General features: G+C 71.0%; 45 protein-coding genes (1 of these 45 cut by a window edge). 16 read left to right on the top strand and 29 right to left on the bottom strand.

Going from position 1 to position 50,988, the window contains the following annotated elements; genetic code table 11:
• The 3 genes from IMZ11_RS17775 to IMZ11_RS17765 form a co-directional block, all read left to right on the top strand.
• Window positions 1-384, top strand: a 384-nt coding sequence (locus tag IMZ11_RS17775) for an ROK family protein (RefSeq protein WP_228642776.1), incomplete at its 5' end; no start/stop codon positions are given.
• A 2-nt stretch (window positions 385-386) separates the two neighbouring features.
• The gene (locus tag IMZ11_RS17770) at window positions 387-1,121 is read left to right on the top strand and encodes a GntR family transcriptional regulator (protein WP_228642774.1); all 735 of its coding nucleotides are present in this window, start codon (window positions 387-389) and stop codon (window positions 1,119-1,121) included.
• A gap of 48 nt (window positions 1,122-1,169) precedes the next feature.
• The gene (locus tag IMZ11_RS17765; protein WP_308066806.1) at window positions 1,170-1,925 is read left to right on the top strand and encodes an SIS domain-containing protein; all 756 of its coding nucleotides are present in this window, start codon (window positions 1,170-1,172) and stop codon (window positions 1,923-1,925) included.
• Window positions 1,926-2,027: 102 nt separating this feature from the next.
• Here IMZ11_RS17765 and IMZ11_RS17760 read toward each other — a convergent pair whose 3' ends face one another.
• The 10 genes from IMZ11_RS17760 to IMZ11_RS17715 form a co-directional block, all read right to left on the bottom strand.
• The gene (locus IMZ11_RS17760) at window positions 2,028-3,131 is read right to left on the bottom strand and encodes a calcium:proton antiporter (protein ID WP_228642770.1); all 1,104 of its coding nucleotides are present in this window, start codon (window positions 3,129-3,131) and stop codon (window positions 2,028-2,030) included.
• 160 nt (window positions 3,132-3,291) lie between these two features.
• Entirely contained in the window at window positions 3,292-3,543 is a 252-nt protein-coding gene (locus IMZ11_RS17755; protein ID WP_228642768.1) for a hypothetical protein, read from the bottom strand.
• A 51-nt stretch (window positions 3,544-3,594) separates the two neighbouring features.
• Entirely contained in the window at window positions 3,595-4,278 is a 684-nt protein-coding gene (locus IMZ11_RS17750) for a YoaK family protein (protein WP_228642766.1), read from the bottom strand.
• 78 nt (window positions 4,279-4,356) lie between these two features.
• Window positions 4,357-4,956 carry an ATP/GTP-binding protein gene (locus IMZ11_RS17745; RefSeq protein WP_228642764.1) on the bottom strand — a complete coding sequence of 200 codons (600 nt, stop codon included), beginning with the start codon at window positions 4,954-4,956 and terminating at the stop codon, window positions 4,357-4,359.
• Complete coding sequence (locus IMZ11_RS17740; protein ID WP_228642762.1) at window positions 4,937-5,320, bottom strand: DUF742 domain-containing protein; 384 nt, start codon at window positions 5,318-5,320, stop codon at window positions 4,937-4,939. The genes IMZ11_RS17745 and IMZ11_RS17740 overlap by 20 nt, the downstream gene beginning before the upstream one ends.
• Complete coding sequence (locus tag IMZ11_RS17735) at window positions 5,317-5,748, bottom strand: roadblock/LC7 domain-containing protein (RefSeq protein ID WP_061260888.1); 432 nt, start codon at window positions 5,746-5,748, stop codon at window positions 5,317-5,319. Before IMZ11_RS17735 ends, IMZ11_RS17740 begins: the two co-directional genes overlap by 4 nt.
• Before the next feature lie 46 nt (window positions 5,749-5,794).
• The gene (locus tag IMZ11_RS17730; RefSeq protein ID WP_228642790.1) at window positions 5,795-8,176 is read right to left on the bottom strand and encodes a sensor histidine kinase; all 2,382 of its coding nucleotides are present in this window, start codon (window positions 8,174-8,176) and stop codon (window positions 5,795-5,797) included.
• A gap of 265 nt (window positions 8,177-8,441) precedes the next feature.
• The gene (locus IMZ11_RS17725) at window positions 8,442-10,187 is read right to left on the bottom strand and encodes a prenyltransferase/squalene oxidase repeat-containing protein (protein WP_228642760.1); all 1,746 of its coding nucleotides are present in this window, start codon (window positions 10,185-10,187) and stop codon (window positions 8,442-8,444) included.
• Window positions 10,184-11,104 carry a terpene synthase family protein gene (locus tag IMZ11_RS17720; RefSeq protein ID WP_228642758.1) on the bottom strand — a complete coding sequence of 307 codons (921 nt, stop codon included), beginning with the start codon at window positions 11,102-11,104 and terminating at the stop codon, window positions 10,184-10,186. Before IMZ11_RS17720 ends, IMZ11_RS17725 begins: the two co-directional genes overlap by 4 nt.
• A 41-nt stretch (window positions 11,105-11,145) precedes the next feature.
• Window positions 11,146-12,501 carry a cytochrome P450 gene (locus IMZ11_RS17715; protein ID WP_228642756.1) on the bottom strand — a complete coding sequence of 452 codons (1,356 nt, stop codon included), beginning with the start codon at window positions 12,499-12,501 and terminating at the stop codon, window positions 11,146-11,148.
• 483 nt (window positions 12,502-12,984) lie between these two features.
• Between IMZ11_RS17715 and IMZ11_RS17710 the strand changes: the two genes are divergently transcribed.
• The 3 genes from IMZ11_RS17710 to IMZ11_RS17700 all read left to right on the top strand — a co-directional run bounded on the left by IMZ11_RS17710 (window position 12,985) and on the right by IMZ11_RS17700 (window position 16,255).
• Window positions 12,985-13,611: a PadR family transcriptional regulator gene (locus IMZ11_RS17710; RefSeq protein ID WP_228642754.1), complete on the top strand. Its 627-nt coding sequence runs from the start codon at window positions 12,985-12,987 to the stop codon at window positions 13,609-13,611.
• Window positions 13,608-14,597 (top strand): hypothetical protein, encoded by a 990-nt coding sequence (locus tag IMZ11_RS17705; protein ID WP_228642752.1) that lies wholly within the window; start codon window positions 13,608-13,610, stop codon window positions 14,595-14,597. The genes IMZ11_RS17710 and IMZ11_RS17705 overlap by 4 nt, the downstream gene beginning before the upstream one ends.
• Before the next feature lie 596 nt (window positions 14,598-15,193).
• Window positions 15,194-16,255, top strand: a complete 1,062-nt coding sequence (locus IMZ11_RS17700) for a cellulose binding domain-containing protein (protein WP_228642750.1) — start codon at window positions 15,194-15,196, stop codon at window positions 16,253-16,255.
• Between the two features lie 56 nt (window positions 16,256-16,311).
• Here the strand turns inward: IMZ11_RS17700 and IMZ11_RS17695 are convergent, their stop codons facing one another.
• The 3 genes from IMZ11_RS17695 to IMZ11_RS17685 all read right to left on the bottom strand — a co-directional run bounded on the left by IMZ11_RS17695 (window position 16,312) and on the right by IMZ11_RS17685 (window position 19,645).
• On the bottom strand, window positions 16,312-17,538 hold the full coding sequence (locus IMZ11_RS17695) for an RDD family protein (RefSeq protein ID WP_228642748.1): 1,227 nt from the start codon (window positions 17,536-17,538) through the stop codon (window positions 16,312-16,314).
• A 19-nt stretch (window positions 17,539-17,557) separates the two neighbouring features.
• Entirely contained in the window at window positions 17,558-18,106 is a 549-nt protein-coding gene (locus IMZ11_RS17690) for a hypothetical protein (protein WP_228642746.1), read from the bottom strand.
• Between the two features lie 69 nt (window positions 18,107-18,175).
• The gene (locus tag IMZ11_RS17685) at window positions 18,176-19,645 is read right to left on the bottom strand and encodes an ATP-binding protein (protein ID WP_228642743.1); all 1,470 of its coding nucleotides are present in this window, start codon (window positions 19,643-19,645) and stop codon (window positions 18,176-18,178) included.
• Between the two features lie 129 nt (window positions 19,646-19,774).
• Between IMZ11_RS17685 and IMZ11_RS17680 the strand changes: the two genes are divergently transcribed.
• Window positions 19,775-21,175: an FAD-dependent monooxygenase gene (locus IMZ11_RS17680; protein WP_228642742.1), complete on the top strand. Its 1,401-nt coding sequence runs from the start codon at window positions 19,775-19,777 to the stop codon at window positions 21,173-21,175.
• On the opposite strand, the gene IMZ11_RS17675 is transcribed toward IMZ11_RS17680, so the two are convergent.
• Window positions 21,137-24,091, bottom strand: coding sequence for a BTAD domain-containing putative transcriptional regulator (locus IMZ11_RS17675; protein WP_228642740.1), 2,955 nt, complete (start codon window positions 24,089-24,091; stop codon window positions 21,137-21,139). The genes IMZ11_RS17680 and IMZ11_RS17675 overlap by 39 nt on opposite strands.
• 160 nt (window positions 24,092-24,251) lie before the next feature.
• On the opposite strand from IMZ11_RS17675, the gene IMZ11_RS17670 reads away from it, so the two are divergent.
• Window positions 24,252-24,467, top strand: a complete 216-nt coding sequence (locus tag IMZ11_RS17670; protein ID WP_061260868.1) for an EF-hand domain-containing protein — start codon at window positions 24,252-24,254, stop codon at window positions 24,465-24,467.
• Window position 24,468: 1 nt separating this feature from the next.
• Here the strand turns inward: IMZ11_RS17670 and IMZ11_RS17665 are convergent, their stop codons facing one another.
• Window positions 24,469-25,593 (bottom strand): FAD-dependent oxidoreductase, encoded by a 1,125-nt coding sequence (locus tag IMZ11_RS17665; protein WP_228642738.1) that lies wholly within the window; start codon window positions 25,591-25,593, stop codon window positions 24,469-24,471.
• 210 nt (window positions 25,594-25,803) lie between these two features.
• Between IMZ11_RS17665 and IMZ11_RS17660 the strand changes: the two genes are divergently transcribed.
• Entirely contained in the window at window positions 25,804-26,463 is a 660-nt protein-coding gene (locus tag IMZ11_RS17660) for a helix-turn-helix domain-containing protein (RefSeq protein ID WP_228642736.1), read from the top strand.
• A gap of 60 nt (window positions 26,464-26,523) precedes the next feature.
• On the opposite strand, the gene IMZ11_RS17655 is transcribed toward IMZ11_RS17660, so the two are convergent.
• Window positions 26,524-27,963 (bottom strand): MFS transporter, encoded by a 1,440-nt coding sequence (locus tag IMZ11_RS17655; RefSeq protein WP_228642733.1) that lies wholly within the window; start codon window positions 27,961-27,963, stop codon window positions 26,524-26,526.
• A 104-nt stretch (window positions 27,964-28,067) separates the two neighbouring features.
• Window positions 28,068-28,721, bottom strand: coding sequence for an NAD(P)H:quinone oxidoreductase (gene wrbA, locus IMZ11_RS17650; protein WP_228642731.1), 654 nt, complete (start codon window positions 28,719-28,721; stop codon window positions 28,068-28,070).
• Between the two features lie 92 nt (window positions 28,722-28,813).
• Here wrbA and IMZ11_RS17645 point away from each other — a divergent pair, with 92 nt between their 5' ends.
• From IMZ11_RS17645 to IMZ11_RS17620, 6 genes are all read left to right on the top strand, one after another.
• Entirely contained in the window at window positions 28,814-29,257 is a 444-nt protein-coding gene (locus IMZ11_RS17645) for a MarR family winged helix-turn-helix transcriptional regulator (protein ID WP_228642729.1), read from the top strand.
• Between the two features lie 380 nt (window positions 29,258-29,637).
• Window positions 29,638-30,810 carry a homogentisate 1,2-dioxygenase gene (locus tag IMZ11_RS17640; RefSeq protein ID WP_228642727.1) on the top strand — a complete coding sequence of 391 codons (1,173 nt, stop codon included), beginning with the start codon at window positions 29,638-29,640 and terminating at the stop codon, window positions 30,808-30,810.
• Between the two features lie 14 nt (window positions 30,811-30,824).
• Window positions 30,825-32,000 carry a fumarylacetoacetase gene (fahA, locus tag IMZ11_RS17635; protein WP_228642725.1) on the top strand — a complete coding sequence of 392 codons (1,176 nt, stop codon included), beginning with the start codon at window positions 30,825-30,827 and terminating at the stop codon, window positions 31,998-32,000.
• 121 nt (window positions 32,001-32,121) lie between these two features.
• On the top strand, window positions 32,122-33,378 hold the full coding sequence (locus tag IMZ11_RS17630) for an Ig-like domain-containing protein (protein WP_228642723.1): 1,257 nt from the start codon (window positions 32,122-32,124) through the stop codon (window positions 33,376-33,378).
• Window positions 33,379-33,464: 86 nt separating this feature from the next.
• A complete protein-coding gene (locus IMZ11_RS17625; RefSeq protein WP_061260850.1) occupies window positions 33,465-33,896 on the top strand; it encodes an NfeD family protein in 432 nt (143 codons plus the stop codon).
• 2 nt (window positions 33,897-33,898) lie between these two features.
• Window positions 33,899-34,993, top strand: a complete 1,095-nt coding sequence (locus tag IMZ11_RS17620; RefSeq protein ID WP_228642720.1) for an SPFH domain-containing protein — start codon at window positions 33,899-33,901, stop codon at window positions 34,991-34,993.
• Between the two features lie 58 nt (window positions 34,994-35,051).
• Here IMZ11_RS17620 and IMZ11_RS17615 read toward each other — a convergent pair whose 3' ends face one another.
• The 9 genes from IMZ11_RS17615 to IMZ11_RS17575 all read right to left on the bottom strand — a co-directional run bounded on the left by IMZ11_RS17615 (window position 35,052) and on the right by IMZ11_RS17575 (window position 45,759).
• Window positions 35,052-36,719, bottom strand: coding sequence for a YfjP family GTPase (locus tag IMZ11_RS17615; protein WP_228642718.1), 1,668 nt, complete (start codon window positions 36,717-36,719; stop codon window positions 35,052-35,054).
• A complete protein-coding gene (locus IMZ11_RS17610; protein WP_228642716.1) occupies window positions 36,716-38,488 on the bottom strand; it encodes an ABC transporter in 1,773 nt (590 codons plus the stop codon). The genes IMZ11_RS17615 and IMZ11_RS17610 overlap by 4 nt, the downstream gene beginning before the upstream one ends.
• A gap of 102 nt (window positions 38,489-38,590) precedes the next feature.
• The gene (locus tag IMZ11_RS17605) at window positions 38,591-39,211 is read right to left on the bottom strand and encodes a hypothetical protein (protein ID WP_228642792.1); all 621 of its coding nucleotides are present in this window, start codon (window positions 39,209-39,211) and stop codon (window positions 38,591-38,593) included.
• A gap of 202 nt (window positions 39,212-39,413) precedes the next feature.
• Window positions 39,414-40,907 carry a cell wall metabolism sensor histidine kinase WalK gene (locus tag IMZ11_RS17600; RefSeq protein ID WP_228642714.1) on the bottom strand — a complete coding sequence of 498 codons (1,494 nt, stop codon included), beginning with the start codon at window positions 40,905-40,907 and terminating at the stop codon, window positions 39,414-39,416.
• The gene (locus IMZ11_RS17595; protein WP_228642712.1) at window positions 40,891-41,580 is read right to left on the bottom strand and encodes a response regulator transcription factor; all 690 of its coding nucleotides are present in this window, start codon (window positions 41,578-41,580) and stop codon (window positions 40,891-40,893) included. Before IMZ11_RS17595 ends, IMZ11_RS17600 begins: the two co-directional genes overlap by 17 nt.
• 34 nt (window positions 41,581-41,614) lie before the next feature.
• Window positions 41,615-42,349, bottom strand: coding sequence for a hypothetical protein (locus IMZ11_RS17590; protein ID WP_228642710.1), 735 nt, complete (start codon window positions 42,347-42,349; stop codon window positions 41,615-41,617).
• A 52-nt stretch (window positions 42,350-42,401) separates the two neighbouring features.
• Window positions 42,402-43,646, bottom strand: a complete 1,245-nt coding sequence (locus tag IMZ11_RS17585; RefSeq protein ID WP_228642708.1) for an ABC transporter permease — start codon at window positions 43,644-43,646, stop codon at window positions 42,402-42,404.
• Window positions 43,643-44,560, bottom strand: a complete 918-nt coding sequence (locus tag IMZ11_RS17580) for an ABC transporter ATP-binding protein (protein ID WP_374462280.1) — start codon at window positions 44,558-44,560, stop codon at window positions 43,643-43,645. The genes IMZ11_RS17585 and IMZ11_RS17580 overlap by 4 nt, the downstream gene beginning before the upstream one ends.
• On the bottom strand, window positions 44,557-45,759 hold the full coding sequence (locus IMZ11_RS17575; RefSeq protein ID WP_228642706.1) for an efflux RND transporter periplasmic adaptor subunit: 1,203 nt from the start codon (window positions 45,757-45,759) through the stop codon (window positions 44,557-44,559). The genes IMZ11_RS17580 and IMZ11_RS17575 overlap by 4 nt, the downstream gene beginning before the upstream one ends.
• 148 nt (window positions 45,760-45,907) lie before the next feature.
• On the opposite strand from IMZ11_RS17575, the gene IMZ11_RS17570 reads away from it, so the two are divergent.
• A complete protein-coding gene (locus tag IMZ11_RS17570) occupies window positions 45,908-47,935 on the top strand; it encodes an efflux RND transporter periplasmic adaptor subunit (protein WP_228642704.1) in 2,028 nt (675 codons plus the stop codon).
• 62 nt (window positions 47,936-47,997) lie between these two features.
• Here the strand turns inward: IMZ11_RS17570 and IMZ11_RS17565 are convergent, their stop codons facing one another.
• From IMZ11_RS17565 to lhgO, 3 genes are all read right to left on the bottom strand, one after another.
• A complete protein-coding gene (locus IMZ11_RS17565) occupies window positions 47,998-49,545 on the bottom strand; it encodes an ATP-binding protein (RefSeq protein WP_228642702.1) in 1,548 nt (515 codons plus the stop codon).
• 2 nt (window positions 49,546-49,547) lie between these two features.
• Entirely contained in the window at window positions 49,548-50,261 is a 714-nt protein-coding gene (locus tag IMZ11_RS17560; protein ID WP_061260828.1) for a response regulator transcription factor, read from the bottom strand.
• A 69-nt stretch (window positions 50,262-50,330) separates the two neighbouring features.
• Window positions 50,331-50,988: the 3' portion of an L-2-hydroxyglutarate oxidase gene (gene lhgO / locus IMZ11_RS17555; RefSeq protein WP_228642700.1), read on the bottom strand. Its footprint extends 524 nt past the window's final position; the window shows 658 of its 1,182 coding nt (coding positions 525-1,182); the start codon falls outside the window, past its right edge; its stop codon occupies window positions 50,331-50,333.

The following is a 50,988-nucleotide window of genomic DNA, read 5'->3' as shown; positions in this document are numbered from 1 at the left end:
GGCCCGGCACCCCACCCCGGCCCGGCACTCGACCCCGTTCACGGGCCGTTCGAGCAGGTGGCGTCGGGGTCGGCGCTGCCGGGCGGCCCCGCGCTGGTGGCCGCCGCACGTGGCGGTGACGAGCGGGCGGCCGCGGAGCTCGACCGCTACGCCGTACGACTCGCCCGTGGCGTGGCGGCACTCGCCAGCGTGATCGATCCTGATGTGATCCTGATCGGCGGCGGGCTGGCGGACGCGATGGACGTCCTCGGACCGCTGCTGGACCGCCATGTCGCCCGCTTCGCCTCTCCTGACGGCGGCCGGGTTCCCGTGCGCGCGGCGGAGCTCGGCTCACGCGCGGGGGTCGTGGGCGCGCTCCTCACCGCCCGATTGGAGACGGAATGATCGTGAAGGCTCTGGATTCCACCTCGGGAGTCCCGCTCTACCTGCAGGTCGAGCGGAGCCTGCAGCAGCGGATCGACGAGGGCGAGTGGCTGGCCGGAGAGCGGCTGCCCACCGAGGAGGAACTCGGCAAGGCGTACGGCGTCAGCAGAGTCACGGTCCGGCAGGCGCTCGCCCGGCTGGTGGACCGCGGCGCGCTCGTACGCGAGCAGGGCCGGGGCACGTTCGTCCGCGACATGAGCCTGACCGCCGGGGCCCGGGGGGTCACCTCCTTCACCGCCGAGCTGGCCGATCTCGGTCACACGTCGGGCGGCCGGGTCCTGGAACAGAGCGTCGTCACCGCGGAGGAGGCCGGGCTGCCGCCTGAGATGCCGTCGCCTCCGGACGCGGCGGTACTGCGCCTGCGGCGGCTCAGGACCGACGGCTCGCGTCCGGTCGGGGTGCAGACCGCCCTGCTCCCCCTCGAACGGTTCCCCGGCATCGCCGAACTCGACTTCACGGACAGGTCGCTCTACCAGGTACTCAGGGAGACCTACGGGCTGGTCCCGCGCGAGGCGATCGAGACCTTCACAGTCGGCGGAGTGCTGGACGAGGACGCCTCCACCCTGGGCGTGGCTCCCGGCGCCCACGCCTTCTACGTCGAGCGGCTGACCTTCGACGTCCACGGCCCCTTCGAATACGTCCGCAGCGTCATGCGTGGCGATCGTTACCGCGTACGGCTGGCGCTGCGCAACCCGTGACCACATCCAGTGATCCGATCCGTGACTCCACCCATGAAAGGAAGCACCGTGAACTACACCCGAACCCTGATCGACATCCTTGACCGGCTCGTCTCGACCCAGGATGAGGCGTTGAACACGGTGGCCGCGCGCTGCGCGGACACCATCCAGAACGACGGACTGATCCACCTCTACGGCAGCGGCCACTCCGTGATCCCGACCATGGACGCCTTCCCGCGTTACGGCAGCTTCGCGGGCATCCACCCGCTGACGGACCCCCGGCTGATGTGGCACAACGTGCTCGGCCCCGGCGGTGTGCGCGAGTTGCTGTGGCTGGAGCGCACCGAGGGATACGTCCAGCAGTACCTGGACCACGAGCCGCTCGCGGCCGGTGACGTCATGGTGGTGTACTCCCACGGCGGGCGGAACGCCGCCCCCGTCGAGGCGGCCATGTACGCGGCCAAGCGTGGGCTGTTCACGGTCGCGGTGACCTCGGTCGCCAACCTGGAGCGCCCGGCCGAGCACTCCTCCGGGCAGCGGATCGCCGAGATCTGCGACATCACCGTCGACACCGGCGTTCCCGTGCAGGACGCGGTCGTCGAGGTGGACGGCTGGGACCGCCCGGTCGGCGGCGCGTCCACGGTCGTGGCCTGCGTCGTGAGCCACGAGATCGTGACCCGCACGGCGGCCGTCCTGGCGAGCCGGGGTGTGGTCGTGCCGACGTTCGTCTCGCCGACGGTTCCCGGCGCCACGGTCGCGTCGAACGACGAGGTGTTCGCCGACCACCGCCGCCGTATCCACGCCGCCGAGGGCCGTTCCCTCTAGAAGTCCCTCCAGAAGTCCCTCCGGAGGTCCCTCTGGACGGTCACCCGCGAGGCCGGGTCGAGACCTCGCCGCCGGTCCCCTGTACGGATCGGCGGCGAGCCCTCACGGGCTGATCGCGAGAAAGAGGAACGCGGCGAACAGCACCAGGTGGACCCCGGCCTGGAGCAGGGTCGCCCGCCCGGGGACGACCGTGAGGGTCGCCACCGCGACTGTGAGGGCCAGCAGCACGATCTGCATGGGCCCGAGGCCGAGCAGCAGGTGCCCGCCCAGCCAGATCGACGCGACGGCGATGGTCGGGATGGTCAGCCCGATGCTCGCCATGGCGGAGCCGAACCCGAGGTTGAGGCTGATCTGCACCCGATCCCTCTGGGCGGCCCGCACGGCGGCGATCGTCTCCGGCAGCAGCACCAGCAACGCGATGACGACGCCCACCACGGACTGCGGCAGCCCGACCGCCCGGACCGCCGTCTCGATGGCGGGCGACTCGACCTTCGCCAGCCCGACGACGGCGACCAGCGCCACCAGCAGCAGGCTGAGGCTCCCCGCGGTCATCCGGGGCGACGGCGGCTCGGCGTGCTCGTCGACGGCGATGACCTCCCCCTCCGTCGTGATCGGCAGGAACGCCTGACGGTGCCGGATCGTCTGGGTGACCACGAACAGCACGTACAACGCGAGCGAGGCGACGGCGGCGAAGGCCAGCTGCGGCGGTGAGAAGGCCGGCCCCGGTGCGGTCGTGGTGAAGGTGGGCAGCACCAGGCACATCGTGGCGAGGGTCGCGACGGTGGCCAGCGCGCCACCGGTTCCGACGGCGTTGAACACGGCCACCCTGCGCCGCAGCGTGGCGACGAGCAGGGACAGACCCACGATGCCGTTACATGTGATCATCACCGCCGCGAAGACGGTGTCGCGGGCCAGCGACGACGTCTCCCCTCCGGCGGACAGCATCATGCTGACGATCAGCGCCACCTCGATGACCGTCACCGCCACCGCGAGGACGAGCGACCCGAACGGCTCGCCCACCCGGTGCGCGACCACCTCCGCGTGATGGACGGCGGACAGCACGGCCCCGGCCAGCAGGCAGGCGACGACGACCACGACGAAGGGCGCCAGGACGCGCCCCCACGCGAGCCCCAGCGTCAGGACCGCGAGCACGGGAACGACGTAGCTCAGGGCGTCGGTCCAGTTGACGTCGCGCAGGCGGCTCATACTCTCCCACCAGCTCGGTCCAGCGCGAAGGCCGCTCGCGTGCGGCCGCGTCGCTGCGTGACTTCCGCCGGCGGCGCCGGGTGGGCGGCGGGCGGGACTCTCAGGCTCTCGGTGCCCTGTCCCGCCCGAGGCAAACACGGAGCGAACCGCCCATGCGGGGCTACTCGTCCTCGGAGGTCTTCGTGGTCTCGGGGTGATCGAGCACGAGGTCGTACGTCGTGGGGAAGAGTTGCCGGAACGCGGTGTCCACTCCCTTGGCGCCGGTCTCCAGCACGATCTTGCCTTCGCGGGTCACGTCCCTGACCCGGTCGACGGTGTACTCGTGGGCGTCCTGTGCGGGCTCGCGCACCACGGTCTCGGGCGGCTGTCCGCTCTCCGGTCCCTCTGGCACGGTGACCTCCAACCATCGCATGGGTTCTCCCTACGATTCTTCCTCCGGCCGCGCCCCCGTGCCAGGGCGGATTCACCCGGCGCCGGCGCCCGTCGGCCCGGTGATCCGGGCGGCCACGACGACCAGCGTGAGCGTGCTGAGGGGGATGGCGGGGAAGAGAGAGGGGGCGACGGCGATGAGCGTGGTCCCGCAGGCGGCGCCGCCGGTGAGGGCGGCCAGCATGGCCATGCCGCGCAGGTCGAAGCGCGTGCCGTCCCGCGGCGTGAGCAGGGCGGCGACGACCCCGGTCAGGGTCCCGGTCAGGTACGTCGTGGACAGGGCGGCGTGCCCGCCGAGGCCGCGCATCGCCGCGCTCTGCATGCCCATGGCCAGCGCCGAGAGCGCGAGCAGGACGTGCTCGGCGAAGATCGCGGGGTTCCCTCCGGTCATCTCCCAGCCGACGCTGAAGCACGCGATGACGACCAGTTCGACCGCCAGGGTCGTGGTGACCCTGTCCGGCCAGATCGGTTCGTCCGGCCGGGGGCGGCCCGCGATGCGCGTGCCGAGCGCGGTGCCCATGATGTATCCCGCGAACGCGACCGCCGTGTGGAGCGCCATGCTGAGCGTCGTGCTGCTGATGGCGTATCCGGCCAGGACCAGGTTCCCGGTCATCACGCTGCTGAAGACCCCGCCGAGCCGGATGTAGGCCGCCGCGTCCACCGCTCCCGTACCGAAGGTGAGGATGACGGCGAACAGGGTGAGCCGCGGCATGGTCATGCCCGCGTTCCTACCTGGCGGATCACGTCATGTCACGGACGGTGACCGTGTCGGGCACGGCCACCGCGACGGACGCGGTCAGGTGGCCGACGTCTCCTTGACCGCCGCCGGCCGCCTGCCGTACGCGTGCTTGATCAGGGCGATCAGCACTTCCTTGCCGGACTCGCGCCTGCGCGCGTCGCACAGCAGCACCGGGACCTCGGGCCCGAGGTTCAGCGCGAGCTTCACCTCGTCCAGGTCGTACTGCGGCGAGCCGTCGAAGCAGTTGACCGCCACCACGAACGGCGTGCCGCGGCGCTCGAAGTAGTCCACGGAGGGGAAGCAGTCCGCGAGCCTGCGGGTGTCCGCCAGCACCACCGCGCCGAGGGCGCCGCGGGCCAGCTCGTCCCAGACGAACCAGAACCGCTCCTGTCCCGGAGTGCCGAACAGGTAGAGCATGAACTCGTCGCCGATGGTGATGCGGCCGAAGTCCATCGCCACGGTGGTGGTGTTCTTGGCCTCCACGCCGGACAGGTCGTCGACGCCCACGCTGCGGTCGGTGAGGGTCTCCTCCGTGCGCAACGGCCGGATCTCCGACACCGCGCCCACCATGGTGGTCTTGCCGACCCCGAAACCACCCGCGACCAGCAGTTTGATCGCCTTGGGCAGCTTCGGCGCGTCAGAGCGCCCGGAGGCCATCGAGCACCGCCCTGTAAGTTCTCTCGTCCAGCACGTCCGTCTCCGGTTGGGGTTGCTGCACGGCGACGAAACCCTTTTCGAGCAGGTCACCGAGGAGCACGCGTACGATCCCGGCGGGCAGGTCCATGTGCGCGGCGATCTCCGCCACGGACAGGGGCCGCCGGCACAGCCTGGCGATGACGAGGTGCTCCGGGTCGAGGCCGACCTCCGCTCCGGTGGTGGAGCGGATGGTCACCGCGATGGTCACGAGGTCGAACTTGCCCCTCGCGTCGGTGCGGCCGCGCGTCATCACGTACGGGCGCACGGTCGGCTCGTCGAGCAGCCATTCCTCGTTGAATTCTCCGGGACTTCGCTCCATGTTCATCGCGGTGCTTCACTCCTGGCAGCAGGTTCGGCGGTTCGCGCGGGAGAGGTCAGATACTGTCCGACCCGGACGACGAGCATGGCCATCTCGTACGCCACGAGACCGACGTCGGCGTCCTGCGAGCACAGCACGGCGAGGCAGGCGCCGGGACCGGCCACGCTGACGATCAGGTAGGCCGACTTCATCTCGATGATGGTCTGGCGTACCGTGCCGCCGCCGAACCGCTCGCTGGCGCCGCGGGCGAGGCTCTGGACCCCGGCGGCCACCGCGGACAGGTGTTCGGCGTCGTCGACGCTCAGCCCCTCCGACGACGCCATCAGCAATCCGTCCGTGGACAGGACGATGCCGTGTTCGGCTTCTCTCACCCGCCCGACCAGGTCGTCAAGCAACCAGGCCAGGTCGGCGGAAGCGCTGGTCTTCTGCGTCACCGGTAGATCTCCTTATGGCGGGGTGAACGGCGGGTGGGCGGCGGGGTCACGCCGACGGCCGATCGTCGAAGGGGCCCGTGTCGTCGCCGGCCAGCTTGGACGCCTCGGACCTGCCGCGCCGGGTTCCGCTCTGGAACGAGCCCATGATCTTGCGGATCTCCTCGGGGGAACGATCGTCGTCGTCGTTCTCCCCGCCCGCGGCGACCGGGGAGTCGTCACGGAGCGCCGGGGCGATGCTCGCCTGGGGGACGCGGAACGGCAGGCCGGACGGCGTGTAGGACGGCTCGGACGGCGATCCCGCGGGCGGGCCGGGCGGCAGATCCTGGGACGGTCCCTGCGGCTCGTGTGAGTACGGCGCCGACGCCGGATCCGGCCGCGGTCCCGGGAGGGGGCCGGTGACCGTCCCCGGAGCGGGGGAAGCGGTGGAAGCGGTGGAGTCGTGGATCGTGCGCACCGCCTGGACGGAGGGCTCGCGCCCGCCCACCAGCGCGATGCGCGAAACGGGGAACGGGGGTCCCTGCGCCTCGTCACGCGCCGCGCGGCCGTCGTTGACGAGTTGCTCGGCGGACACGGGCTCGGACGGGCTCTGCGGGTTGGCTCCGTCGCCCATCAACTCGTGCGGAAGCAAGGCGATCGCTGTCGTCCCTCCGTACGGCGAGCTCTTCAGCACCACCCGGATGCCGTGCCGCTCGGCCAGCTTGCTGACCACAAACAGGCCGAGGCGGGCCGTGCTCGACAGGTTGAACTCGGGCGGATCGGCGATCCGCTCGTTGGTCACCGCCAGGTCCTCCTCGGACATGCCGAGGCCGCGGTCCTCGATCTCGATGGCGTACCCGTTGGCGACGAGCTGCCCGCTCACCTGGACCATCGTGTACGGCGGGGAGAACGAGACGGCGTTCTCGATCAGCTCGGCGAGCAGGTGGATGACGTCGCCGACCGCGCGTCCGGTCAGTTCGACGTCTCCCATGGGGAGCACGGTGACCCGGGTGTAGTCCTCGACCTCGGCGAGCGCGCCGCGTACGACGTCGACCATCGGGACCGCGCGGCGCCACGCGCGGGCGGGGGACGCGCCGGAGAGGACGATGAGGTTCTCGGCGTTGCGCCGCATTCGCGTGGCCAGGTGGTCGACGCGGAACAGGTCCCTCAGCTCGGCCTCGTCGTTCTCGCGCCGCTCCATGACGTCGAGCAGGGTGAGCTGCCTGTGGACCAGAGACTGCGTACGGCGGGCGAGGCTGAGCAGGATGTCGCGGATGCTCTGCCGCAGCTCGGCCTCTTCGACCGCGGTCCGGATCGCGGTCTCCTGGACGGTGTTGAACGCCTGGCCCACCTGGCCGATGACGTCGCCGCCGAACTGGAGGGGCGGCGCCTCCAGGGCGACGTCCACCTTCTCGCCGTGACCGAGCCTGGACACGACGCTGGGAAGCCGCTCGTGGGCGAGTTCGAGCGCCGCGTCGCGGAGCTTCTCCAGCTGCTGGACCAGGGCACGGGCCGTGGTGATCGACAGGATGATCGACGCGACGACGGCGAAGAGACCGAGGAGTCCGGCGAGGACCAGGCGGAGGACGACGCCGATGGCCATCGGCATCGCGCGTTCGACGAGCCGGTCACCACCGTCGAGGATCACCTTCTGGATGTTCGTGAGGGCGGGCTCGGCCACCGCGCGCCACTGCGCGTCGCTGATGGTCAGCGGGCGCTCCACCTGCCTGCCCTGGATCAGCAGGTCTTCCAGGTTGCGCATGGCGGCCACCGCGCGGCTCTTGGTCCACGCCTCATAGGCGGCGCGGTCCTCGTCGCGGAGGCCGCTCGCGGTGTGATCGAAGATGTAACGCTGTGCGCCGACGAGGGTCACGAACCGGGCGTGATCCGCCTCGGTGAACCGTCCCGCCGCGAAGACTCCGGCGAGCAGCGCGTCCTCGCGGGCGAGCATCTCCCGGCCCTGGGTCATCGTGCCGAGAAGGCGCCCGTCCTTCGCGATGTCCTCGTCGTCGAGTGACGCCACCGACTCGTACATCTCGGCGAAGGAGTCCGCGACCTCGTTGTACGCCGACTCGGCCTGCTCACGGCCGAGCCGTCCCGCGTCGATGGACTTGCGCGTGGCGCCCAAGCCGTCGAGCTGCAGGAAGGTGGCCTGGATGCGCTCCTGCAGCGCATCGCTCGCGGCGAACTTGACACTGCCGCTGTCGGCGGAGCGCTTGAACTCCGCCCGGGCCTTGTCAGTGCGGGCCCGCTGGTCCTGCAGCTCCTGGCGGGAGTACGCCGTGGAGTTGCCGAGCCGGGCGACGGAGAGCCGCCGCTCGCGCTGCAACTCGAGCAGCAGGGGCTCGCTCGGCTCGGCCACGCTGCCGTCGATCGTGGTCGCGCCGAGCAGGTTCACACCCTCCCGCAGCGTCACCCAGGCGGCGAACGCCCACAGCGCGGTGAGCGACACGAGCAAGGCCGTGACCTTGGTCCTTACACGCGAATTGCGGAAGCGCATAGATACCCGTCCAGCAATGTCAGAGAATCCCGCGGCACGTTTCCCGGCAATTAACGAGTGCCACCTATTGATGCCGCGACAGCGGCACGGCATAATTGCCGCGCCGCACCCGGGGTACCTTAGCAAAAGGCATTAAATCCCCTCAAGGCGACTATGCATTTACCGACTCAATGTCCGAATATATTTGCATTTGTCACCCGTGAGCGGGTCGTCAAGATCATAACTGTCCGTACCACTCCATAACAACCGGATCGGTCCTGGCGAGGTGCAGCGCCGCCAGGACGGCCGCGCGCACGATGGCCACTGGCAGGTAGAGATCCTTGTCGTGCCAGAGCGGCGGGTCCTCCGCCTGACCCGCGGGTTCCAGCAGGAAGGCGTAGCCGCGGGCCGCCGCCTCGGTCACCTCGGCCCCGGTCACTCCGGCCCCGGTCGCTTTGGCCCCGGTCGCTTTGGCATCGGTCGCCTCGGCATCGCGTGCCCCCGCCGACTGGTGGTGCCGGGTGAGCAGGAGGATCTGCATGGCGTAGGCCGTCTCCTCCGCCGTTCCCTCCCACCTGCCCCAGGATCCGTCCGGTCGCTGGGTGGACAGGACCCACCGCACGGCCCGCCGTACGGCGTCCGCCCCCTCCTCACCGCCGAAGTCGGCCAGCGCGAGCGTGCAACACGCCGTCGCGTAGTACGGCGAGGCGTGCCACCGGTCATCCCAGCTCCCGTCCGGCCGCTGGTGGTCGCGCACCAGAACCGCCAGCTTCCGCACGTACGGAAGGTAACGGGCCGCGTCATCCGGGCGGGCGACCGCGTACTGGCCGAAGGCGTCGAGCACGTGGGCGTTGACGCTGACCGAAAACCCGTCCTCGCCCGGCCAGGTGCAGAAATGCGTGTCCGTCTCGAACGCCCACAGACCGGCGGGCTCGCACGGCACGCCCAGCAGCGCCAGCGCGTACAGCGCGACGGACGTCGTGTCGGCGTCGGGCGGCAGGCCCGGACCCGCCGGGGTTCCCGACGGGCCGATCGCAGCCCTGATGTCCGCGGGCATCTCCGGCGGCACGTCGAGGCGAATGCCCGCGCGGGCCAGCCAGCTGAGCACCCAGGCGCGCTCGAACACGGTGATCGGCAGCCCGACCGGCACCGGCCCGCCGTGCCGTCGCGCGACCGCCTCCAGGTGCCGCAACGAACGATCGGTGGGATCGAGCAGGCCGCGGTCACCGAGCCACGCGGCGGTGGCGGCCGGTGAGGCGCCGATGGTCCCGATCGAGGTGGGCCGGACCGCCGTCGCCCCGCTCGCCACGCCACCCGCGATCTCCAGGGCGTGCACCAGCTTCTCCGGCAGGTCGGCACCCGAGGCGACCAGCGCCCGGACCATCGCGAGCCGGTCCGTGCTCATGCCGGGCGGCATGCCGAGCCGCCGCCCGGCGGCGTCGACGGCGGCTCCGGGAGTGCGGTCCAGCGCGTCCAGATGCTCGTTGATCGCCACGACCAGGGACGGAACGATCATGTCCAGCGCCGGCATGTCCGGCAGGGCGGCCACGTCCACGGGCGTACCGGATGAGGAGGACCGCAGGTGGTCGGCCGGGGCCGGGGAGGACGCGCCACCGAGCCAGGCGGACAGCGCGCGCAACCCGCGGTCCGCCGCGCCGGCCACCTCTGCCGCCGTCTCGGGCCGGGAGCCCGTGTCGCCGCGCGACAGCGCGGACAGCAGCGCCTCGGTCGCGCTGAGGGTGGGGACCAGCCCGTACCCGTCCGGCGCGCCCCAGCTGCCGTCCGGATGCTGGGTCCGGACCAGGAAGTCGATCCGCTCGGCGTGGCCCGCCAGCCAGGGAGCCAGCGTCACCAGGCGGCCGGTCTCGTACACCGACGGGGAGACCTGTCCCCAGGGCCGGGCCATCAGCCCGGCGACCAGCTCGTCGGCGGCGGCGACGAGGGCCTCCGCGCCTTCCGGAACAACCAGATCGCCAATGCTCACATCTCGCCCCAATAGTCCGCGCCGCCGTAGAACCCCGTGTTGAACCCGACCTGGCATTCCAGATAGGCGACCGCCCGCGGGCACGCGTCCCGCAGCGATTCGAGCAGTTCTCCGGCACGGTCCGCGAGCACTGACATCCGTTCCGACACCTCGGTACGGCCGACGCCGAGCATCAGCACGTTCACATCGCCCCAGCCGACGTCCCTGCGGTAGGTGGCGAGATCGTTGAGCAGCCGGAGGTACCGCTGGACCTCCGCGCCGACCACCATGAGCTCATCGAGGAGGCCCACCGTCCGTGGATCACCGGTGAAGATCCAGTGGGAGACGTTGACGAAGGAGGACCCGGTGCCGTCGGCGTTGGCCAGATACTCCTCCAGATCCGGCAGGACCCGGCCTCCGCCAGGGCCGGACGCACCCTCCTCCTCGTCACCGGCGCTCTCGCGGGCGTCGTTCCAGCGCCATTCGCGGGCCATGGCGGTCAGCATCCGTTCGAGTTGCGCCCGCCAGATGGGGCGCGCGGTCCCGAAGGCGGACACGGACGCGAGCTCGTCCCGGATGTCGACGAGGAACCGGGTGAGCGGGGTGGCGGGCTCCGTCGTACCGTCCGCCGCCGCCAGGCAGTCACGGACGATCAGATCGACGTCCTGCGCGGACGTCGCCGTCACGTCGATCTGCCAGTCGACGGCGAAGACCCACAGCGCGGCCCGGTTGACGATCCGCAACTCGTCCACCGTCGCCCAGGGAGAACCGAACGCACCCACGAGGGACAGGGAGCCGAAGAAGCCGGGGTCGAAAGGTTTCCCTCCGAACAGGTCGTCGTAGGACTCCGCGCACCTGCGGAGGTCGCGCCCGGCCGCGGCGGCGAGCGCGGCGATCCTCCCCATGTCGGAGGCGGCCGCGAACCGTTCCGCGGACATGCTCGTACTCTTCGTCGTGCTGGAGTGGTGCCCGTGCATGATCAGGCGCGCTCGACCGGTACGAGGGTCATCTCGAAGTTCTGGTTCGGCCGCAGGGACGAGGCCAGCCGTGGCGTGACCGGCACCGACGTGTGGACGACCGGCCGGAACCTGCTCAGGATGCCCCCGACGAGAAGCAGGGCCTCCATCATGAACAGGTGCTGCCCGAGGCACTGGTGCGGCCCACCGCCGAAGGGGAAGTACGCGTACCGGTTCCGCCGCCCCTCGTTCTCCGGGGCGAACCGCTCCGGGTCGAATTCGAGCGGGCGATCCCAGAACTCCGGCAGCCGGTGCGTCAGGTAGGAGCTGATCATCACTGTCGAACCGGCCTTGATCTTGACCCCACCGATGACGTCGTCCTTCACCGCCATGCGCGGCAGGAGCCAGCCCGCCGGGTAGAGACGGAGAAGCTCGTTGATGAACATCCGGAGGTACCGCAGCTCCGGCAGGTGCGCCGGGCTGATCGGGTCGCCCCCGACCACGCGGTCGATCTCCTCGTAGACACGCGCGGCGACGTCGGGGTAGGCGTCGAGCGCCACCCACACCCACGTGAGCGCCGTCGCCGAGGTCTCCGTGGAAGCGCCGTGCATGGCGACGATGTCGTCGCGGATCTTCTTCGCGCCGATCTCACCGATCTCGTGATTCCGAGCCCGGCAGACGAACGAGACGACGTCGCGATCGTCATTGGCCCTGCTGCGGATCTCGCTGATCCGGGCGTACGCGACTTCGTTGATCGTCTTCACGGAGCGCTCGAACGCCTTGTCACCGGGCAGGGGAACCTTGCCGGGGACGAAGGGCAGGACCAGCCGGATCGCCTTGGAGGTGACGGCGGTGTCGTACGCGGGGACCAACTGGGCGATGTCATCGCGGGAGATCTTGTCGCCGAAGAAGAGCCGGACGATCGTCGGGTGCACGATCTGGGACACCGCGGTGACGACGTTGAAGCGCTCTCCGGGGCGGATCGTCTCCTCGATCTGCTCCGTGAGGATCTCCGCCATGCGTTCCGTGAGCGAGTCCACGTACTTGGCGGTGAACAGCGGCTGGAGGATCTTCCGGCTTTCCTGCCAGCCCGTCCCGTCCGAGAGGATGCCGTCACCAAGCAGGGGTTTCAACGGATCCCAGAACATGCCCTCGCGCACGTAGTTCGACCAGTTGACGCGCAGGACGTGCTGGACGTGATCGGGATGCGTCACCAGATAGGGCTTGAAGGGGCCCATGTTGAGGCGGACGAGCTCGCCGTTGGCCTGCTTTCCCGCCTCCTCGAAGGCCCGGATGGGGTCACGGGCGTACCGGGTCAGGCTGCGGTAGAAGGGCACAGTCCTCGCCTCGGGGGCAGGTGCGACGACTTCTGTTGACATTTCGACGTTCTCCCAGCAGGAATTCACGTGCGGTGCACACAACACCCGCAGCCGCCTACTGGCCGGCAAAGGACAGTCGAGGCGCCCGGAGGGCATTACGTCACCCGCCACCGTTGCGTTTGACGTGGGTCGGTATCGAATAGGCCGTTATGACGTTCCCCAGCCCCGTTCGTACCTCCGCTTTCCCTCGCCCCTACTGCCGCGCCGGCAATGCGATTCCCCCTCGCATCACTGACACCCTGCGCGCAGTATCACATGATCAACTCTCCCGAATCAAGGTCAACAAGCATGGCACTTTTGTGAGCACATGGGCGACATGCAGAGATCGCGGGGTTTTGTCCCCGTTACGTCCCTAAACAGGGGAAATCCGGATGTCATGCAGGAACAGCCCCAACGGCGGACGTTCGGCGCGACTCCGGGTCGGCCGGAGACCCAGTCGGCCATCAACCGTATATAGTCGGTTTCTGATATCAGGAGGCGACTATGGCACGCAGCGCGGACAATCCCTTGGCCGTGGCCCTGATGGGTCTGCTGATGGAGCGGCCCATGCATCCCTACGAGATGGCCGCCGTGCTACGCGAGCGCGGCAAGGACGCCAGCGTCCGGATCAACCGCGGCTCGCTGTACGACGTGGTGGCCGCATTGGAAGGACAGGGGTGGATCACGCCGAGCGCCCGGGTGCGGGAGGGGAACCGGCCGGCCCGCACCGTCTACGCGCTGACCGGGGAGGGCCGCGCCGCGTTCGTCGCGCGGCTTGACGAGCAGATCCGCAATCCCCGGCGCGAGTACCCGGTCTTCCTCACCGCCGTCGCCTACCTCGGCGCGCTGGGCCAGGAGGGGGCGGCGGAGGCGCTCCGCGAGCGGGCGGGGCGGCTCCGCGCGGCCATCGCCGACGACGAGCGGACCCTGCGGGAAGTGCTGGCGTCCGGCGGCGTGCCGCGCCTGCACGTCATCGAGGCCGAGTACGCATTGCACATGGCGCGCGCCGAGCTGGGCTGGGTGAACGCCATCGCCGACGAGGTCTCCTCCGGAACCCTGCCCTGGCCCGCCGGCGGTGAGCCGACCGGCGAGGCCGCCCCGTCCCGGCACGACGAAAGGAACCGATCATGACCTCGACCTCCGACATGCCCGACGCGCTGATCTTCGGCGTCTACCCCGGCGGGATCACCGGCGACGACACGGGAGGGCTGGCCACGGGGCCGGCGGACGATCCGGAGCGGATCCTCGACGCGCTCAGGTCGCTGCAGTCCGGTGAGCGGCCTTTCCTGGTGCGCGGCTACCTCGGATTCACCGACCCCGACGACCCTCGCACCCATGTGCGGACGCCTGAGCGGGTCGAGCGTTACGCCGGCGAGGGGCGCGCCCTGGACCTGGTCGCCCAGTTCCAGTCGCGGAGCGGCGACGTCGCCGGGTTCACCGCTTTCGTCCGGGACCTCGTCCGTCGCCACGGACACCGTGCCATGACCCTGCAGGTGACCGAGGAGCCCAATGTGGCGGGCAATCCCACGCTGGACGGCTACTACCCGAACATCCGCCGAGCCGTGGTGGAGGGCGTGCTCGCGGCAAAGGACGAGGCCCGGCGGCAGGGCTTCGACCACCTGAAGATCGGATTCAACACGACGCCGCTGTTCGGCCCGGCCGCCGGCTTCGTCGCCTCGCTCGTCGAGGAGGGCGGGCAGGCGTTCGCGGACGCTCTCGACTATGTGGGTCTGGACTTCTTCCCGGACGTCTTCATGCCCGTCTCCCCCGACCGGTTGCACGACACCGTCACGGGCCTGCTCGCGCTGCACCGCGCCGAGCGCCTCACCCCGGCGGGCATCGACCCGGCGGTGCCGCTGTACATCACCGAGAACGGCTGGCCCACCGGACCCGGGCGTACGACGGAGCAGCAGGCGTGGGTGGTGGAGACGATCATCCGGGCAGTCGACGGTTGCCGTGCCGCGGTCAACATCGGCGGCTACGTCCACTTCGCGCTGCGGGACGCCGACAGCTCCGTGCCGGGCCTGTTCCACCGATTCGGTCTCATGACCGACGACTACACGCAGAAGCCGGCCTTCGCGGCGTACCGGAAGCTGATCGCCGAGCTGGGCCGCTGACCTCGTCCCCGGTCGGCTTGACGCCCCGGACTCGGGCAGCGAAAAGGCCGGACCTCGATGGTCCGGCCTCCTCGTCGGGTGCCGCCCCGTTGCTTCGGGGCGTACTGCTGGTACCGCTGGACGCTTGGCGTCAGGCCGTCGTGGTGATCAGGACGGCGAGTCCCAGAAGGACGACGACGGGGATCAGCCACATCACGACCTCGCCGGCGAATTCCTTGTACATCGCAAAGTTCTCCCTCTGGGATACGAAACTGACGTTGCGCCAGCATATTCGGTCAGCGGCGATGCTCATAGGCGGGGGTCCCGTCCTCAGGCGCCTCTTGTGCGTCCGGTCTTCGGGGTTCCGGGGCTCGGCGCGCCCGCGTACCGGGGCGCGAGGACCATGAAATGGACGAGGTGCGTCGAGGAGGCCGGGACCCGGCAGATCAGACACGAGTCAGACACGAGGTCGAGAGGCGCGGCCTGAGCACGTCCGATGAAACGTACACACCACCACGTAGGGAAGCCGCAGGTCGGTCGCCTGCGACGGGAGCGGGCCCTGGGCGGATCCGCGCAGGTTTCCTACCATCGCGCCCGACCGACGACGGGAGTTCGCGATGCCGAAGACGCCGAAGAAGAGTGCCCTGCTGACAGCCCTCGTCCTGCTGATCGGGTTTTTGATCGCCGGGCCCGCCGAGGCGGCCACGGTCCGGATCATGCCGCTGGGTGACTCGATCACCGGATCCCCCGGCTGCTGGAGATCGATCCTGTGGAACCGATTGCAGAACAGCGGCTACACATCGATCGACTTCGTCGGCACGCTCGGCCCCCAGGGGTGCTCGCTGCCGTACGACGGGGACAACGAGGGCCACGGTGGCGCCCTCGTCACGAACGTCGCCGACCAGAACCAGCTTCCCGGCTGGCTCTCCGCGACCCAGCCGGACATCGTGCTGATGCATTTCGGCACGAACGACGTCTGGAACAACCGCCCCACCGACACGATCCTCGCCGCGTACAGCAAGCTCGTGGATCAGATGCGGGCGAGCAACCCGAACATGAAGATCCTCGTCGCGAAGATCATTCCGATGAACCCGAGCACCTGCTCGGAATGCGGCGCCCGAGCCGTCGCGCTGAACAACGCGATCCCCGGCTGGGCGGCGGGGAAGACGACCACGCAGTCCCCCATCGTCGTGGTGGACCAGTGGACCGGGTTCAGCACGAGCGCCGACACTTATGACGGCGTACATCCCAACAGTTCGGGCGACCAGAAGATGAGCGACCGCTGGTACCCGGCGCTGGCCGCCCTGCTCTCCGGCACCACCCCGAGCCCGAGCCCCAGCCCGAGCGCCAGCCCCACGGTGACGCCGACGGGCAGTGGGGGCTGCGCGGCGACCTACACGATCACGAACCAGTGGACAGGCGGCTTCCAGGGCGACGTCACGGTGAAGAACTCCGGATCCGCCGCGATCAACGGATGGACCGTGAAGTGGACGTTCACCGGCGGTCAGCAGATCACCCAGAGCTGGAACGGCACGGTCACCCAGAGCGGAGCGGACGTGACCGCCAAGAACGTGAGCTGGAACGGCTCCCTGGCACCGAACGCCACCGCGTCGTTCGGCTTCCTCGGCTCCTGGAGCGGCGGCAACAGCGTGCCCACCGTCACCTGCACCGTCGGCTGACGTCGGTCAGCGCCCCCGGCCCGTACGGCGGAACACCCCGCCGTACGGGCCCGTCGTCACCGACGATCAGGGACGGATGGCGAAGCAAGGCGTCCGGGCGTCGAGCGCCGATCGTGTACGACGGCGGTGCCCGCCGCGAGGTCGTGGAGGGCGCGGCCGTCCGGAGCGAGCAACGCCACAAGGGCGTCCGCGATCAGAACGACCAACCCGACCTCGGGCAGCAGGGTGACGACCGGGAAGACCAGCGTGCGCAGCGCCGCCCGCCTCCCCCGCAGTCCGTGTGGACGCCGTCCCCCCTCCTGCCTCGGCACCGCACCCGCCGCGACCGGCGTGGTGGCCGCCGGGTCGGCGGTCGAACCCGCGAGCACGTCCACGACACGCCTTGTGATCATGGGGCCCGCGGGGACGACCCGCAGGCCGAGCAGCCGCTGTCCCGGCGTCCGCCCCCACAGCACATGCTGCGACCAGAAATAGAGGAAGATCGCCAGCATGATCGCGTGCGAACGCGGCTCGAAGTCGAGCGGCCACGAGGCGACCCGGTTGAGCACCCCGTGCTCCAGGCCGGACCCGGAATCACCGGGGATCATGGACAGCAACCCCCTGAGGACGGCCCCCAGGATGTGGACGACGATCAGATAGTCGACCAGGAGCGCCACCGACCGCCGCCAAACCATTCCCCTGTGCTCGTACGGCACGGGCGACCCGGGTGCGGGAACGACGGCGACGGACACGGCCGTGCGCGGGAGCGGCGCTCGCGGACCACGGGGTGTGAGCGTCGACGCGAGCAGCACCAGCAGGGCGGTCACCAGCAGGGCGGTCACCAGCAAGGCCGTCTCCGTGCTTCCCCAACCGCAGGCCACCTCGCCGAACCAGGCCCGGCTGAGCAAGGGCACCGGGGCACACGCCTCGCTGTCGAAGTAATCCCACGTGAGCGGCCGGGCGACGGCCATGAGGGCGAGCGCGGCGGCTCCTCGTCGCCCCGCCACGCGTGGATCGCCGCAGCCGCGACCGGCGAGGAACGCCCCGACGACCAGCAGCGCGGGAACCGCCCACATCTCAGAGACGCTCAGGATCGCCCCGATGTCCGTCCGTACCGGTGTCAGAAGCCAGTCCACCCATGAGGAGTGGCCCCAGCGGCCGACGCAGTCGAACCCTGAAACGGTCCCGCCTGGTTCCGACTCGAACCGCCACCACTCCCAGGTGGGGTACCCGGCGGCGGCGACCGCCCCCAGCCAGATGGCAAGCGCGGCTCGCGCGGCCCATGAGGTGATCTTGTCGACCATAGGGGCGAAACCCTAGTGATCATGCCAGGGCGGCGGCAACGCCCACGATCATCATGATGAGCGACACGGCGGTGACCGCGCTTCCGGCGATCACCGCCGTTCTGCGGCCCCGCCGTACGCCGAACACGTACAGGACCACGTACGGGAGGAAGGCCAGCGCGCCGGCACCGAGCGCGGGCAGGGCCAGCGCTCCCAGGACGCCCTTCACACCCGTGGGAAGGGCACGGTCGCCCTCCGGGGTGAGCCGGGCCGGGATGACGTCGCCCGCCCGGGAGTCGGGAGAGGCGTCCACATTTACGGCGTCGCCGCCTCCGTCCGGCGTGAACCGTCCCTTGCAGTCGTACCGGCCTTTCCCCAGGGACTCGCAGGAAACGACCGTGAGCGTGCCGGGGGTGCCGATCTGACCGGTCGCGAGCCGCAGATCCGGTACGGAGAACACGAACGGGAGGACGCCCAGGGCCAGCCAGCAGAGCAGAAGGATGCTCATTCCGACGGGACCGGGCATGCGACCACCCCGAATGGGGGTCACCGGCGAGGTGAGCGACTGAACGGCGTCGGACAGGTCCATGGGATCACCATGGGCTCAGCCGCTTGTGCCTGACCTGCAACCCACTGCCCCGCCCCGGTGGAACCGGTCTCAATCCCGGTAAAGATCGGCCACCTCGATCAGCCGCACCTCGTCGTCGCCCGACGCCAGCTCGCGCAGCTCGTCGGTGAATCCCGCCGCGCTGAAAAGGACGAGCCGTGCGGCGGAGGCATCGACGTCCGTGCGGCCCCGCAGCACCTCGCGGACCCGCCGTAGGCGTTCCGCATGGCCCAGTCCGACGCGCTCCCCCCACTTCGCCTCACCGATCGCCAGAAGCGGGCGCCTGCTTCCCGTCGCGGCTCCGGTCACCACGACATCCACCTCGTGGCTCGTGCGCCGGGCCGCGTCGTTGACGACCCCTCGGCCGACGTGCGATGGCGATGCCGTGAAGGTTTCGGAACCAGCGTAGAACTGGGCCCAATCACGACACAGTGCCTCGAAATGAGGGCCGACGACCCGCCCGCGGAACCTGTCACTGCTCTCCTCCCACACCCGAGCCGCCTGCCCGGCGCGGTCAAGCCGTGACCATTCAGGTCGCATGACCGCGTGGTAGAAGGTCACGAGCGGTTCGGCGATGCAATACGTCGTGCGTGCCGCCCGGAAAACATCCTCCTCACGTCTGACGAGTCCCGCGTCCTCGAGCACTGTCAGGGGATGTGCGAGGTCCGTCACCTTGCGTCCGATGAAGGACGCGATGCCGCTGCGCGCGTTGTTGCCGGCCGCGATGGCAGAGAGCACCGAGTGGTACAACCCCTGATCCCGAAGGTTCGGCTCCTCTGCCAGCAGGTGACGCGCCTCGCGGAAGAGAGGACTGTCCCGATCGAGGACGTTCCGCACGATCCACGGCCCGAAGTCGCTCAGGCTCTCTGGCCGATCTCCGTGAAGGAACTCCGTACGGTAGGCAGGGGTTCCCCCCACCACCGAGTGGGTCAGCGCGGCCAAGCGCGGGTCATCGATATCCCAGAAGCGCGCGGCAAGGCGATAGTCGAGGGTCGGAACCACCATTTCCAGCCCGGCTCTCCCTCTCAACGGAGCGTTTCCGGTGAGGAGCCGGCCCATGAAGGACATCGCCGAGCCACACAACAGCAACCGCGTACGCGACTGTGTCCGCTCATTCCGGTTGGGCGCGTACGCGCGTTGGATGATCGAGGGCAGCGAGGGCGTCGCCTGGACCAGATACGGAAACTCGTCGATGACCACCGGGACCGGCCGGTCCCGGCCCAGAGCGAGCAACCAGTCGACCGCCTGGTACCAGTCGGCGAGACCGACGGCCGAAGGCAGCCCCAGGTGCTCGGCGAGTTCGGCGCCGAGCCTCGTCAGGGTCTCTCTCTCAGTCGCCTCCGTGGCGGCGAAGTAGAAACCGCCCGCCGCCTTGCAGAGGGCGTCAAGGAGGAAGGTCTTGCCCTGCCTTCGGCGGCCGTAAATGACCCCGATGGTCGCCCCCTTGGCTTCGTTTCCCACGAAGCGGGTGAGGGAGGCCCACTCGCTGTCCCTGTCGAACATGTGGGCAGGCTTGTCCATGGCGCCCCTCCCAGATAGATAACTACAGTTATAATAACTGTAGTTATCTATCCGAAGGCAGTCGGTGGACGACAGCGCCGCGGGCGGGCGTGACAGTGATCTGGCAGCGGCGGCCGGGACAGTGCCGCCATGGGCAGTGACACAGACAACCGCACAGACGTTCTCGTCGTCGGCGCGGGGCCGACCGGCCTGACTCTCGCCATCGACCTCGCCCGGCGCGGCGTCGGCTTCCGGATCGTCGAGAAGGCGCCCCGGCCGTTCGACGGATCCAAGGGCAAGGGACTCCAGCCGCGCACCCTGGAGGTGTTCGACGATCTCGGCGTGGTCGACCCGCTCCTTGAGACGGGCACGGTCTATCCCCCGCTCCGGGTCCGGATCGGCAGGGTTCCGGTGTACCGGGGCCGGATGCACAAGCTCAAGGACCCGACCCCCGCCGTGCCGTACCCCATGGTGATCATGAACCCGCAGTGGCGCACGGAGGCGGTGCTGCGCGAGCGCCTGGCCGAGTTGGGCGGCACGGTGGAGCAGGGGGCCGAGCTGGTCGGCCTGCGGCAGGACGAGGACGGCGTGAGCGCCGTGCTCGGCACCGGCGAGACCGTGCGGGCGGGTTACCTGGTCGCGGCGGACGGCGGCAGGAGCTTCGTGCGCAAGACGCTGGAGGTGGGATTCGCCGGGGAGACCCGCGATGAGGAGCGGATGCTCATCGGTGACGTCCGGATCGACGGGCTCGATCGCGCGCACATCCACGTATGGGTCAGGCCGGGCAAGGGGATGGTGGCGCTGTTCCCCATGGCGGGCACCGACACCTTCCAGTTCATGGCCCAGCTGCGGCCCGGAGTCACGCCGGAGCTGACCCTGTCCGGCTTCCGGAAGGTGTTCGCCGAGCGGTCCATGCTGCGCGACGTCCAGATCGGCGAGCTGCTGTGGGCCTCGCTCTACAGGGTGAACATCCGCATGGCCGAGCGATATCGGGTCGGGCGGGTCTTCCTCGCGGGTGACGCGGCCCACGTGCACTCGCCCGCCGGCGGCCAGGGGCTCAACACCGGCGTGCAGGACGCGTACAACCTGGGCTGGAAGCTCGCCCGGGTGCTGTCGGGAGCGCCGGAGGCGCTGCTGGACACCTATGAGGAGGAGCGGCTGCCGGTCGCCGCCCACGCTCTCGGTCTGAGCACCGCCCTGCACGACAAGAAGGCGTACAAACGCGACGAGGAGACCCAGCAGCTCCTGCTCAGCTACCGGGGCGGTTCGCTGGCGCGGCGGGGAGGAGATCGGGCGCCGGACGGCCGCCGCCACCTGGCGGACGGGACACCCGTGCGGTTGTTCGACCTTTTCCGGGGGCCGCATTTCACGCTGCTGTCGTCGGGGCCGGTGCCCGCCGTCGTCGCCGACGTGCCCGGCCGCGAGATCCACGCCCACGAGCTCGCCGAGCCGTACGGGGACGAGACGTATGTGCTGGTCCGGCCGGACGGATACATCGGGCTGGCCACGTCGTCAGTCGAGGAACTCGCCGCCTATCTGGCCATGGTGTGAGTTCCAGGCGGCGGCGAACGCGTCCGGGCCGAGCAGGCCGGCGCAGCGTCCGATCAGCTCGCGGAGTGCCTCGTCGGCGGTGTCCTCGATGCCGCGCAACCGCCGGGCCGTGCCGAGCAGGATCGCGGCCCGGCGCGGGTCGCCCACGGCCAGGCACCACTCCGCGACGCCCTCGAACACGGCCGCTCTCGCGATGTCGTCGTCGAACGCGCGGTCAAGGGCGGACCGCGCCCAGGCACGGCCCTCGTCGAGCTCCAGCGACCGGCACACCTCGACCTCCAGCAGCGAAAGGAACTGCGGCGGCGCGAACAGCCCGTCGAGCAGCCCGACGGCCAGGTTCAGCCTGCGCGACGCCTCCGCCCTGTCGCCGCGGCGGCGGGCCAGCTCGCCCAGCGCGTGCTCGATCCTGGCCAGGGCGAGCACGTCACCGGTCCGCTCGACGCCCTCCCGCGCCGCCGACAGCCCCGCCCGCGCTCCGGCCAGGTCGCCGGTGCGCCCGCGCAACTGCGCCAGCCGTACGGCGAGCATCCCCGGGGCGGGCAGCACCTGGGGACAGCCGATCTCCGCCGCGCTCGCCGCCGCCTGCTCAAGCACAGCAAGCGCCCTCGCCGAGTCGCCCCTGTTCTCCAGCGCCAGCGACAGCCAGTAGCGGGCCATCGACAAACCCCAGCGTTCTCCGATCTGGAGATATCCGGTCAGCGCCTCATCCAGCAGTTTCTCGGCGGCGTCGGCGCCTCCGGGGGTGAACTCCAACATGACGAGCCCTCGCACCAGCCGGACCGTGGCCCGAGCCCAGGGGTCGCGGTGGTCGGCGAACCCCGCCGTCGCGGCCCTGACCTGGTCCACGACGTCTCCGCCGTACCCGTCCGCGAGTGACCACGCCACCAGGGCGACCGGCCGGTCGGACTCGCGCAGCACACGCGGCGCGTCCCCCGGCCGGCCGGCGGGGTCGATCACCCGGCACAGGGCGTGCTCCAGCTCCAGCCCCTCGGGCGGCTCGCCCGCGCCGAGCACCGCCGCCCACTCGGCGGCCTCGCGCCGTTGCCCGCGCATGATCCACGTCCACGTGAGCGCGGCGAACAGCCGCAACGCGGCCCGGCGGTCGGTCGCCACGGCGTGACGCAGGGCGGCGTCGAGGTTCCCGCGCTCAGCGTCGACCTCCGCCAGCACCCGCACCTGCTCGCCCGTACGCAACAGGGGGTCGGCCGCCTCGGCGAACTCCAGACAGTGCGCCAGATGGGCCCGCCGCACCCCCTCGGCATCGGCGGCGGCGAGCCGCTCGGCGGCGAATCTGCGCACACTCTCCAGCAGCCGGTAGCGGTCCCCGCTCGCCTGGACGAGCGATTTGTCGACCAGCGAGACCAGCACGTCCAGGTCGGCCCCGCAGACCCGCTCGACCGCCTCGGGCGTGGCGCCGCCCGCGAACACCGACATCCGCGCCAGCAACGTGCGCTCGTCCTCGTCGAGAAGATCCCAGCTCCAGCCGATGACCGCGCGCAGGGTGCGATGCCGCCGCTGTGCCGTACGACTGCCGCGATCCAGCAACCGGTCCCCGATCCCGGCGGCCAGCCGGGGGAGAGTCAGCGAGCGCAACCTGGCCGCCGTCAGCTCGATGGCCAGCGGCATACCGTCGAGCCGCGCGCAGATCGCGGCCACCTCACCCGAGGTCGACTCGTCGAGCGCGAAATCCGGGCTGACGGCGGCGGCCCGATCGGCGAACAGCTCCATCGCGGGAGCCAGGTCCAGTGGCTTCACGGGGTGGAGCGTCTCGCCCGGCAGATCGAGCGGTTCACGGCTGGTGGCCAGGATCCGCACGCCCGGATTCGCCGCCAGCAGCTGCTCCGCCAGCTCCGCCACCACCTCGACGACGTGCTCGCAGTTGTCCAGCACCAGGAGCATCCGCCGGTCGGCGAGTTCGGAAATCGGCCCCACAGTGTTGCGCAGGACCGCCGCGACGGCGTCCGCGCCCACCGGAGCCAGCTCGACCAGCCGCACACCGTCGGGAACCAGAGCCGACGCGTCCGGGCCCGCCACCGGAACCATGCGTGCGGCCACCTCGATCGCGAGGCGGGTCTTGCCCGCGCCACCGGGCCCGGTGAGCGTGACAAGGCGCCGATGTTCCAGCAGCTCGCTCACCCGCCGTACGTCATCGGACCTGCCGACGAAGGTGGTCAGTCCGGCGGGCAGGTTGTCCCGCCGGACCGGAGCCGCACCCCCGCCCAGCGCGGTCATGTGCGCCGCGCGCAGATCGTCGCCGGGATCGGTCCCCAGTTCGTCGGCCAGCAGCAGGCGCACCCGTTCGTACGCCGCCAGCGCGTCCGCCCTCCGCCCGTCCGCCAGCAGCGTCCTGATCAGCAGCACGTGGTACGGCTCCCGCAACGGATGCGCCGCCACGAGGTCACGCAACTCGGCGACGAGGGCGGCTCCGGGGACACCGGTCGCCAGATCGGCCTCGACACGGTCGCCGACGGCACACAGCCGCATCTCGTCCAGGCGCGCGGCCGGAGCCGCCGTGAAGGCCAGCCCGGCGGCGTCGGCCAGCGCCTCGCCCCGCCACAGTGCCAGCGCCTCCCGCAGCCGGGCGGCCGCCCGCGCCGGATCTCCCTCGCGCAGTGCGCGCCTGCCGCTGTCGGCCAGGTTCTCGAACTCGGCCGCGTCCACGTCGGCGTCCAGGCGATAGCCGGCGGGATGCGAGACGATCAGCGTCCCCACCTGCCGTCTGATCCTGGAGACCAGCGACTGCAGCGCGGCGCTCGGGTTCTCCGGGGGATCGGTCTCCCACAGATCATCGATCAGCCGCTCGGTCGTGACGACCCGCCCGGGGTCCAGCGCGAGCCGGATGACGAGGGCACGCAGCCGGGCACCCCTGATCTCCGCCGCCGATGTCAGCAGTGGTCCCAGAATCCCGACTCGCACCGGCCCATTGTCCCGTCCATCGAACCGGAGGCCGCACCGCCGTGGGCTTGCCGTAAAACGACACCGATCGTGACTTATCCGGCTATCGTGCTGCTCGCCAACGTGAACCGACAGCCGGGACGCTCTCGGACGCCGAGGAGCCGCCGGGCGAGGAGAAGACATGAGCGAGTACGCGGCGACGTTCGACCTCGTCGACAGCGACGACGACGGCCTGATCTCGGCCGAGGAACTGGTGCGCCTCATGGAGGTGCTCGGCGAGCGGATCACCGTCGAGGGCGCCCAGGGTGTGATCACCAAGGTCGACACCGACGGCGACGGTCTCATCAACCTCGACGAGTTCGGCGCCTGGCTCCAGAGCGGTCGCCCGCTCGCCTGACCTACGTCGCGCCGCTGGTCCGCAGTCCCCGGGCCGGCACACGGGCGTGGAGGCCGAACCGGGGATCCACCTCCCGCCTGCCGTCGAGAAGGTCCGCGACGTACCCGGCCAGGGCCGGTGCGTGCTTGAAGCCATGCCCCGAGTCGCCACCGAGCAGCCACATCCCGCCGGAAACCTCGGCGATGATCCATTCGGCATCGCGGGTGAGCGTGTACTGGCAGACCTGGCTGAACAGCACCGGCGCACCCGCCAGGGAGGGGAACCTGCGCCGCAGGTAGTCGCGGGCCGCCTCCTCGCTCTCGGGCAGGACGCGGCGGCTGCCCTCCTGCGGGTCGAACGGCTCGCCCTCGACGTCGCTGGTGACCTTCATCCCGAGCCCGTCCACGTCACCGTGGCCGTACGCCGATCCCTCGTAGTCGCAGAACGCGGGCAGCGGCGGCGTGGACCACTCCCGTGGCACGTCGAAGTGCAGCGTGTCCTGCCGGGTCACCTCGACCTCGGCATCGAACAGGGTGGGCAGCCATCCGCCGCAGGCCCAGACGACCCGGTCCGCCCGCAGCACCTCACCGTCGGCGACGATCGCGGGCCCGGCGTTCCCCTCCGCGTCGCCGTACGGCACGGCCCTGGCGCGGACGAGGGTGACACCGGCCGCGACGGCGAGCCGCGCCGTCACCTGGGTGGCGCGACGGGCCCGGATCAGCCCTGCCTCCGGCTCGTACAGCACGAACGCCAGGTCGTCCCCCTTGAAGCCGGGGAACCGCCGTCCCGCTTCGGCGGGATCGAGGAACTCGTGCGGGATGTCGAGGTTCTTCAGCACGTGGGCGCTGGCGCGCTCCCAGCCGTCCTCCCGCCGGGCGAACCACATGAGCCCGGCCTCCAGATACAGCTCCTCACCGGTCCGCGCGCCGAGTTCCCGCCAGCCGTCCCTTGCCTGCCTGGCCATCCGCGCGTACCACTCGTCGGCGCCGTGCGCGGCCCGCAGCAGCCGCGTCTCCCCCGCGCTGGCCTGCCGTACATGCCCGGGGGCGTACTGCTCGACGAGCGTCACCCGCCATCCCGTCTCCGCCAGCCGCAACGCCAGCGACGTTCCCCAGATGCCCGCCCCGACCACGATCGCCGTCTTCACCCGTCCCACGGTGGGCGATTTCCACCCGGCCCACAACCCCCACGCCGTACGGCCGGCCGGGGCGTCCGCCCACGGCGGCGAAGCGAAGAGGGCGGCCCCGCCCGGCCCGGCCCTGAGCGGCCGGATCGAACGGCCCGAGCCCGGCTGCGGGCCGAAAGTGGCGATAATCGCACCTGAAGGCGGGGGTCTCCGCGCTCGAAGGAGATTGTGATGATGGCGGCGGAATCGGCACAGACGCTGGAGCGGGGGCTGCGGCTGCTGCGGCTGCTCGCCGACGGGAACCGGGGGCGCACCCCCACCGAGTTGGCCCAGGAGCTCGGGCTGAGCCGCCCCGTCGTCTACCGGCTGATCACGACCCTGCAGAACGAGGGCTTCGCCCGGCGGGACGCGGAGGGCCGGGTCCACCTCGGTTTCGGGGTGCTCGTGATGGCGCAGGCCGTACAACCCCTGCTGCGCGCGGCGGCGCTGCCCGCGCTGCGCGCGCTCGCCGAGCGGGTCGGCGCCACGGCGCATCTGACCGTGGCCGAGGGCGACGACGGAGTGGCCGTCGCCGTGGTCGAGCCGTCGTGGACCGACATGCACCTCGCCTATCGGGAAGGCTCCCGTCACCCGCTCACCCGCGGAGCGGCCGGGCTCGCCATCCTCGCCCTCCGCGACGAGGCGGAACCGGAGACCGCGGCGACCCGGCCGTTCCTGGTCACCGAAGGGCAGTTGCAGGAGGGCGCGCGCGGGATCGCCGTCCCCCTCCGCGGGCTTCCCTGGCTGGAGGCCTCGGTCGGGGTCGTCACCTTCGGCCTGCTCGACGTCGACACGGTCGGTCCCCGCGTCGTCGAGGCCGCCCGCGACCTCGCCCACACCCTCGCCCAGTGATCCCGTCCCCGCGGTCGCCCACAAGCGGTGGAGAAACGGGCGACGGACGACAGTCCGCCGTCAGGTGCGCCGGTGCCGCGGCAGCAGCCCACTGACCACCCCGAGGACCAGGGCGAGCCCGGCCGCGATGAGGAAGACCCGGTCGTAGCCGGCGGCCAGGGCGGCGACCGGAGAGTTCGCGGAGGTCTCCGCCACGGCTGTGGCGCCGGCGGCCGTCGCGAGCACCGCCAGGCCGATCGACCCACCTACCTGATTGGCGGTGGCGACCATGCCACCGACGACCCCCGCGTCACCCTCGGGAGCATCCGCGGTCGCCGCGGCCATGAGAGTGGGGAAGGTCAGCCCGATACCGATCGCGATGAGCAGCGTGGGCCCGAGCACGCTGGTGGCGTAGCCGCCGGCCGCATCGGCCTGGGAGAGCCAGCCGAAACCGGCCAGGAAGCCGACACAGCCGGCCAGCACCAGGGGACGCGCACCGGTGCGAGGCAGCGAAGCGGCGGCCCACCGCGCGATCAGCATGAACGTCACCGCCGCGGGTGTCTGCCCAAGCCCGGCCTCGAGCGCGCTGTAGCCGAGGACGTCCTGCAGGAACAGCGACGTGAAGTACCACATCGCGATGGAGACCCCTCCGAGCAGCAGGAGCATGACGCTGCCCACGGCGACCCCCCGGATCGTGAACAGCCGCAGAGGCATGATCGGGTGCGCGGCGAAACGCGCTTCCACGACGGTGAACACGACGAGCAGGAGCAGGCCCGCGCCGATCGGTCCGGCGACCAGCCCGGACGTCCAGCCGTGATCGGTACTCCGCATGACCCCGTAGATCAGCGCGGCCAGCCCCGCCGTTCCGGTGACGGCGCCCAAGAGGTCGAGTGATTCCCGCCGGGCGGGTTGCGTGCGAACGAGCGAGGTCACGGCCGCGGCGATCAGCACCGCGCCGATCGGGACGTTGATCAGGAAGACCCATCGCCATGACAGGCCGGTGGTGAGGGCGCCGCCCGCGATCGCGCCGGCCATCCCGCCCACGCCGCCGGAGGCCGACCAGGCGCCGAACGCCCGGGCACGCGCGCGTGTTTCGGTGAAGTAGGCGTTGATCACGACCAGCGTCGCGGGGGCCATCATGGCGGCTCCCATGCCCTGCGCGACGCGGGCCGCCACCAGGGCCTCCGCGGTGGTCGCCAGGCCGCCGACCAGACTCGCGGCGGAGAACACGGTCAGACCGACGGCCAGCGTCCGGCGGGGGCCGAACAGGTCGGCGGCGCGGCCGCCCAGCAACATGAAGCCGGCGAAGGTGAGCAGGTAGCCGTTGACCACCCAGGCCAGGCCGGTGGTGGTGAAGCCGAGGTCACGGTCGACCGAGGGGAGTGCGACGTTAACGATGGAGGAGTCCAGGATCACCATGAACTGGCTGGCACACACCAGCGCCAGGACGATCCAGGCAGGACGGTTCTTCGCTGTGGCCTGGTTGCCGGTGAGGGGGCGGGCGGATAGGTGCGATGCCACGAGTGTCTCCTGAGTCGTGGATGGCGAGTGCGGATCTGCGGTGGGGATTCGGAGGGCGGTCGGCCGGTGCGGGTTGGGCGGGATCGTAGGTCGGCGTCGCCGTCTCACACGGTCTGGAGCGCTTTCCCGTCGGTGACGGTGTCGGTGATGCGGGTGCCGGCCAGCAGGCGGGTCGCGGTCCGGGCCAGCCGCCGTCCCTGGTACCGGGCCGCTTCCAGCGCCGCGGCTTGGAGATCGTTCCCGCTCGGTCCCGTCACGGCGGACGCGCCGTAGGGGTTGCCGCCCGCGGCGTGCACGGCCGGGTCGGTGAATCCGGGCGGGACGATCAGCGCGCCCCAGTGGTAGAAGACGTTGGACAGCGACAGGATCGTGGCCTCGTTGCCGCCGTGCCGGTTGTACGCCGAGGTGAAGGCGGTCACCGGTTTGTCGGCCAGGCCGCCTTCCTGCCACAGCCCGTCGGCCTGGTCGATGAACTGCTTGAGCTGCGCGGCCGGCGTGCCGAACCGGGTCGGCGTACCGAACGCGAACGCGTCGGCCCATGCCAGGTCTTCAACGGAGGCTTGGGCGATCGCCGCGGTGGCGTCGGCGTGCTGCCGCCACCGCGGGTTCTGGTCGATCGCGCTGTCGGGGGCCAGCTCGGCGACCCGCCGCAGCCGTACCTCGGCACCGGTCGAGGCGGCGCCCTCGGCGAGGGCCTGTGCGAGTGCGTGTACCGAGCCTGTCGCGCTGTAGTAGATGACGGCGATCTTCGCGGTCATATCGGGCTCCTCGTCGTCACATAGAATTAGTTATGCGGATAACGTTATGCGCATAATAGTTAGGCGCGTAACTAACTTGTCAAGGAGCGCCCATGGACTTCGACCAAGCCGACGCCATCAACCAGGCCATCCGCCGCCTGAGCCTGCGCCACCGCGCCAGGACCGCGGCACTGCTGGCCCCGCTCGGCCTGCACCCCGGACAGGAGGCGCTCCTGCTCGAACTCGCCCGGACCGGCCCGATGATCCAGGCCCAACTCAGCGAGGCCCTCGGCGTCGAACCGCCCAGCGTCACGCTCATGACCCGCAAGCTCGAAGCCTCCGGTCACATCCGCCGCACACCCGCCCCCTCCGACAAGCGCGCCAGCATCGTCGAACTCACCGACAGCGGCAAGGCGCTGACCGACCAGGTCAAGCAGCTATGGCGCGCCCTGGCGGAGGAAACCGTGACCGGCCTGCCCGCCCAGACCGTGGCGGAGCTACCCGGCGTCCTCAACACCCTGAGCGGCAACGTCGACGCCAGGCGCCTCGCCGTCTAGGCGGCCGCCGGGCGGTCGGCGGGAGCCGGGGCGGTGGGTGGGAGCCGGGCCTGGAACACCATCCTGCCCACCGCCCCATGGCGCGCGCTTCTTCACCGACGCCCCCACCACGATCTCCTCGCGATCTCCTCGGCCAGCCCCCAGGACACCGGATCCGGCGACTTCACCCCGGCCATCGCGACGCCCGCTTCGCGGCCGGGCCGCCAGGAGATGGGCCCGATCGCCACCAGACACGGGCCGCCGGCGACGCTCGCGGCCTTGCCGCAACCTGGGGATAAATCATCTATTTGTGCCCCAAGTGGTTTGACATCTCTGCGGCAATGGCGCATCGTCGTACGTATAGAGGACACCTACGTCCGGAATCCGTACGCGGAGGGTCGATGCCGTACTACCGTGTCGTGGGCGACGTGCCACGCAAGCGCCATGTCCAGTTCCGCCGTCCGGATGGCGGGCTCTACGCGGAGGAGCTCATGGGCGAGGAGGGCTTCTCGTCCGACTCGTCGCTGCTCTACCACCGCTACCTGCCGACCGCGATCGTGAAAGCGGAGGCCGTCGATCTCGCCGCTCCCGGCCTCACGCCGAACCTGCCGCTCTCGCCGCGGCACTTCCGCACCCCGGAGCTCGCCTCCGGCGGCGACCTGGTGACCGGGCGGCAGTCGCTGGCGGGCAACTCCGACGTCCGCATGTCGTACGTCGCGACCGACGCGCCCAGCGACCTCTACCGCAACTCGATGGGCGACGAGTGCGTCTACATCGCGAGCGGCCGGGCCCGGTTCGAGTCCACGTACGGCGTGATCGAGGCGGGCGAGGGCGACTACGTCGTCATCCCGACCGGCACCATCCACCGCTGGGTTCCGGAGGGCCCGGTCACCGCGCTGGTCGTCGAAGCGGCCGGGCACATCCGCCCGCCCCGGCGCTATCTGTCCGCCTACGGCCAGTTCCTCGAACACGCGCCGTACTGCGAGCGCGACCTGCGCGCACCCACCGAGCCGCTGCTCGTGGACGGCGAGGAGGTGCAGGTACTCGTCCGGACGCGCGGCGGGCTGACCCGGCTGACCTACGCCCACCATCCCTTCGACGTCGTCGGCTGGGACGGCTGCCTCTACCCGTACGCGTTCAACATCCACGACTTCGAGCCCATCGTGAAGCGGACGCACGCGCCGCCGCCCGTGCACCAGACGTTCGAGGGACCGGGCTTCGTGATCTGCTCGTTCTGCCCCAGGCCGCTGGACTTCCACCCGGACGCGGTGCCGATCCCGTACAACCACCACAACGTGGACTCCGACGAGCTGATGTTCTACGTCGGCGGCGACTACACGGCGCGTCGAGGCTCGGGCATCGGCATCGGCTCCATCTCGCTGCATCCGGCCGGGTTCACGCACGGGCCGCAGCCGGGCGCGGTCGAAGCCGTCGTCGAGGCCGTACGGCAGGGCCACACGGAAACGAGCGAGATGGCCGTCATGATCGACACGTTCCGCCCGCTGGACCTGGGGTCCGCCGCCCTCGCGTGCGAGGATCCGGCATACGCCTGGACCTGGGCCACCGCCCGGTGACGGAGAGGACGACGGTGACGCGAAGCTGGGTGCCGGGGGCGGACGAGTCGCTCTTCGGCCTGGACAACCTGCCCTACGGCGTGTTCTCACGCCCCGGAGAGACGCCGCGCGTGGGCGTGCGCGTGGGCGACCACGTGCTCGATCTCGCGCCCGTGCTGCACGACGAGGTGTTCGCCTCCCCCACCCTCAACGCCTTCCTCGCCCGGGGCCGTACGGCGTGGCGGGACACGCGCGCCCGGCTGCGGACGCTCCTCGCCGCCGACCGCGCCGACGAGTCGGGCGGGAACCGTGCGGTCGTCGAGCCGCACCTGATCCCGCTCGACCAGGTCACGATGCACCTTCCGGTCGAGGTGGCCGACTATGTGGACTTCTACGCCTCCCTGGAGCACGCGTCCAACCTCGGGCGGATCTTCCGCCCGGACGAGGAGCCGTTGAAGCCCAACTGGCGGCATCTCCCCGTCGGCTACCACGGGCGGGCCGGGACGGTCGTCGTCTCGGGCACCCCGGTCAGGCGGCCGTGCGGGCAGCGCATGCCGGGGCCGTCGTTCGGCCCCTCCACCCGGCTCGACATCGAGGCCGAGCTGGCCTTCGTGGTCGGCACGCCGACCCGGCCGGGCGAGCGGGCCGGGGCGTTCGAGGACCACGTCTTCGGGGTCACCCTGCTCAACGACTGGAGCGCGCGGGACATCCAGGCATGGGAATACGTGCCGCTCGGCCCGTTCCTCGGCAAGTCGTTCGCCACCTCGATCTCGCCGTGGATCACACCGCTCGACGCCCTCGAACACGCGAGGGTCGCGGGCCGCGAGCAGGATCCCGTCCCGCTGGACTACCTGCGCAGGCGGTCGCCGTGGGGGCTCGACCTCACCCTGCGCGTCGAACTGAACGGCGAGACGATCTCGACACCGTCGTACCGGGACATGTACTGGACTCCCGACCAGATGCTGGCCCACATGACGGTGAACGGCGCGTCGCTCCGCACCGGCGACCTGTACGCCAGCGGGACGATCTCCAGCGAGGGGGCCTTCGGCTCGCTCATCGAGGTGACCTGGAACGGCGCCGAGCCGGTCAAACTGGCCGACGGCACGACGCGCGCCTTCCTGGAGGACGGCGACACGGTGACGATCACCGCGACCGCGCCGGGCGGGATCGGGCTCGGAGAGGTCACGGGGAGGATCACCTCCGCCACGTAGAGTATCTATACTGCTACGGAGCGCCAGGAAGCGTCCCGTGGATCTTCGCCGAGGCGAGGGCCGGCCGGTGGGATCCCCGGGACGTGACCTGGATCTGGGGCACCGAGGAGGCAGGCGGCGGATGCGCTTCGTGGCATGGGCGACGACCGTTCTGCTTCTCGTCGCCGGATGCTCCGCCGTGACCGCGCCTCCCGAGGAACGGCCGCGCGTCCTGCCCCGCATCACGATGTCGCCGGCCGCGGAGTCCACGGCGGCCAGGCCCGACCGGGGGCTCGTGGTGAAGGCGCACGACGGCACGCTGACCGCCGTGGTGGCCTACGCGGGCGGCATGATCGTTCCCGGCGGGTTCAACGCCTCCCACACAGTCTGGCGGTCTGACTGGACGCTCGCCCCCGACACCGAATACGTCGTGAACGCCACCGCGGGCGCCCCGGGCGGCGACACGGCCCGGATCATGAACAGGTTCCGCACGCAGCGGCCGCAACGCTCGCTCGACGTGCTGTCCATCACGCCGAACGACCACGAGACCGTCGGCGTGGGGATGCCGATCATCCTGACGTTCGCCGAGGCCGTCGAGGACCGCCTGGCCGTGGAGCGCGCCCTGGAGGTCCGCGCGTCGCCGATCGCCACCCCGGCCGCGTACGGCCAGCACGGCACCAAGGCGTACACGAAGGCCTACACCGGTCCCGTCGACGGCGCGTGGCACTGGTTCGGCGACACCCAGGTCGTGTTCCGCACCAGGGAGCTCTGGCCGGCCCGGCAGAACATCGTCCTCACCGCCCACCTCTCCGGCGTGCGCTCCGCCCCCGGCACGTACGGCACGGCCGACCGTACGATCGCCTTCGCGGTCGGGCGGCGCATGGTCAGCACGGTCGACACGCGCACCCACCAGATGGTGGTGCGCAGGGACGGCGAGGTCGCGCAGCGCATGGCCATCAGCGCGGGCATGGCCACCACCAGGGAGTACACCACGACCAGCGGCGTCCATCTGACGATGGAAAAGGGCAATCCGGTCCGCATGATCTCGCCCGGCCGGTCCAAGGGCGACCCGGGATACTACGACGTCATGATCGGGCACGCCGTGCGCATCTCCAACAGCGGCGAGTACGTCCACGCCAAGAACAACGTGTGGGCCCAGGGCCGGGCCAACGTGAGCCACGGCTGCGTGAACGCCCGCCCCGACCAGGCGGCCTGGTTCTACGACAACGCGCTGCGCGGCGATCCCGTCATAGTCACCGGGACCGACCGAAAACTCGAATGGAGCAACGGGTGGGGTTTCTGGCAGCTCTCCTGGGACGCCTGGATCAAGGGCAGCGCCCTGCGCGTGCCGGGTCCGGTCCAGGCCTTCATCAGCTCGGTTCCCTCCCTGAAATCTTGAAATATCAGGTGTCGTCCATACAGAGTTAACGTAAAAGAAGGAACCCCTACGAAACGGGATCCGTTTATCGCTATGGAGGCGAGGAAATGGACTCGTGGATCATCTGGCTGATCCTGGCCGCCGGGCTGGGAGTCGCCGAGATCTTCACGCTGACCGCTGCTCTCGGGCTGATCGCCGTCGCGGCGCTGCTCACCGCGGGGGTCGCGGCCATCGGGTTCCCCATCGGCATACAACTCGTCGTCTTCATCGCCGCCTCGGTCGCCGGGATCGCCGGAGTCAGGCCGATCGCCCGCCGCCACCTGACCCAGGCGCCCACCAGGCAGTTCGGCGTCTCCGCGCTCGTCGGCCGGCCCGCGTACGTGACGCAGGAGGTCACCGGGCGGGACGGCCGGGTACGCATCGGCGGCGAGGAGTGGTCGGCCCGCGCCTACGACGAGACCCTCGTCATCCCCGCGGGCGCCACGGTGGACGTCATCGAGATCGAGGGGGCGACCGCCCTCGTCTATCCACGGGAGTGAGCATGGACCCATCCGTCATCGCGGGAATCATCGTCGCTCTGCTGGTGGTGTTCGTCGTGCTGCGATCCGTCCGGATCGTCCCGCAGGCCCGCGCGGGCAACGTGGAACGGCTCGGCCGGTACAACCGCACGCTCGGGCCCGGCCTGAACTTCGTGATCCCCTTCGTGGACCGGGTACGGCCGCTGATCGACCTGCGTGAGCAGGTGGTCTCGTTCAAGCCGCAGCCGGTGATCACCGAGGACAACCTGGTCGTCGACATCGACACCGTGCTCTACTTCCAGGTCACCGACCCGCGCGCCGCGGCGTACGAGATCGCGAACTTCATCCAGGGCGTGGAGCAGCTCACCGTGACCACGCTGCGCAACGTCGTCGGCGGCATGGACCTGGAGAAGACGCTGACCTCGCGCGACACCATCAACAGCCAGCTGCGCGGTGTGCTCGACGAGGCCACCGGCAAGTGGGGCATCCGGGTCAACCGCGTCGAGATCAAGGCCATCGACCCGCCGAAGACCATCAAGGAGGCGATGGAGAAGCAGATGCGCGCCGAGCGGGACAAGCGCGCCGCGATCCTCACCGCCGAAGGTCTCCGGCAGTCGCAGATCCTCACCGCCGAGGGCGAGAAGCAGAGCGCGATCCTGCGGGCCGAGGGCGAGCGCACATCCCAGATCCTCAAGGCCGAGGGTCAGGCCCAGGCGATCGACGAGGTGTTCCAGGCGGTGCACCGCAACGACCCCGACCCGAAGATGCTCGCCTACCAGTACCTCCAGGTCCTCCCGCAGCTCGCCAACGGCCAGGGCAACACGTTCTGGGTGATCCCGAGCGAGGTCACGTCGGCGCTGCAGGGCGTCTCCCGGGCGTTCACCGAGGCGCTGCCCCGCTCGGCGGCGACCCGCGACCGTGAGGAGCGGGAGCAGGAGCGGGTGGCGGGGACCGAGGCCGTCGCTGAGGCCGAGCGCGCCGCGGCGGAGGCGAAGGCCGCGGCCGAGGACAGCGAGATCGGCACCGGCCTCCCGCGCCAGATCGAGACGGCCAGGAATCCCCTGCCCGACCCGTTGGACGCCGCCCGCAGGCAGGCCGACCGCACCACCGAAACCTGAACCGCCGGCACCTCAGCCACCGAGATCTGAGCGACCGGGAAGGCGGTCTCCGTTCATTTCAGGGCGATCTGACGAACCTGACCCGGTCGACGAACCGGCGATAGCGGTCCAGCTCGCCCTGGACCGGTGTCAGCACCAGCCGCCGGGCGACCTCGACGATGCTCGCGCGCAGGGCACGGGCGGCCCTGCGCGCCCTGCGCCTGCCGCCCAGCCAGGCGATGGCACGGCACGCGACCGCGACGGCCAGGCCGGCCACCGCGCCTCCCACCAGCAGCACGGTCGGCCACGGCACCTCGCCCACACTCGGCGTGGGCGGTTCGGGCAGCATGAGCGCGGCGACGGCGAGCAGCCCGAGCAGCCAGGCCGCACCTGACACCAGCACGGCGAAGATCAGCCACTGCACCGCTCCCATGGCCCGCCACCAGCGTGGCCTCCTCGACGCGCCCAGGGACGTCCGGGCCACCGCCTGGTCGAGCGCGTCTCCCAGTTCACCCGCGTGCGAGCGGGCCGCGTGCCGGACGGCGGCCGCCCACGGCTCGGGCACCCCGCGCGCGGCCTCGGCCCCGACCTCGCGGATGGCCATGTCCACCTGCGAACGCTGTACGGCCGTCGCCGCGGGCACCGAGGTCCGGCCCGGCGTCTCGGTCACACCGCCGAGATGGAGCCGGCGCAGGGGGTCGGGGCGCAGCTTCCTCAGCCACCGCGTCACCGGCCATCCCGTCGCGGCGACGGCGCGGTGCCGGTGGGTCTTGGCCACCGCCTCGACGACCAATGGCACGGCCGCCGCCACCTCCAGAGCGGCGACCAGCGGGACGATCATCGATCTCGCCGACGTCTCCGCGCTGTCCGGCCCAGTGAGCGGCCCAGTGAGCGGGCCAGTGAGCGGCCCGGTGAGCGGCCCAGTGAGCGGCTCCGCCGCACCCTCGCAGGCGTCGGCCAGTGCGGCACCGGCCGAGGCGGCGTCGGCCCCGAGCCGCGACGCCCACGCCGTACGGCGGGACACCTGGCCGGCCAGCGCCTCGCGCAGCTCCGGGAGGCCCTCACCGGTGAGCGCGGACACGCCCACGACCCGCACCCCGGACAGGCCGTCGGCGGCGAGGAGCGAGCGCAGGTCCATCAGGCAGCGGTCGACGGCGTGACGCGGCAACCGGTCGACCTGGTTGAGCACGATCATCATGACGTCCCGGTGCCGTCCCAACCGCCGGAGATATCGCTCGTGGACGGCCGCGTCCGCGTATTTCTGCGGGTCGAGCACCCACACCAGCAGATCCACGACGGCGACCAGGCGATCGACCTCGAGGCGGTGGCTCAGCTCGATCGAGTCGTGGTCCGGCAGGTCGAGCAGGATGAGCCCAGAGAGGCCGTCGCCGTCCACCGCGTGCCGCAGGGGGACGTCGAGCCAGTCGAGGAGCGGCCCCGACCCGCTGGCCTCCCAGAGCGCGGCCTGGGCCTGCGCGGTCATGGGCCGGGTCACCCCGACGTCGGCGAGCGACGTCCCCGACAGAGCGTTGAACAGCGACGACTTGCCGCTTCCCGTCGCTCCTGCGAGGGCGACGGCGGTGTGCTCGACCGAGAGGCCGCTCCGCGTGCCCGCGCGGGCCACCACACTCCTGGCCTGCTCGATCACCCCCCGGCCGAGCCGCCCCTCGGCCAGGTCCGCGGCCTCGCCGAGCGCCGCGAGCCGGTCGTCCAGCGAGACGCCGGCCTTCCTGCGCGACAGCTTCACCGCGGATCACCGGGAGCGCCGCCCTCCCCGCCGTCAGGGGCCGGCGTGACCGGGAGCTCCCGCTTCCGCTCCTGTACGGCTTGCGCGGCGGCCCGCAGGTTCGCCGAGGCATCCTCGCCGGGCCCGACGCCGTCGAGCAGCTCGGTGAAGCGGGCCAGTTCGTCGTCGAGGAGGGCCCGGACACGCCTGCGCAGGTCCTCGCGGGCCTCGTGGGTCAGTGCCCGTACCGCCTGGTCACCGAAGATCGCCTCCAGCAGTTTCTGGCTGAGCACGCTGGTGCCGCCGGCGATGCCGATCTCGATGCCGGTGATGCCCCCGGTGGAGGCGAAGGCGCCGAGCATGAGCAGCAGTCCGAGGCCGTTCACGCCGAAGGAGGCGGTCCTGGCCGCGACCCGCTTGCTCATGCCCTCGGTGCGTACGAGTTCGAGCACCTCTCCCTGCCAGGCGCGCACCGCCGCACCGGCCGTGTCGCGCAGATCGGACGACGTGCGGCCGAGCCGGCCGGCGGTGGAGACGCCGACGCGTTCGAGCAGGTCCCGGCCGGCGGGCATGGCCAGCCAGGACTCCACGGCGCGTTCTGCCGCGCCTTCCGCCGAGGACCGGATCAGCGACTCCACGCCGCTTTCCAGCGCCACCCGGAGCTCCCGGTCGGGGGTGGGCCGTCCCATGACGAAGGCGACGACGACGTCGCGCACCCGGCCGACACGGGATTCCAGGGAGCGCATCAGGTCGCCGGTGCCGATGAAGTCCTGCCAGCGGGCCAGCACCTCCCCCCTGAGCAGCGAACCGTCCCGCATGCCCTCGTCGAAGGCCGACATCGCCGAGTCGTACGACTTCGCCGCGACGTCGCGGAGCGCCGCGATCCCCTCCCGCTGCCGGTCCGCGTGCGCGGCGAGGACGGGCACCCGGACGACGAGGCTGTCCAGGGCGCCGGACAGCGTCTGGCGTACCACCTCGGCGCGGGACCGCGCGTCGGCGGACAGATCGGCCAGCCAGTCCGTGATCGGTCGTACGGCCTCGGCGGGCAGTCGCGCGTTCTCCGAGGGGAGGGCCGATTCGAGGACGGCGAAGAGCGGCGCACCGGCCAACCCGTTCTCCCGGAGCAGGCGTTCCAGGTCAGCGGTGACCGGGCCGAGGGCGTCCGGCGGCACCCGTTGCAGGATGATCGCCAGAGCCGTGCTGCGCTCGCGGGCGCTGCGCAGGAAGCTCCAGGGAACCTCGTCGGCGTAACGGGCGGCGGTGGTGACGAACAACCACAGATCGGCGGCGGCGAGAAGTTGCGCGGCGAGCTCGCGGTTGGCCGTGACGACCGAGTCGATGTCGGGGGCGTCGAGCAGCGCCAGCCCCGGTGACAGGGTGTCCACCACGGCCACCTTCAGCGTTCCCGGCTCTCCCTGGCCCGGCCCGGTGACCCTGGGGAGGCCGGGCAGCACGCGGCCGGACATGAACCACGGCGCGTCCTCGGGTCCGGTGACGAGGGTGGGCGCGAGGGTGGTCGGCCGGAGCACGCCGGGTTCGGTGACGTCGGCGCGGGCGATGGAGTTGACCAGGGTCGACTTGCCCGCACCGGTGGAACCGCCGACGACGGCCAGCAGGGGCGCGTCGATGTCCGCCAGCCGGGGCAGCAGATAGTCGTCGAGCTGCCCGGTCAGCTCCTTGAGCGCACGGCGATCCGCCGCGACGTCCCCGATCTCCAGGGGGAAAAGATCGTGATCGAGCTGACGTCGCAGCGTTCCGAGGGCTTCAAGCAGCCCGGTGCCGCCCGCCATACCCTCGGACCTTCCCCACCGAGCCCCCCTGAATGCCCGCTAGCTCGAACTTTCCACCACAACCCCATGCAAAGGCGGCATGTCGAGAGCGACCCGCGGTCGTCAGGCGGACGGCTGGGCTGAGGGTTCGGGGAGGAGGGTGCGGCACTTCTTGACCGCCGCGGCGACCTTCGGGTCGTTCTGGTCGAGGTTGCGCCAGCTCTTCCCCTCGGCGACCTCGGCGCCGTTGTCCTTCAGGCAGGTGAGGAAGGGCCGCAGCGCGGCGGTGTCCGCGGCGTCCGGGCCGCGTCCCTCGTCACCGCCGGAACCCCCCGGGCCGCCGGGACCGCCGGGACCGCCGGGACCGCCGGGACCGCCACCGTAGCCGCCCGGACCGCGCCCGCCCTCGGGCATGAGCGACCGGCACGCCTCCATGGCCTTCTGCATCTCCGGCGACATGGAGCGGAAGCCTCCCGGTCCCCCGCTCGGGCGACCGCTGGGAGCGCCGCTGGGCCGCGCGTCGGGCGCGTCACCTGGGGCGTCACCGCCGCTGCCGTCCGGCGCCCCGCTGGGACGATCGGTGGGACGGCCGCTGGGACGACCGCTGGGACGACCGCTGGGCAGGGTCACGCCGTTCTCCCGCAGGCAGTCCATGTACGCCGCGCGCTGGTCACCACCGCCGCCGCCGTCGCCGTCACCGCCGTCTCCCCCGCAGCCCGAGACGGTCAGGACGGAAACCGCCACAACGGCGGTGTACAGGAAACGCACGGTGATCAACCTGGCCTCTCACGCAGGGGTGCACGCGGGCGGCCGGCTCCGGCGTCGCGAAGCCCGCGCCACGGCGATCCACTCCAGCCCAGCAATCTTGGCACCACATCGGGCGCCGCTGAGGATCACCTGTCAACCGGCCACGGAACAGGCTCGAACAGAACGCTCGACAGGACACTCAGCAGGACGGAAGGCGGACCCGGAAGACCGCTCCTCGGCCCGGCGGAGACTCCGCGGTGATGGTGCCGCCGTGCGCGTGCACGAGGGCGGCCACGATGGACAGCCCGAGCCCGGTCCCGCCCGTGTCGGCCCGGCTGCGCGCCGGGTCCGCGCGGTAGAAGCGCTCGAAGACCCGCTCGACGTCCTCCTCGCGCAGGCCGGGTCCCTCGTCGGCCACCTCGATCACGACCACCTGGCCGTCCCCTGCCCCGGCGTCCGGCAGCGTCCCCACCCGGACCTGGAAGGCCGTGCCCGGAGGGGTGTGCCGGAGTGCGTTGCCCACCAGGTTGCCGATCACCTGGCGGAGCCGGTGCTCGTCGCCGAGCGCCTTCACCGCCCCGTCGGAGCCGTCGAGCCGCACAAGGTCGATCTCGCGATCGGGGGCGAGCGTCTGCGCGTCCAGTACGGCTCCCGCGGCCAGGCTGAGCACGTCGACGGCCCGCTGCTCCAGCGGGCGCTGCTGGTCCAGGCGGGCGAGGAGCAGCAGATCGTCCACGAGCAGGCCCATCCTGGCGGCCTCGTCCTCGATCCGGCGCAGCAGCCGCACCGGGTCCTGCGAGCGCTCCTGCCGGTAGAGCTCGGCGAAGCCCCGGATCGACGTGAGCGGCGTGCGCAGTTCGTGCGACGCGTCGGCCACGAACCTGCGCATCCGCTCCTCGGACCGCCGTGCGTCGAACGCCGACCTGCGCGCCACCGCCTCCGACGCCTCACGGTCCTGGAACGCCGCCTCGATCTGGGACAACATGCCGTTGATCGCCCGTCCCAGCCGTCCGATCTCGGTACGGCGATGCCGCAGCGGCAGCCTCCGGGACAGGTCGCCGCCCGCGATGGCCTGGGCCGTACGCTCGATCTCTCCGAGGGGGCGCAGGCTGCGCCGTACGAGCCAGTAGCAGGCCAGGCCGAGCGCGACGAGCACCGTGAATCCGACCCCGGCCACGATGACCACGAGTTGGGAGACCGTCCCGTCGATGTCGGCGAGGCTGACCGCGACGACGCGGGTCATGCCACCCGGCTCGCCGATGGCGACCACACGCCACTTCCCGCCGGACGGCGAATCGGCGGTGAACAGCATGCGGCCCATGCGCTCCGTGTCGGCGGACGTGAGCGCGGGCAGGGTGGGCGGATCGACGTTCGGCGGCTCCTGCACGGTCTGTACGAGGTTGCCGTCCGCGTCGAGCAGGACGATGTAGTAGAAACCCGGCTGCCGCTGGGGCCGGGTCCCGCTGGGGGCGGGCGGGACCCGGTCCTGCTCTCCCTGCGGGTCGTTCCTGGGCCGGATGAACCCCGTCAGCTGCCGGTCCACCCGGTCGACCAGGTAGCCGCGCAGCAGTTGGACGGCGAAGCCGCCGGTGAGCGCTATCGCCAGCGTCACCAGCAGCAGCGTGGCTCCCACCAGGCGGAGCCACAGAGGAGTGCGGGCGAGCCGCCTCTTGACCTCAGCGACGCGGAGCACGGAGGACATAGCCCACGCCGCGAAGCGTGTGGATGAGCTTCGGATCCACCGTGTCGATCTTGCGTCGCAGGTAGGAGACGTAGGACTCCACCACGTTGCGGTCACCGCCGAAGTCGTAGTGCCACACGTGGTCCAGGATCTGCGCCTTCGACAACACCCGGCCGTGATTGATCATGAAATAGTGCAGCAGCTTGAACTCCGTGGGCGAGAGCCGTACCTGCCGGCCCGCGCGCCACACCTGGTGCGCGTCCTCGTCCATCTCCAGGTCGGCCACCCGGAGCCGGGTCGAGGGGGTGCCGTCGCCGCGGGTACGGCGCAGCACGGCTCGGATCCGGGCGAGCACCTCCTCCAGGCTGAACGGCTTGGTCACGTAGTCGTCGCCCAGGGACAGCCCGGTGACCTTGTCGCCGGTCGCGTCCCGCGCCGTCAGGAAGACCACGGGAACCCGCCGACCGGCCGCCCTGAGCCGGGCGCTGACCGCGAAGCCGTCCATGTCGGGCAGCATCACGTCCAGCACCATGAGGTCGGGCCGTACCCGCTCGGCGATCTGGACCGCCTCTCGCCCGTCGGAGGCGGTCACCACCTCGAATCCGGCGTACCTCAGGCTCACGGAGAGCAGCTCTCTGATGTTGGGCTCGTCGTCCACGACGAGCAGGCGTGCCTCCGTCGTCATCGGGTGGTCTCCCTTCGGCGGTTCGTCCGCGTCGTCAGCGGTTCACAGAGCTCTGGACGACCGAGGTCGCGTCCACGGCGCCTTCCTGGTCCTTGGCGCCCGCGACGACGACCGGGCTGCCGACCTTGAGGTCCGTGACCTTCCCGGCCTTGGTGACCTGCACTTTCGTGTCACCGCTGGTCCTGATCGTGACGATGGTCCCGCCCGAGGTCTGGACGTAGATCTTGCTGCCGTCCACGAGCTTGACCGTGCCGACGGTCATGTCGCCCGCCGCGCCTCCACCGGAGGAGCCGGCGCCGCCCCTGCCCTGCTGGCCCTGCCCCTGACCACCCTGACCACCCTGATCTCCCTGACCACCCTGACCGCTCTGGGCACCCTGACCGGTCTGGCCCGGTCCCTGGCCTTGACCGGCGCCGCCGCGGAGACCGCCGCCGGCAGCCCCGGGATAGCCACCGGGGAAACCGCCGCCACCGCCGTACCCGCCGCCGAAACCGCCGCCGGCGAGGCCGCGCGCACCGGCTCCCGCGGCCGCGCCGCCACCGGACGGGGACGCGGTCCCCCACGCCTTCTGCGCCTGGATGCCGGCCAGCACGCCCGCCACGAGCACGACAGCGGCGCCGAGCGCGAGGGTGACCTTCGACATCCCCCGCCCGGCCGGACGCACCTCTGGCTCCGTCTCGGGCTCGTCACCGAACGGCGAGGTGTCCAGCAGGTCTCCCGCCGACATCTCGGCCTCGGACCTGTCCGCCTTCGCCTTCGCTCTGCTCATCTCAACTCCTGGTTTGGGTGCTCGCCTCGGGTCACCGCGCGGCGGCGCGGGATCACTCGAAGCGCAGTGCCTCGATCGGGCGCAACTTCGCGGCGCGGTTGGCGGGATAGCTGCCGAAGAACAGGCCGATGGCGACGGAGACGCCCAGAGCCAGCACGATCGACTGCGGCACGATGACCGGCTGCACCCCGGCGATCGTGAACTGGCTGCCCGCGACGGCCACGCCGACCCCGAGCAGGCCGCCGATCAGGCTGAGCAGGGTCGCCTCGATGAGGAACTGTCCGAGGATGGCCCCCCGGGGCGCGCCGATCGCCTTACGGATGCCGATCTCGCGGGTCCGCTCCGTCACGGTCACGAGCATGATGTTCGTGATGCCGATGCCGCCGACGAGGAGGCTGATCGCCGCGACCGCGCCGAGGAGCACGGTGAACGTGCCGGTCGCCTCGGTCACCGTCTCCTGCAGGCTGGCCTGGTTGAGTATCCGGTAGTCGGCCGTCGCGCTGCCCGTGATGTCGTGCCGCTGGTTGAGAATCGCGGTGATCTCCGCCTCAGCGGCGTCCGTCGTCTCGGCGCTCGTGGCCTGGATGACGATGCTGCCGAGCGAGCCGTACCCGGACAGCGTCTGCTGTACGGCCGGCAGCGGCGCGATGGCGATGTCGTCGGCGTCCTGGCCGCCGGTGGAGCCCGATTCCTTCAGCACGCCGACGACCGTGAAGGAGACGCCCTCGATGCTGACCCTTCCGCCCACCGGGTCGGCCTGGCCGAAGAGCTCTTCGGCGACCGTCTTCCCGATGACCACCACCTTGCGAACCCCCGTGACGTCCTGGTTCGTGAAGTACGCGCCCGAGGCGACCGGCTTGTTGGTGGCCTCGAAATAGCTGGGGTACGTGCCGACGACCTGGGATATGTCGTGACTCGCCCCTTCGTACGTCGTCGTGGCGGAGGAGGCGGTCACCACGGGCGAGACGCTCTTGACCGAGGGAGCGTTGCCCGATCCTGCGAGCGCGCGGGCGTCGTCGAGGGTCAGCCCCCGCGCCTGGGTGCGCGGGCCGCCACCGCCGCCCGACCGGCCTCCGGGGCCGCCGAACCCGCCGGAGAACGACGCGGAGACGGTGAGGGTGTTGGCCCCCAGGCTCTGGATCCGCTGCTTGATCGACTCCGACGATCCCTGACCGACCGCGACCAGCAGGATGACCGCGGCGACCCCGATGAGGATGCCCAGCATCGTCAGGACGCTGCGCATCTTGTTCGCGGTCAGGCCGCGTACCGCGAACCGGGTGATCTCCAGGGCGTTCATCGGTCACTCACCGCTTCCGTGGGGGGTCGGAGCCCGGCGAGGGGCGGCGGCTCGTCCACCGGCGCCTGCCTGCGGTCCTCGACGATCTGACCGTCCATCAGCCGGATGACACGCTTGGCGTGCGCGGCGACGTCGTCCTCATGGGTGATCACGACGATGGTCCTGCCGCTCACGCTCAGCCGGTCGAAGATCGCCAGAACGTCCCGGGTGGACGTGCTGTCCAGGGCTCCGGTCGGCTCGTCGGCGAGCAGCAGCGTCGGCGAGGTGACCAGTGCGCGGGCGACCGCGACCCGCTGCTGCTGCCCGCCGGACAGCTCGTTCGGCTGGTGCCCCACCCGGTCGGCCAGGCCGACCAGCCCGAGCGCGACCAACGCCCGGCGGCGACGCTCGGCCGCCCGCACCCCTCCGTACGCCAGGGGAAGCTCGACGTTCGCCAGCGCGCTCATCCGGGGGATCAGGTTGAACGACTGGAAGATGAACCCGATTCTCCGGTTGCGCACCCGGGCGAGCTGGACGTCGTCGAGCACGCCCACATCGGTGCCGCCGAGCAGGTACGTCCCCGTGGTCGGGATGTCGAGGCAGCCGATGATGTTCATCAGCGTGGACTTGCCGGACCCGGACGCGCCCATGATCGCCACGTAGTCGCCGCGTTCGACGGTCAGCGAGACACCGCGCAGGGCGTGCACGGTCGCCTCGCCCTCGCCGTAGATCTTCCTGACGTCACGGATGAGGAGGACCGGCTCGGCACCGGATGCCTCGCCGCCCGGGACATCGTCGCGCGGGCCGTCGGCGGGCGGCGGGTCGAACGGCACGGCCGTCGTCCAGCCGTTCCCCGCGCTGTACGCGCCGTCACCGGGCCGGGCCGTGGGCCCGTTCAGCGGCTCGTTCAGGGGCTCGTTCAGGGGCTCGTTCATCGGCCACCGGCCGGTCCGCCGCCGCCACCCGGCATGCCGCCGGGCATCCCGCCGCCACCGGTCCCGAAACCGCCCTGCATCCGGCCGCCACCGGTCCCGGTGGATCCGCTCGTCCCGCCGGACGTGGTGGCCGGCCGTACCAGCTGGTCTCCCTCGGAGACGCCGGACCTGATCTCCGCCGTGTCGTCGCCCTCGACGCCGACCTCCACGGTCTGCGTCACTCGCTGCCCGTCGCGCAGCAGGGTGACCGTGGTACGACCACCGGTGGTGGTGATCACCGAGGTGGGCACGGTGACCACGTTCTCGGCCTTGTCCACGACGACCGCGACCGTGGCCGTCTGGCCGAGTCGTACGCCGTCGGGGATCTCGGTGAGGGTGACGGTCACGGGGTACTGAACGACGTTGTTGCTCGTCGTGGCGACCGGGTTGATGATGCTGACCCTGCCCTGGGCGGTCACCCCGCTGAGCGCGTCGAACGAGATCGTGGCCGCCTGGCCGACCTTCAGCTTCGTGACGTCGGACTCGGTGAAGTTGCCGACGATCTGCATGCGGGAGGTGTCGATCAGCTCGATCGTCCCGGAGGAGCCGGACGAGCTTCCTCCCGACGACGCCCCGGCCGCGCCACCTCCTGACGACGCCCCTCCGGACGACGCCCCTCCGCCGCCTCCTGACGAGGATCCGGCCGTGTCACCGATCACGCCGTTGATCGCGGTGACCGTGGCGCTGAACGGCGCCTTGAGCACGGTCTCCGCGAGGGCCCGTTTGGCGCTCTTGTAGGAGTTGAGCGCCTTGACGTACTGCGAGTAGCTGGAGGCGGTCGCCTGGCTCTCGTTCTGCTCCTTGGCCACCGTGAGGCTCGCGGACGCGGCGGTGAGATCGTCCCTCAGCGAGGAGCCGTCCAACCTCGCGAGAACCTGCCCCTTTTTGACCTTCTGGCCCTCTTTTACGTTTATCGAGGAGATCGTCCCGCTGGTACGGAAGTCGAGGGACGCGCTCCGAGCGCTCTCCAGCGAGCCGGAGGCCGAGACCGAGTCGAGGACCGTGCCCCGGCCGACGGTCACGGTGGAACCCCCGGCCGCGCTCGCGGGACCGGCCGCGGTGCCCGCGAGGGAGAGATAGGCGGCGACCGCACCACCCGCCACCAGCACCCCGAGGGTGCCGTTCACGATCAGCGCCCTGCGCCTGGTCGACAGCTTCACGGGCCTTCACCCTGCCTGGCGGGGCTTGAGCCAACTTCGGACGTGCCTGAAGCTTTGCTGACAACTGCGCCCGTACGCGGGCACCTACACAGACAACTCTCAGGCGCACCTGAGCCTGGTATGACCTGACACCAGCACCATTTTGCGCATGATTGTTCCGCCCAAGGTCCTTCGCACAGGAGGTCTGGCCCTCGCCTGCGCCGTACTCGCCTGTGGCGGCGTCTACCTTCTCGGTGGCGGCGACGAGACCGCCACCACCGCGAGGATCGAGCTGGTGGCCGCCAAACGCGGCAACGTGACCTCTGCCATCTCCGCGAGCGGCAACACGGTGGACGCCAACAGCCGTGACCTGTCGTTCAGCGCCTCGGGCACCGTGCGGAAGGTGTACGTCAGACCCGGCCAGAAGGTCCGGGCGGGACAGGCCCTCGCACGCGTCGACGGCACGGAGGCCAGGGAGAACTACCTCGCGGCCCGCGCCGCGCTGTCCGCCGCGTACGAGGCGCTCGACGACGCCGAGGAGGCGGAGAGCTCCTCCACGGCCTCCCCCACGTCGGACCGTTCCTCCACGTCCACGTCGGACCGGACGACGTCCCGGCAGTCCGCCGCGCCGTCCGCCGGCCCGAGTTCCTCCGCCGCCGCGACCTGCCCGCCCGGAGGCGGCGGCGCCTCGGCGACGCCCACGGCGTCCTCGGCCGCTCCGTCGCCCTCGGTGGTCGGCCCCGTCGTGGTGACCCCCGCCGCCCCGGTGGTGACGACCTCCTCCACCCCGGTGCCGATCTCGACGACGACGTCGCACCCGACGCCGATCTCCACGACCACCTCCGAGCCCACGCCCGTCTCCACGGTCACGACCACCACGACGTCGGAGCCGGGATCGGCTGGCCAGGAGACCGTACGGCAGTCCTCCGAGGTGAAGCAGTCCTCGCGGCGGGCGCACGCACAGCCGACACCGGAACCCTCGGATTCCGCGTCGACACCTGAGCCGGCCCAGCCGACACAGGAGAGCCGGCCGAACCCGGCCCCCACGGTCACCGTCACCCAGACGATCATCATCAAGGAACGGGTGACCGTCAGGGAGACGGTCACCGTCACCCAGGGCATCATCGAGACCATCGTCAAGATGCTCACCGTGACCACGAACACCGGGTCCGGCGGGGTAGGCGGCTCCGCGGGCTCCTCGCCGGCCGCGACGACCGGCGGTGGAGCGAACCCGTCGGCGAGCCCGTCGGGGAAGGCGTCGGTGAGGCCCTCCACGACGTCCGGCCCGGCCGCGACCTGCGGCACCGGCACCGGCACCGGCACCGGCACCCAGAAGTCCACCACCGGGAACCGCACCACAGGATCGAACGGTTCCACCGGCGGCGCATCGCCTCAGGGCGGCTCGTCCGGCACCGGCGTCTCCGGAGGCGCGGCGGGCGGTTCCTCCGGCGCCGGCTCAGGCGGCGGCACCGGCATGGGCGGGGGGACCACGTCGGTCGAGCAGGCCGAGGCCGACCTCGCCACGGCGAAGCGCGAGTTCGCGGACGCCAAGGAGGCGCTGGCCGGAGTGATCATCAAAGCCCCCTCGAAGGGCACGGTCATGACCGTCGGCGGCAAGGCCGGGGACACGGCGAGCGCGGGATCGGCGTTCATCACCCTCGGCAACCTGGACGAGCTCCAGGTGAACGCGCTGTTCACCGAGTCCGACGTCGGCAAGCTCAAGGTCGGACAGCAGGCCACGGTGACCATGGACACCCACCCCGACCAGGAGTTCACCGGAACCATCACCCACGTCGACGTCACCGCGACGACGAGCGACCAGCTCGTCCGGTACGGCGTGCGCGTCGCCCTCTCCAGCTCACCCGAGAACCTGCTGGTCGGGCAGACCGCGTACGTCCAGGTGACGACCGACGAGGCCGAGAACGCGGTCTACGTCCCCGCGCGTGCCGTGGAGATCGGATCCGGCGGGACGGCGACGGTCACCGTGCGCAGCGGCGACCAGGATGTCCGGCGTCAGGTGAAGACCGGCGTGGAGAGCGACCAGTACATCCAGATCGTCGAGGGCCTCGACGAGGGCGATCAGGTGATCGTGTCGAGCGGAGCCTCCGGCCCGGGGACGTTCCCGGACGGGACCTTCCCAGGACTCACGCCCACGCCGACCCCGACAGGGAGCCCGGCACGTGAGACCGGGAGGTGACGCGCCCCCGGGGAGGTGACGCCGAGGAATTCCGAGGTGGGACTCGGGAGGGCGAGGTCACCTCACCCGACACCCGCGCCGGACACCGTGTTGCCCGACCCCGTGTTGCCCGACCCCGTGTTGCCCGACCCCGTGTCTCCCGATCCCGCGTCATCGTCCATGGCCTCGTCGGGGATCAGGACCTCGGGGACCAGCGGGAGGAGGACGCGGAAGGCCGCACCGGCGCCCGGCGCCGTCTCCACGGTCACCGTGCCGCCGTGCGCCCGGACGATCGCCGCCACGATGGACAGCCCCAGACCGCTACCGCCCAGGGACCGGCTGGCCGACTCGTCCCTGCGGGCCCGCGACAGATCCGCACGGTAGAAGCGCTCGAATACGCGTCCTGCCTGGTCCGGTGTCAGGCCGGGCCCCTTGTCCGCGACCTCGACGACGGCCCGCGCGCCGATCACCCCGACCCGGATCGTGACCGGCGTCCCCGCGGGTGTGTGGGTCATCGCGTTGTTCATCAGGTTGCCGACGACCTGGCGCAGCCGTACCTCGTCCCCTTCGACGATCAGGGCGACGTCGGAGTCGACCAGCAGGGACACGTCCCTGTCCGGTTCGAGGATCCGCGCGTCGTACACGGCCTCGGCCGCGATGGCGAGGAGGTCGACGGGATGCTCCTGAAGCGGGCGCTGCTGGTCCAGCCGGGCGAGCAGCAGCAGATCGTCCACGAGCAGGCCCATGCGGGCGGCTTCGTCCTCGATCCGCCGCATCAGGCGGGCGGTGTCGCCGCCGTCGGCCGGGACTCTCCGGTGGAACTCGGCGAACCCCCGTATCGAGGTGAGCGGCGTGCGCAGCTCGTGTGACGCGTCCGCCACGAACCTGCGCATCCGCGCCTCCGACTCGCGTGCGGCCGCCTCCGACGACGCCTTCGCCTGGAACGCCGACTCGATCTGGGACAGCATGCCGTTGAGCGAGCGGGAGAGCCGCCCCACCTCGGTACGCGGATGACGGTCGGGCACGCGGCTGCTGAGATCGCCGTCGGCGATGGCCTCCGCGGTCCGCTCGATCTCGGTCAGCGGGCGCAGGCTCCGCCGTACGGTGACGATGCCGACCACGGCGAGTACGCCCATGACGATGGCGCTCCCCAGCAGCTCTATGAGCGCGAGCCGGGTGGTGATCTGCTGGACGGAGTCCAGGTCGACGGCGACGAGCGCGGTTCCGCCGTCCTCGCCTCGCACGACGCGCACCCGCCACATGCCGTTCCCCGACTCGGCCGCGACGGTCTGCGGCATCTCGGTGTCATGGGGCGGGGAAAGCGGCCCGGGCAGGCCCTCGACGGACATCCCGGCCTGCGAGGCGATCAGTCCGCCGTCGCCGCCGTAGATCGCGACCCAGCCGTCGGGTGGGGTACGCAGCCGGACGAGTTCCAGCGGCTTGCGCTTCATCTGCCTGCCGACGTCCCTCGCGACCATGTCGAGTTGCGCGTCGACCCTGTCGACGAGGTAGCCCCTGAGCACCGAGACACTGCCCACGCCGATGACGGCGAGGGCGACGGCGACCAGCGCCAGCATCGCGGCGATCAGCTTGATCCGCAGCGGTGTGCGGTCCGACCACCTCCCCGCCATGGCTACACGACGCCGGACGGGGGCGTTCGCATGACGTATCCGACGCCCCTGAGCGTGTGGATCAGACGCGGATGGGAGTTGTCGACCTTGCGGCGGAGCACCGACACGTACGACTCGACGATGCCGGCGTCACCGCGGAAGTCGTAGTCCCACACGTGGTCGAGGATCTGCGCCTTGGACAGCACCCGCCCGGCGTTCGCCATGAAGTACCGCAGCAGCTTGAACTCGGTCGGGGACAGCGGGATCGCGCGGCCACCGCGCCACACCTCGTGGGACTCCTCGTCCAACTCGATGTCGGCGAAGGTCAGCCGGGGCGGCGGCGCCATCGGGTCACCCGCCGTACGGCGGAGCACGGCCCGGATACGGGCGATGACCTCTTCGAGGCTGAACGGCTTGGTCACGTAGTCGTCGCCGCCGAGGGTGAGCCCACGGATCTTGTCCTCGGTGGCGTCCCGCGCGGTGAGGAAGACGACAGGCGTGTGTGTTCCGCCACCACGCAGGCGGCGGACGATGTCGAATCCATCCATGTCGGGCAACATCACGTCGAGGACGATCAGGTCGGGCCGGTGGCGCTGAGCCGCCGCGACCGCCTCACCTCCGTTGGAGGCGGTAGTGACCTCGAATCCGGCGAACCGCAGGCTGGCCGCCAGCAGTTCCAGGATGTTGGGCTCGTCTTCAACGATCAGCAACCGGGCTTCTGGGAATTCGCTCACCATGACATGTTGACCGAATTTCCTTAAGGCAACGTGAAGATGACGTTCGGGGCATCGAGCACTATATGAGGTTCACCTTAAAGGCACCGTCAAGGCGACATGTCGGGCGATAGCGAGGCTCGCCGTGGCCGCAGGCGACGGCGCGTTCCTGACCAACACGATCCGTCCGTGGACGTCGATCGCGAAGTCGTCGAGCAGCCGCCCGTCCCGGCCGACCGCCTGGGCGCGCACGCCTCCCTCCGCCGGCTCCAGGTCGCCCGGACCGAGCGAGGGGACATAGCGCCTGGCCGCGGCCAGGAAGGCGTCCTTCGCCAGCGAGCCGTACACCTCGTGCACGCCGGTGCGCCAGTTCCTCCCGGCCATCCGCCACGTGCCCGGCCAGCCGAGGATCTCCCGCAGATCGCCCGGCGACACGTCCCGCCACCGGTACCCCTCGAACGCCAGGGCCATGACCGCGTTGGGGCCGACCAGGACCTCCCCGCCGATCCGTCTCGTCAGGTGGACGCCCAGGAAGGGGTAGCGGGGGTCCGGCACCGGGTAGATCAGCCCGCGCACCCGGTGACGCGCCGCGCCCGCCAGCCGCTGGTACTCCCCGCGGAACGGCACGATCCGCACGTCTCCCGGAGCCCCGGCCAGCGCGGCCACCCGGTCCGTGCTCAGGCCGGCGCAGGAGACCAGCGCGTCGAACGTGAACCTGGACCGTCCCGCGACCACCTCGACGCCGCTCGCG

The sequence above is a fragment of the Microtetraspora sp. AC03309 genome (assembly GCF_020826795.1).
In the GTDB taxonomy this organism is placed as follows: Bacteria; Actinomycetota; Actinomycetes; order Streptosporangiales; family Streptosporangiaceae; genus Microtetraspora; species Microtetraspora glauca.
Note: the sequence above shows the minus strand (reverse complement) of the source record. Positions and strands in the feature narration are given on the sequence as shown.

Excerpts from the sequence above, each read along its gene's own strand:
- IMZ11_RS17685 (WP_228642743.1), bottom strand. The coding sequence starts at position 19,645 with ATGGACAAGCCTGCCCACATGTTCGACAGGGACAGCGAGTGGGCCTCC.
- IMZ11_RS17620 (WP_228642720.1), top strand. The coding sequence starts at position 33,899 with ATGGACCCATCCGTCATCGCGGGAATCATCGTCGCTCTGCTGGTGGTG.
- IMZ11_RS17565 (WP_228642702.1), bottom strand. The coding sequence starts at position 49,545 with ATGGCGGGGAGGTGGTCGGACCGCACACCGCTGCGGATCAAGCTGATC.
- IMZ11_RS17645 (WP_228642729.1), top strand. The coding sequence starts at position 28,814 with ATGGACTTCGACCAAGCCGACGCCATCAACCAGGCCATCCGCCGCCTG.
- IMZ11_RS17590 (WP_228642710.1), bottom strand. The coding sequence starts at position 42,349 with ATGAGCAGAGCGAAGGCGAAGGCGGACAGGTCCGAGGCCGAGATGTCG.
- IMZ11_RS17595 (WP_228642712.1), bottom strand. The coding sequence starts at position 41,580 with ATGACGACGGAGGCACGCCTGCTCGTCGTGGACGACGAGCCCAACATC.
- IMZ11_RS17710 (WP_228642754.1), top strand. The coding sequence starts at position 12,985 with ATGGCACGCAGCGCGGACAATCCCTTGGCCGTGGCCCTGATGGGTCTG.
- IMZ11_RS17680 (WP_228642742.1), top strand. The coding sequence starts at position 19,775 with ATGGGCAGTGACACAGACAACCGCACAGACGTTCTCGTCGTCGGCGCG.
- IMZ11_RS17750 (WP_228642766.1), bottom strand. The coding sequence starts at position 4,278 with ATGACCATGCCGCGGCTCACCCTGTTCGCCGTCATCCTCACCTTCGGT.
- wrbA (WP_228642731.1), bottom strand. The coding sequence starts at position 28,721 with ATGACCGCGAAGATCGCCGTCATCTACTACAGCGCGACAGGCTCGGTA.
- IMZ11_RS17720 (WP_228642758.1), bottom strand. The coding sequence starts at position 11,104 with ATGTCCGCGGAACGGTTCGCGGCCGCCTCCGACATGGGGAGGATCGCC.
- IMZ11_RS17670 (WP_061260868.1), top strand. The coding sequence starts at position 24,252 with ATGAGCGAGTACGCGGCGACGTTCGACCTCGTCGACAGCGACGACGAC.
- IMZ11_RS17755 (WP_228642768.1), bottom strand. The coding sequence starts at position 3,543 with ATGCGATGGTTGGAGGTCACCGTGCCAGAGGGACCGGAGAGCGGACAG.
- IMZ11_RS17660 (WP_228642736.1), top strand. The coding sequence starts at position 25,804 with ATGATGGCGGCGGAATCGGCACAGACGCTGGAGCGGGGGCTGCGGCTG.
- IMZ11_RS17695 (WP_228642748.1), bottom strand. The coding sequence starts at position 17,538 with ATGGTCGACAAGATCACCTCATGGGCCGCGCGAGCCGCGCTTGCCATC.
- IMZ11_RS17760 (WP_228642770.1), bottom strand. The coding sequence starts at position 3,131 with ATGAGCCGCCTGCGCGACGTCAACTGGACCGACGCCCTGAGCTACGTC.
- IMZ11_RS17640 (WP_228642727.1), top strand. The coding sequence starts at position 29,638 with ATGCCGTACTACCGTGTCGTGGGCGACGTGCCACGCAAGCGCCATGTC.
- IMZ11_RS17560 (WP_061260828.1), bottom strand. The coding sequence starts at position 50,261 with ATGGTGAGCGAATTCCCAGAAGCCCGGTTGCTGATCGTTGAAGACGAG.
- IMZ11_RS17705 (WP_228642752.1), top strand. The coding sequence starts at position 13,608 with ATGACCTCGACCTCCGACATGCCCGACGCGCTGATCTTCGGCGTCTAC.
- IMZ11_RS17610 (WP_228642716.1), bottom strand. The coding sequence starts at position 38,488 with ATGGCGGGCGGCACCGGGCTGCTTGAAGCCCTCGGAACGCTGCGACGT.
- IMZ11_RS17740 (WP_228642762.1), bottom strand. The coding sequence starts at position 5,320 with ATGAACATGGAGCGAAGTCCCGGAGAATTCAACGAGGAATGGCTGCTC.
- IMZ11_RS17700 (WP_228642750.1), top strand. The coding sequence starts at position 15,194 with ATGCCGAAGACGCCGAAGAAGAGTGCCCTGCTGACAGCCCTCGTCCTG.
- IMZ11_RS17715 (WP_228642756.1), bottom strand. The coding sequence starts at position 12,501 with ATGTCAACAGAAGTCGTCGCACCTGCCCCCGAGGCGAGGACTGTGCCC.
- IMZ11_RS17630 (WP_228642723.1), top strand. The coding sequence starts at position 32,122 with ATGCGCTTCGTGGCATGGGCGACGACCGTTCTGCTTCTCGTCGCCGGA.
- IMZ11_RS17690 (WP_228642746.1), bottom strand. The coding sequence starts at position 18,106 with ATGGACCTGTCCGACGCCGTTCAGTCGCTCACCTCGCCGGTGACCCCC.
- IMZ11_RS17745 (WP_228642764.1), bottom strand. The coding sequence starts at position 4,956 with ATGGCCTCCGGGCGCTCTGACGCGCCGAAGCTGCCCAAGGCGATCAAA.
- IMZ11_RS17570 (WP_228642704.1), top strand. The coding sequence starts at position 45,908 with ATGATTGTTCCGCCCAAGGTCCTTCGCACAGGAGGTCTGGCCCTCGCC.
- IMZ11_RS17585 (WP_228642708.1), bottom strand. The coding sequence starts at position 43,646 with ATGAACGCCCTGGAGATCACCCGGTTCGCGGTACGCGGCCTGACCGCG.
- IMZ11_RS17625 (WP_061260850.1), top strand. The coding sequence starts at position 33,465 with ATGGACTCGTGGATCATCTGGCTGATCCTGGCCGCCGGGCTGGGAGTC.
- IMZ11_RS17580 (WP_374462280.1), bottom strand. The coding sequence starts at position 44,560 with ATGAACGAGCCCCTGAACGAGCCCCTGAACGAGCCGCTGAACGGGCCC.